This is a genomic window from Pseudomonas fluorescens group sp. (assembly GCF_020093335.1).
Lineage (GTDB): Bacteria > Pseudomonadota > Gammaproteobacteria > Pseudomonadales > Pseudomonadaceae > Aquipseudomonas > Aquipseudomonas petroselini.
Genome location: NZ_JAIOKW010000005.1, coordinates 1 through 55,695 on the forward strand (window position 1 = coordinate 1; position 55,695 = coordinate 55,695).

The 55,695-nt window shown below is 61.3% G+C and carries 57 protein-coding genes (1 of these 57 only partly in view); 23 read left to right on the top strand and 34 right to left on the bottom strand.

Features of this window, described 5'->3' with window-relative positions:
• Positions 1–90: 90 nt before the first annotated feature.
• From K7431_RS07405 to K7431_RS07415, 3 genes are all read right to left on the bottom strand, one after another.
• On the bottom strand, positions 91–723 hold the full coding sequence (locus tag K7431_RS07405; RefSeq protein WP_015886481.1) for a LysE family transporter: 633 nt from the start codon (positions 721–723) through the stop codon (positions 91–93).
• A gap of 86 nt (positions 724–809) precedes the next feature.
• Positions 810–1,382 carry a mechanosensitive ion channel family protein gene (locus tag K7431_RS07410; RefSeq protein ID WP_015886482.1) on the bottom strand — a complete coding sequence of 191 codons (573 nt, stop codon included), beginning with the start codon at positions 1,380–1,382 and terminating at the stop codon, positions 810–812.
• Entirely contained in the window at positions 1,382–3,292 is a 1,911-nt protein-coding gene (locus K7431_RS07415) for an ATP-binding cassette domain-containing protein (protein ID WP_015886483.1), read from the bottom strand. Before K7431_RS07415 ends, K7431_RS07410 begins: the two co-directional genes overlap by 1 nt.
• A 50-nt stretch (positions 3,293–3,342) precedes the next feature.
• On the opposite strand from K7431_RS07415, the gene K7431_RS07420 reads away from it, so the two are divergent.
• A complete protein-coding gene (locus K7431_RS07420) occupies positions 3,343–3,810 on the top strand; it encodes a TIGR02444 family protein (protein ID WP_015886484.1) in 468 nt (155 codons plus the stop codon).
• Here the strand turns inward: K7431_RS07420 and K7431_RS07425 are convergent.
• Positions 3,807–5,033 carry an AlgP family protein gene (locus tag K7431_RS07425; RefSeq protein ID WP_015886485.1) on the bottom strand — a complete coding sequence of 409 codons (1,227 nt, stop codon included), beginning with the start codon at positions 5,031–5,033 and terminating at the stop codon, positions 3,807–3,809. The genes K7431_RS07420 and K7431_RS07425 overlap by 4 nt on opposite strands.
• Before the next feature lie 192 nt (positions 5,034–5,225).
• Between K7431_RS07425 and K7431_RS07430 the strand changes: the two genes are divergently transcribed.
• On the top strand, positions 5,226–5,903 hold the full coding sequence (locus tag K7431_RS07430; protein WP_015886486.1) for an FKBP-type peptidyl-prolyl cis-trans isomerase: 678 nt from the start codon (positions 5,226–5,228) through the stop codon (positions 5,901–5,903).
• A 54-nt stretch (positions 5,904–5,957) separates the two neighbouring features.
• Here K7431_RS07430 and K7431_RS07435 read toward each other — a convergent pair whose 3' ends face one another.
• From K7431_RS07435 to K7431_RS07465, 7 genes are all read right to left on the bottom strand, one after another.
• Complete coding sequence (locus K7431_RS07435) at positions 5,958–6,416, bottom strand: Rsd/AlgQ family anti-sigma factor (RefSeq protein WP_015886487.1); 459 nt, start codon at positions 6,414–6,416, stop codon at positions 5,958–5,960.
• Between the two features lie 209 nt (positions 6,417–6,625).
• A complete protein-coding gene (locus K7431_RS07440; protein ID WP_015886488.1) occupies positions 6,626–7,147 on the bottom strand; it encodes a disulfide bond formation protein B in 522 nt (173 codons plus the stop codon).
• 245 nt (positions 7,148–7,392) lie between these two features.
• Entirely contained in the window at positions 7,393–8,634 is a 1,242-nt protein-coding gene (locus K7431_RS07445) for a heme biosynthesis protein HemY (RefSeq protein ID WP_015886489.1), read from the bottom strand.
• Positions 8,635–8,639: 5 nt separating this feature from the next.
• Complete coding sequence (locus K7431_RS07450) at positions 8,640–9,752, bottom strand: uroporphyrinogen-III C-methyltransferase (RefSeq protein ID WP_015886490.1); 1,113 nt, start codon at positions 9,750–9,752, stop codon at positions 8,640–8,642.
• Positions 9,753–9,770: 18 nt separating this feature from the next.
• Positions 9,771–10,529: a uroporphyrinogen-III synthase gene (locus tag K7431_RS07455; RefSeq protein WP_015886491.1), complete on the bottom strand. Its 759-nt coding sequence runs from the start codon at positions 10,527–10,529 to the stop codon at positions 9,771–9,773.
• Complete coding sequence (gene hemC / locus K7431_RS07460) at positions 10,526–11,467, bottom strand: hydroxymethylbilane synthase (RefSeq protein ID WP_015886492.1); 942 nt, start codon at positions 11,465–11,467, stop codon at positions 10,526–10,528. The genes K7431_RS07455 and hemC overlap by 4 nt, the downstream gene beginning before the upstream one ends.
• 136 nt (positions 11,468–11,603) lie before the next feature.
• Positions 11,604–12,350, bottom strand: coding sequence for a LytR/AlgR family response regulator transcription factor (locus K7431_RS07465; protein WP_015886493.1), 747 nt, complete (start codon positions 12,348–12,350; stop codon positions 11,604–11,606).
• 501 nt (positions 12,351–12,851) lie between these two features.
• On the opposite strand from K7431_RS07465, the gene argH reads away from it, so the two are divergent.
• Positions 12,852–14,246, top strand: coding sequence for an argininosuccinate lyase (argH, locus tag K7431_RS07475; RefSeq protein ID WP_015886494.1), 1,395 nt, complete (start codon positions 12,852–12,854; stop codon positions 14,244–14,246).
• Positions 14,247–14,283: 37 nt separating this feature from the next.
• Here the strand turns inward: argH and K7431_RS07480 are convergent, their stop codons facing one another.
• Positions 14,284–14,943, bottom strand: a complete 660-nt coding sequence (locus K7431_RS07480) for a glutathione S-transferase family protein (protein ID WP_015886495.1) — start codon at positions 14,941–14,943, stop codon at positions 14,284–14,286.
• A gap of 125 nt (positions 14,944–15,068) precedes the next feature.
• On the opposite strand from K7431_RS07480, the gene K7431_RS07485 reads away from it, so the two are divergent.
• The 3 genes from K7431_RS07485 (at position 15,069) to K7431_RS07495 (ending at position 18,701) form a co-directional block, all read left to right on the top strand.
• On the top strand, positions 15,069–15,353 hold the full coding sequence (locus K7431_RS07485; RefSeq protein ID WP_010207441.1) for a hypothetical protein: 285 nt from the start codon (positions 15,069–15,071) through the stop codon (positions 15,351–15,353).
• A gap of 85 nt (positions 15,354–15,438) precedes the next feature.
• Positions 15,439–15,693 carry a TIGR02647 family protein gene (locus tag K7431_RS07490; RefSeq protein ID WP_010207442.1) on the top strand — a complete coding sequence of 85 codons (255 nt, stop codon included), beginning with the start codon at positions 15,439–15,441 and terminating at the stop codon, positions 15,691–15,693.
• A gap of 167 nt (positions 15,694–15,860) precedes the next feature.
• The gene (locus K7431_RS07495) at positions 15,861–18,701 is read left to right on the top strand and encodes a class I adenylate cyclase (RefSeq protein WP_015886496.1); all 2,841 of its coding nucleotides are present in this window, start codon (positions 15,861–15,863) and stop codon (positions 18,699–18,701) included.
• 28 nt (positions 18,702–18,729) lie between these two features.
• On the opposite strand, the gene rnk is transcribed toward K7431_RS07495, so the two are convergent.
• The 3 genes from rnk to cyaY form a co-directional block, all read right to left on the bottom strand.
• On the bottom strand, positions 18,730–19,140 hold the full coding sequence (rnk, locus tag K7431_RS07500) for a nucleoside diphosphate kinase regulator (RefSeq protein ID WP_015886497.1): 411 nt from the start codon (positions 19,138–19,140) through the stop codon (positions 18,730–18,732).
• A gap of 131 nt (positions 19,141–19,271) precedes the next feature.
• On the bottom strand, positions 19,272–19,490 hold the full coding sequence (locus K7431_RS07505) for a DUF1289 domain-containing protein (RefSeq protein WP_015886498.1): 219 nt from the start codon (positions 19,488–19,490) through the stop codon (positions 19,272–19,274).
• Positions 19,491–19,492: 2 nt separating this feature from the next.
• On the bottom strand, positions 19,493–19,825 hold the full coding sequence (gene cyaY / locus K7431_RS07510; RefSeq protein WP_015886499.1) for an iron donor protein CyaY: 333 nt from the start codon (positions 19,823–19,825) through the stop codon (positions 19,493–19,495).
• Positions 19,826–20,063: 238 nt separating this feature from the next.
• On the opposite strand from cyaY, the gene lptM reads away from it, so the two are divergent.
• Genes lptM through K7431_RS07540 form a run of 6 tightly spaced genes read left to right on the top strand, consistent with a single transcriptional unit; the run spans position 20,064 to position 24,649 of the window.
• Entirely contained in the window at positions 20,064–20,234 is a 171-nt protein-coding gene (gene lptM / locus K7431_RS07515) for an LPS translocon maturation chaperone LptM (protein ID WP_010207449.1), read from the top strand.
• 9 nt (positions 20,235–20,243) lie between these two features.
• Positions 20,244–21,491, top strand: a complete 1,248-nt coding sequence (gene lysA, locus K7431_RS07520; RefSeq protein WP_015886500.1) for a diaminopimelate decarboxylase — start codon at positions 20,244–20,246, stop codon at positions 21,489–21,491.
• A gap of 3 nt (positions 21,492–21,494) precedes the next feature.
• Positions 21,495–22,325, top strand: a complete 831-nt coding sequence (gene dapF, locus K7431_RS07525) for a diaminopimelate epimerase (RefSeq protein WP_015886501.1) — start codon at positions 21,495–21,497, stop codon at positions 22,323–22,325.
• A 13-nt stretch (positions 22,326–22,338) separates the two neighbouring features.
• Positions 22,339–23,055 carry a DUF484 family protein gene (locus K7431_RS07530; protein ID WP_015886502.1) on the top strand — a complete coding sequence of 239 codons (717 nt, stop codon included), beginning with the start codon at positions 22,339–22,341 and terminating at the stop codon, positions 23,053–23,055.
• Positions 23,056–23,057: 2 nt separating this feature from the next.
• The gene (gene xerC / locus K7431_RS07535) at positions 23,058–23,957 is read left to right on the top strand and encodes a tyrosine recombinase XerC (protein ID WP_010207453.1); all 900 of its coding nucleotides are present in this window, start codon (positions 23,058–23,060) and stop codon (positions 23,955–23,957) included.
• The gene (locus K7431_RS07540) at positions 23,954–24,649 is read left to right on the top strand and encodes an HAD family hydrolase (RefSeq protein ID WP_015886503.1); all 696 of its coding nucleotides are present in this window, start codon (positions 23,954–23,956) and stop codon (positions 24,647–24,649) included. The genes xerC and K7431_RS07540 overlap by 4 nt, the downstream gene beginning before the upstream one ends.
• 184 nt (positions 24,650–24,833) lie before the next feature.
• Here the strand turns inward: K7431_RS07540 and sutA are convergent, their stop codons facing one another.
• The 4 genes from sutA to glnK form a co-directional block, all read right to left on the bottom strand.
• Entirely contained in the window at positions 24,834–25,160 is a 327-nt protein-coding gene (gene sutA / locus K7431_RS07545; protein WP_015886504.1) for a transcriptional regulator SutA, read from the bottom strand.
• 103 nt (positions 25,161–25,263) lie between these two features.
• Complete coding sequence (locus K7431_RS07550) at positions 25,264–25,689, bottom strand: secondary thiamine-phosphate synthase enzyme YjbQ (RefSeq protein WP_015886505.1); 426 nt, start codon at positions 25,687–25,689, stop codon at positions 25,264–25,266.
• Positions 25,690–25,900: 211 nt separating this feature from the next.
• Entirely contained in the window at positions 25,901–27,241 is a 1,341-nt protein-coding gene (locus tag K7431_RS07555; protein ID WP_015886506.1) for an ammonium transporter, read from the bottom strand.
• A gap of 34 nt (positions 27,242–27,275) precedes the next feature.
• Entirely contained in the window at positions 27,276–27,614 is a 339-nt protein-coding gene (glnK, locus tag K7431_RS07560) for a P-II family nitrogen regulator (RefSeq protein WP_002555808.1), read from the bottom strand.
• A 420-nt stretch (positions 27,615–28,034) separates the two neighbouring features.
• Between glnK and K7431_RS07565 the strand changes: the two genes are divergently transcribed.
• From K7431_RS07565 to K7431_RS07575, 3 genes are all read left to right on the top strand, one after another.
• Positions 28,035–28,295 carry an accessory factor UbiK family protein gene (locus K7431_RS07565; protein ID WP_015886507.1) on the top strand — a complete coding sequence of 87 codons (261 nt, stop codon included), beginning with the start codon at positions 28,035–28,037 and terminating at the stop codon, positions 28,293–28,295.
• Positions 28,296–28,360: 65 nt separating this feature from the next.
• On the top strand, positions 28,361–28,765 hold the full coding sequence (locus K7431_RS07570; protein ID WP_015886508.1) for a hypothetical protein: 405 nt from the start codon (positions 28,361–28,363) through the stop codon (positions 28,763–28,765).
• Positions 28,766–28,858: 93 nt separating this feature from the next.
• Complete coding sequence (locus K7431_RS07575; RefSeq protein WP_015886509.1) at positions 28,859–30,355, top strand: YifB family Mg chelatase-like AAA ATPase; 1,497 nt, start codon at positions 28,859–28,861, stop codon at positions 30,353–30,355.
• Positions 30,356–30,426: 71 nt separating this feature from the next.
• Here the strand turns inward: K7431_RS07575 and K7431_RS07580 are convergent, their stop codons facing one another.
• The gene (locus tag K7431_RS07580; protein ID WP_015886510.1) at positions 30,427–32,403 is read right to left on the bottom strand and encodes a methyl-accepting chemotaxis protein; all 1,977 of its coding nucleotides are present in this window, start codon (positions 32,401–32,403) and stop codon (positions 30,427–30,429) included.
• A gap of 177 nt (positions 32,404–32,580) precedes the next feature.
• Entirely contained in the window at positions 32,581–33,501 is a 921-nt protein-coding gene (locus K7431_RS07585; RefSeq protein ID WP_015886511.1) for a LysR substrate-binding domain-containing protein, read from the bottom strand.
• Between the two features lie 152 nt (positions 33,502–33,653).
• Here K7431_RS07585 and K7431_RS07590 point away from each other — a divergent pair, with 152 nt between their 5' ends.
• Positions 33,654–35,057 carry a NorM family multidrug efflux MATE transporter gene (locus tag K7431_RS07590; RefSeq protein WP_043206054.1) on the top strand — a complete coding sequence of 468 codons (1,404 nt, stop codon included), beginning with the start codon at positions 33,654–33,656 and terminating at the stop codon, positions 35,055–35,057.
• 63 nt (positions 35,058–35,120) lie between these two features.
• Here the strand turns inward: K7431_RS07590 and K7431_RS07595 are convergent, their stop codons facing one another.
• The gene (locus K7431_RS07595) at positions 35,121–36,785 is read right to left on the bottom strand and encodes a putative bifunctional diguanylate cyclase/phosphodiesterase (RefSeq protein ID WP_015886513.1); all 1,665 of its coding nucleotides are present in this window, start codon (positions 36,783–36,785) and stop codon (positions 35,121–35,123) included.
• Positions 36,786–37,041: 256 nt separating this feature from the next.
• Between K7431_RS07595 and rep the strand changes: the two genes are divergently transcribed.
• Together rep and K7431_RS07605 are read left to right on the top strand one after the other, a co-directional pair.
• Positions 37,042–39,051, top strand: a complete 2,010-nt coding sequence (rep, locus tag K7431_RS07600) for a DNA helicase Rep (protein WP_015886514.1) — start codon at positions 37,042–37,044, stop codon at positions 39,049–39,051.
• 58 nt (positions 39,052–39,109) lie between these two features.
• Positions 39,110–39,682 carry a xanthine phosphoribosyltransferase gene (locus K7431_RS07605; RefSeq protein WP_003195447.1) on the top strand — a complete coding sequence of 191 codons (573 nt, stop codon included), beginning with the start codon at positions 39,110–39,112 and terminating at the stop codon, positions 39,680–39,682.
• Between the two features lie 148 nt (positions 39,683–39,830).
• Here K7431_RS07605 and K7431_RS07610 read toward each other — a convergent pair whose 3' ends face one another.
• From K7431_RS07610 to dadA, 6 genes are all read right to left on the bottom strand, one after another.
• Entirely contained in the window at positions 39,831–41,753 is a 1,923-nt protein-coding gene (locus K7431_RS07610; RefSeq protein WP_015886515.1) for an acetyl-CoA hydrolase/transferase C-terminal domain-containing protein, read from the bottom strand.
• A gap of 133 nt (positions 41,754–41,886) precedes the next feature.
• Entirely contained in the window at positions 41,887–42,300 is a 414-nt protein-coding gene (locus tag K7431_RS07615) for a c-type cytochrome (protein ID WP_016975909.1), read from the bottom strand.
• A 182-nt stretch (positions 42,301–42,482) separates the two neighbouring features.
• A complete protein-coding gene (locus tag K7431_RS07620) occupies positions 42,483–43,031 on the bottom strand; it encodes a cupin domain-containing protein (RefSeq protein WP_003176893.1) in 549 nt (182 codons plus the stop codon).
• A gap of 116 nt (positions 43,032–43,147) precedes the next feature.
• Positions 43,148–44,221, bottom strand: a complete 1,074-nt coding sequence (alr, locus tag K7431_RS07625; RefSeq protein WP_015886517.1) for an alanine racemase — start codon at positions 44,219–44,221, stop codon at positions 43,148–43,150.
• Between the two features lie 80 nt (positions 44,222–44,301).
• Positions 44,302–44,655 (bottom strand): RidA family protein, encoded by a 354-nt coding sequence (locus K7431_RS07630; protein WP_015886518.1) that lies wholly within the window; start codon positions 44,653–44,655, stop codon positions 44,302–44,304.
• Positions 44,627–45,928, bottom strand: a complete 1,302-nt coding sequence (gene dadA, locus K7431_RS07635; RefSeq protein WP_015886519.1) for a D-amino acid dehydrogenase — start codon at positions 45,926–45,928, stop codon at positions 44,627–44,629. The genes K7431_RS07630 and dadA overlap by 29 nt, the downstream gene beginning before the upstream one ends.
• Before the next feature lie 156 nt (positions 45,929–46,084).
• Here dadA and K7431_RS07640 point away from each other — a divergent pair, with 156 nt between their 5' ends.
• A complete protein-coding gene (locus K7431_RS07640; RefSeq protein ID WP_003176896.1) occupies positions 46,085–46,573 on the top strand; it encodes an Lrp/AsnC ligand binding domain-containing protein in 489 nt (162 codons plus the stop codon).
• A 14-nt stretch (positions 46,574–46,587) separates the two neighbouring features.
• Here the strand turns inward: K7431_RS07640 and K7431_RS07645 are convergent, their stop codons facing one another.
• On the bottom strand, positions 46,588–46,941 hold the full coding sequence (locus tag K7431_RS07645) for a YkgJ family cysteine cluster protein (protein ID WP_015886520.1): 354 nt from the start codon (positions 46,939–46,941) through the stop codon (positions 46,588–46,590).
• 115 nt (positions 46,942–47,056) lie between these two features.
• Between K7431_RS07645 and K7431_RS07650 the strand changes: the two genes are divergently transcribed.
• Positions 47,057–48,349, top strand: coding sequence for an NAD(P)/FAD-dependent oxidoreductase (locus K7431_RS07650; protein ID WP_043206057.1), 1,293 nt, complete (start codon positions 47,057–47,059; stop codon positions 48,347–48,349).
• Between the two features lies 1 nt (position 48,350).
• Here the strand turns inward: K7431_RS07650 and K7431_RS07655 are convergent, their stop codons facing one another.
• Positions 48,351–48,575, bottom strand: coding sequence for a DUF1127 domain-containing protein (locus K7431_RS07655; RefSeq protein ID WP_043206058.1), 225 nt, complete (start codon positions 48,573–48,575; stop codon positions 48,351–48,353).
• A gap of 166 nt (positions 48,576–48,741) precedes the next feature.
• On the opposite strand from K7431_RS07655, the gene K7431_RS07660 reads away from it, so the two are divergent.
• Together K7431_RS07660 and K7431_RS07665 are read left to right on the top strand one after the other, a co-directional pair.
• Entirely contained in the window at positions 48,742–50,166 is a 1,425-nt protein-coding gene (locus tag K7431_RS07660) for an aminotransferase-like domain-containing protein (protein ID WP_015886523.1), read from the top strand.
• Positions 50,167–50,228: 62 nt separating this feature from the next.
• Complete coding sequence (locus K7431_RS07665; protein ID WP_043206059.1) at positions 50,229–51,794, top strand: phospholipase D family protein; 1,566 nt, start codon at positions 50,229–50,231, stop codon at positions 51,792–51,794.
• 35 nt (positions 51,795–51,829) lie between these two features.
• On the opposite strand, the gene K7431_RS07670 is transcribed toward K7431_RS07665, so the two are convergent.
• A complete protein-coding gene (locus K7431_RS07670) occupies positions 51,830–52,972 on the bottom strand; it encodes an MFS transporter (protein ID WP_015886525.1) in 1,143 nt (380 codons plus the stop codon).
• A gap of 180 nt (positions 52,973–53,152) precedes the next feature.
• Positions 53,153–54,646, bottom strand: a complete 1,494-nt coding sequence (locus K7431_RS07675) for an aldehyde dehydrogenase (protein ID WP_015886526.1) — start codon at positions 54,644–54,646, stop codon at positions 53,153–53,155.
• 230 nt (positions 54,647–54,876) lie between these two features.
• On the opposite strand from K7431_RS07675, the gene K7431_RS07680 reads away from it, so the two are divergent.
• Complete coding sequence (locus tag K7431_RS07680) at positions 54,877–55,239, top strand: cupin domain-containing protein (RefSeq protein ID WP_015886527.1); 363 nt, start codon at positions 54,877–54,879, stop codon at positions 55,237–55,239.
• A 71-nt stretch (positions 55,240–55,310) separates the two neighbouring features.
• On the opposite strand, the gene rpmG is transcribed toward K7431_RS07680, so the two are convergent.
• Together rpmG and rpmB are read right to left on the bottom strand one after the other, a co-directional pair.
• A complete protein-coding gene (gene rpmG, locus K7431_RS07685) occupies positions 55,311–55,466 on the bottom strand; it encodes a 50S ribosomal protein L33 (protein WP_003176906.1) in 156 nt (51 codons plus the stop codon).
• Positions 55,467–55,477: 11 nt separating this feature from the next.
• On the bottom strand, positions 55,478–55,695 hold the 3' portion of the coding sequence (gene rpmB / locus K7431_RS07690) for a 50S ribosomal protein L28 (RefSeq protein WP_003176907.1). Its footprint extends 16 nt past the window's final position; 218 of the gene's 234 nt are visible here — the last part of the coding sequence; its start codon lies beyond the right edge, outside the window; its stop codon occupies positions 55,478–55,480.

The following is a 55,695-nucleotide window of genomic DNA, read 5'->3' on the forward strand; positions in this document are numbered from 1 at the left end:
CGATAGCGGTGGGTCAGCTACAAGTTAGCTGACTGACACACCGCCATCGGGGGCAAGCCCCCTCCCACATTTTTGATTCAGTTTTTTCAGTTACGCGGTAGCACGATGCAAGCTGGCCAGGAAACCCGCAGCGCCCACAAACAACCCGGCAAACGTGCGGTTCATACGCTTCTGCTGCTTAGGCGTACGCAACAAGCGCAACACCTTCGACGCCAGCCCCGTATAGCCTGCCATCACGACCATGTCGACGCAGATCATCGTCGCGCCCAGGATCAGGTACTGGATCAGCAGCGGCGCCTGCGGATTCACGAACTGCGGCAGCACCGCCAGCATGAACACCAAAGCCTTCGGGTTGCTGGCGTTCACCAGGAACCCACGAAACATCATCGCCATCGGCTTGCCGATCGGGCGCACGGCCGCGTCATCGGTCATGTCCATGGGCAAGGCGCGCCACTGCTTGATGGCCAGGTACACCAAGTACGCCACGCCAAACCATTTGATCACATAGAAGGCCGTGGACGACGTCGCCAGAATGGCACCCAGGCCGCAAGCAACGACGGCAATCTGCATCGCCAGGCCCAGTTGCAGGCCAATGGCGTTCCAGTAACCACGCAGGAAACCGTATTGCAGGCCGCTGGACATCGAGGCGATGGCGCCGGCGCCAGGGGAAAGGGAGATGATCCAACTGGCCAGGAAAAAGGCCAGCCACGTATCGAGTGCCATTACACACCTCAGGAGGGAGTTTGCTGTTGTGCCTTAAGCTAACTCCGCCGACCAAAGAATGGCTATAGATTTTTACAGGATGACTGCTAGCGGTCGCCCGGAAACACATGGGTACCTGGCCAACGTCGCACCGAGCGCTGGAAGAACAAGCTGTTGGGCACTTGCACCATGGCGCTGTCGGTTCCGGCTTCCGCTACTTCGACCAGCGTGGTGTAGAGCAGGTTGATCGCCACGACGCGGCCTTTCACACCCGGTTTGTCGACGGTGTCCACCAACTCGACGATGTCACCCAGGCGAAACGGCCCGACGGTGAAGATCAGAATGGCGCACAGCAGGTTGGAGAGCACCGACCACATGGCGAAGAACGCCACCGCCGCCACCGCGACAAACCCCGACAGCGCCGTCCACAACACCGTTGCAGACACACCCAGGCGACCCAGCACAAAGATCAGCGCACTGCCCATGATCAGCCAGCGCAAGCCACCGCGCAGCGGCATCAACAATTGCGGTGGGAACGGGTAACGCTCACCGAGGCGCGTCAGGCCTTTGGCAACAAAACGCTGGGCGAGGTAGCCGGCCAGCAGAATCAGCAGGATTTGCACGCCGATCCACACGGGTTCGATCCATTGCGCCGGCAGTGGCAGTTGCAACGCTTCCATCAGGACAGCGCCTCCAGCTCCGCTTGCAGGGTTTCCAGCACTTCGAGGGCTTCCATCCAAGTCTCTTCCAATTGCCCTTCGCGGACCTTGAGCTTGGCCTGTTCAGCCAGCAGGTCGCGCAACTCGTCCTTACGGGCAGCTTCGTAGACGGCGCTGTCGCCCAGGCTGGTTTCGATTTTGGCCAGGCGCTCGTGCACCTTGCCCAACTCGGCCTCCAGCTTGTCGGCTTCACGCTTGTGCGGCGCCAATTGTTGGCGCAACGCAGCGGCAGCCTGACGCTGGGCTTTCTTGTCAGTCTTGTCGGGGTTGACCGGGGTATTGCTGACCGGCGCATTGCGCAGGCGGTAATCCGTCAGCCAGCGTGCGTAGTCATCCAGGTCGCCGTCGAATTCTTCGACCTTACCGTCCGCCACCAGCAGGAAGTTATCCGTGGTGCTCTTGAGCAAGTGGCGATCGTGAGACACCACCAGTACCGCACCACTGAACTCTTGCAGGGCCATGGTCAGCGCCAGGCGCATTTCCAGGTCCAGGTGGTTGGTCGGTTCGTCGAGCAGTAGCAGGTTCGGGCGGTCCCAGGCGATCAACGCCAGGGCCAGGCGGGCTTTTTCGCCGCCGGAGAAATTCAGCACCGGCTCATCGATGCGCGCGCCACGGAAGTCGAAACCACCGAGGAAGTCGCGCAGGGTTTGCTCGCGCTCGGTAGGCGCCAGGCGCTGCAAGTGCAGCAACGGGCTGGCCTTGGCGTCGAGGGAGTCCAACTGGTGCTGGGCGAAGTAGCCCACCACCGTGTTCTCGCCACGGGTCAAGCGCCCGGCCAGGGGCGAAAGCTCGCCCGACAGGTTCTTGATCAGCGTCGACTTGCCCGCACCGTTAGGGCCGAGCAAACCGATGCGCGCACCTGGCGTGAGCTGCAGCTTCACTTTTTCCAGGATGGTTTTGTCGCCGTACCCCAAGCGGGCATCTGACAAGTCCAGCAGAGGGCTGGAGATCTTCGCCGACTCGCGGAACACAAAGTCGAACGGCGAATCGACGTGGGCCGCCGACAGCTCTTCCATGCGTTCCAGGGCCTTGATCCGGCTCTGGGCCTGGCGGGCCTTGGTGGCCTGGGCCTTGAAGCGGGCGATATAGCTTTCCATGTGCGCACGCTGCGCCTGCTGCTTTTCAAAGGCCTGTTGCTGCTGGGCCAGGCGTTCGGCGCGAGCGCGTTCGAATGCGGTGTAGCCGCCCCGGTAGAGCGTGATTTTCTTCTGTTCGACGTGGGCGATGTTGTCGACCACGGCGTCGAGGAAGTCCCGGTCGTGGGAAATCAGCAGCAAGGTGCCCTGATAGTTCTTGAGGAAGTCTTCCAGCCACAGGATCGCATCGAGGTCCAAGTGGTTGGTCGGTTCGTCGAGCAGTAACAGGTCCGAGGGGCACATCAGCGCCTGCGCCAGGTTCAGGCGCATGCGCCAGCCGCCGGAGAAGTCGGCGACCGGGCGGTCCATCTGTTCGTTGGTAAAGCCAAGACCGGCGAGCATCTTGCGGGCGCGGGCGTCGGCGGTGTAGCCGTCGGCGCTGTCGAGTTCCGAGTGCAGGCGGGCCTGAGCGGCACCATCCTGGGCTTTCTCGGCCTCGGCCAGGTCGTGTTGCACCTGGCGCAGGCGCAGGTCACCATCGAGCACGTAGTCGATCGCGATGCGGTCCAGGGTGTCGATCTCCTGGCGCATATGGGCGATACGCCAGTCGGCCGGCAGCAAGCAGTCCCCGGAGTCCGGGGTCAGCTCACCCAGCAACAGGGCGAACAACGTGGATTTGCCGGCACCGTTGGCACCGATCAGGCCGGCTTTGTGACCGGCGTGCAGGGTCAGCTCGGCGTCTTCGAGAAGACGTTGCGGGCCACGCTGTAATGTTAGGCTTTGAAGTCGGATCATAATGGCGGCGGAGTCTACCAGCTTCGTTGGCCGCTGGCTTGGGTGTGAATATGTACGCTGACCTGTGGAGCTTTGCCCTCTCGACTTACGCCCGCCCGGACGTCGAAGTCGCTTGCCTGCGCTTGCAGGAGCAAGGGGCGGATGTGTGCCTGTTGCTGTGTGGCGCATGGCTGGAGCAGCGCGCTGTGACAGTGACCGCCGAGCGCATGCAGGCGCTGAAACAAATCGCCAGGCCCTGGCAGGCACAGGTGATCGAGCCGCTACGACGCGTACGCATGCAATGGCGCGCCATGGCGCAGCAGGATGAGGATTTAGCGGGGTTACGCGAGCGGGTCAAGGCTCTGGAGCTGGACGCCGAACGGCAGCTGTTGATGCGACTGGAAGCGTTGGCACAAACGTGGCCGACTGGCGAAGCGATGAATCAGCAACTGTGGCTGGAAGGACTGGCGGCTGAGGATGCCGCCAACCTTGACCACGACGCGCTGCAGCGGCTGCGCGTCGTGGCCACCAGCGCTTAGGAAGCGCTGGTTGGGGTGGTGCTTGGCGCTACCGGTGCAGACGTGTTGCTGGCCGGTGCAGTTGGAGCGGTGGACGCTGTCGGGGCGGCAGCAGGTGTTGCTGGCTTGGCCGGTGCGGGTTTTGCGGCAGCGGGTTTGGTAACGGCTGGCTTGGCGGCTGGCTTTGCAGCAGCAGGTTTGGCAGCTGGCTTAGCGGCTGGTTTTGCAGCAGCCGATTTAGCCACTGGCTTGGCAGCTGGTTTCGCAGCAGCCGTTTTAGCGGCTGGCTTGGCGGCTGGTTTTGCAGCAGCCGTTTTAGCAACTGGCTTGGCGGCTGGTTTTGCAACAGCCGTTTTAGCAGCTGGCTTGGCAGCTGGTTTCGCAGCAGCGGTTTTAGCGGCTGGCTTGGCAGCTGGTTTCGCAGCGGCGGTTTTAGCGGCTGGCTTGGCAGCTGGTTTCGCAGCGGCGGTTTTAGCGGCTGGCTTGGCAGCTGGTTTCGCAGCAGCCGTTTTAGCAGCTGGCTTGGCAGCTGGTTTCGCAGCAGCCGTTTTAGCAGCTGGCTTGGCAGCTGGTTTCGCAGCAGCGGTTTTAGCGGCTGGCTTGGCAGCTGGTTTCGCAGCAGCGGTTTTAGCAACTGGCTTGGCGGCTGGTTTTGCAGCAGCCGTTTTAGCAGCTGGCTTGGCGGCTGGTTTTGCAGCAGCCGTTTTAGCAGCTGGCTTGGCAGCTGGCTTCGCAGCAGCGGTTTTGGCAGCGGGTTTTGCTGCGGCTTTAGCAGGTGCCTTAGCAGCAACAGCTTTGCTCGCCGGCTTTTTCGCCGCGCTTGCTGCAACAGCTTTTGCAGGAGTACGAGCGCCCAGCACCTTAGCCACAGCTTCCTTCACACGACCAACGCCCTGGGCCAGTTTCAGGCTTTCCTGAGCATCTTTTTTGAGTTGGGAAATGTAGGCGCGGGTTTCAGCTTGGCGATCCTTGAGGGCGTCCAGCAGGTCCTCAAGTTCTTTGACTGCGTCCTTGGCTTTGGCTTGGGCCTTGGCCTTGCCGGCAGTAGCGGCGTCTTGCAATTTGGTGCGGGATTTGTGCAGCTTTTCTTGCGCTTTACCGCGCTGTTTTTCCAGCTTGGCGAGCAGTTTTTCTGCATCGGCCAACGCTTGGGAACAGGCGCTTTCCAGATGTTCGAGCAAGCTGCCCGAAAGTTGTTGGAGTAAATGCAACGGGGTATTAACAGGCTTCTGTTTGGCCGACATGGTTTACCTCCTGGCTGACGTGGGTGCGGCTCATACTAGCCCTCTGCTCTTACCGCCGCTAGGGCATGTTGACAGTATCGTTTGCCTTGCGTTGCACCGTACGAAAATTCTTATCGTTATAACGAAAGCACACGGCACTTTTTACCCTTTTACACTGGCATAATCCGTCGCACTTTCGGCGGGAGACCACCCATGTCGCGTTACCTTTTTCTTGTGCTTGGCCTGGCGATTTCGGTGGCCAATGCGAGCGAGCAATCACCGTCCAAAACCACTGAACAAAATCAGCATGACCTCGCCTACAGCCTGGGCGCAAGCCTCGGTGAACGCCTGCGCCAGGAGGTCCCTGACCTGCAGATCCAGGCGTTGATCGACGGCCTAAAGCAAGCCTATCAAGGCAAGCCGCTGGCGCTGGATAACGCGCGCATCGAACAGATTCTGGCCCAGCACGAAGCACAGAATGAAGCAGATACGCAGGCACCTCAAAGCGAAAAAGCCCTGGCTGCCGAACAACAATTCCTGAGCAAAGAGAAAGCCGCAAAAGGCGTGCGCGAATTGGCGAATGGAATCCTGCTCACCGAACTCACTCCCGGCACTGGCGACAAGCCAACGGCCAGCGATCAAGTTCAAGTGAAATACGTGGGGCGGTTACCCGATGGAACGGTGTTCGACCAGAGCACCCAACCTCAGTGGTTTCGTCTGGATAGTGTGATCAGCGGCTGGAGCACTGCGTTGCAGCAGATGCCCGTGGGGGCAAAATGGCGCCTGGTGATCCCATCAGCCCAGGCGTATGGCGCCGACGGTGCAGGTGAATTGATCCCACCCTATACCCCCCTGGTGTTCGAGATCGAATTGCTCGGCACTCGACACTGAGCCAATAAAAAACGGTGCGTCATGCGCACCGTTTTTTTGTATGGCTATCGAGGGTCAGGCCTGAGTAGCAGGCTCTTCCTTATGGGCGTTGTGCAGCACTTCGATCAGGCAGTCTTCCAATTCGAAACGCTCGTGAAGCAGTGCGCCCAATTCTTTGAATTTCTCTGCAACACATTGCCCGGCATCACACAGGTCGGTGAACGCCAGCAGCTTCTCGGTAATGGCATCGATGCGCGGGTAAAGGGTCTCAGCCAATTTCAGGCCACGCTGATCGTCGAAGGCTTCCGCTTCCTTGGTCAGCTGTTCGTAGACGCCGAAATGGCCGGCTGACACGTAGTCCACCAACACACCGCAAAAATCCTGCAACGGTTCACGGTTCTGCGCCAGTGCCTCGGGCTTGGCACCGAGAGCATCAAAGGCCCGAACCAGTTCGTGACGTGCCTTCAGCCAGCTGTCGATCAGCTTGTGCACCCCACCCCAGCGTTCCTGAGCATTCTGACAACTTTCCAGCATGATGATCTCTCTTCCCTATAGGGGCGCTGCCGCCTGGTGCCCGCGCAACACTTCAAGGATAAAGCGGCAGCCGGACAAGGCCACATCTGACAAACGGTTTCAATAACACGTGCGGGCCAGATTATGCCCGCATGACTATGGCTTCAAGGTACGCAGGAGAGAAAGTTCATACAAGTGTTTAATCCCGTCCTACAAACTGCGACTGCCTTTCAGCGCCCCAACGGGCGCAAATGCTGGCTCAAAAACAGCCGTGAAAACTGCATAAAGCCCAAGATCAACATCCCTAGGAAGAACAACAGACTCCACTCCGGCAGGCTCAAGTCAAACAGCGTCCAATTGATGTCCATGCAGTCAACGCTGCCTTTGACGGTCAATTGCAGCGCCTGCCAAAACGACAGGTTTTCGATCATGTAGTGCAGGCTGGGCCAGCAGTCAGCCGTCTGGTCCGGCGCGGCATTTTGTAGCAGTACCTGGCGCACGGCGGTAATGGCACCGAGCAGCGCGAAGCTCATGCTCGCCAGCCCGTACCGGCAGATAACGCTACGCTTGGGGTTATGGAGGGTGGCGGCCAGATTGTTCAATGTGAAAGCCGCCAGGAACCCCCGCTGCATCTGGCATAGGAAGCAAGGACGCAACGAAGCACCGAACTCGAGGTAAAAGGACGCGCCCAATGTCAGCGTACCCGCCAGGAACGCAAAGAAAAACAAGGAGCGTGAAGGGGCCAAAGACATGCTTTATCCGCATCGCGAAAGATAGGTCGCTACGGTAGAGGAAAGGCCTTACCCCTTTCAATACGTACTAGAGCAGACGATTCCGCGAGCGGTTAAGGACTTGCCGCCAGAAGATGAAAGATGTTGCGCAATCGAGCGTCGGACCTTGCCCACAAACCCTCTAAACCCGTCTTTTGCAGTGTTTTCGAAGCAACGAAAGGTGGCCCGCTGGATATAGCTGAGCCAACCCTCGTCGCTTTCCTACGTCAGACCCGCGCCGGAACAGGCAGCGGTGACGCCAGCAATCGGTTATCCAGCAGCCCCAGCCCCTCTTGGAACAGCTGGTTACTGCGCTCGGTGTCACCCAGTTGAGCCAACAAGCGCGCCAACTCGGCACAGGCCTCAGGATTGCGCTGCACTTGGAGGCTGCTTTCCAGATAATCCCGCGCCTTGCCCCATAGACTGTTTTGCAGGCACAGGCGACCCAGCGTCAGCAGCAGGCTGGCATCACTGGGGTGGTCCTTGAGCCAACCTTCGGCAAACTTCAACTGCCGGGCCGGATCACTGCCGCGCAACAGGCCGTACAGTCGGATCAGGTGGCTGTCGTAGCCGCGCTTGATCGCGCCACGCAACGCTTCTTCGGCCTGGGTGTCAGCACCCAACTGGCGCAGTTGCTCGGCGTAGGCCAAGACCAGTTGCGGTTCTTGGCGCTGAGCGGACGTCAGTTGTTGCCAGGCCCGCTCAAGCGACTGCAAGCCTGCTTCGCCCTGTTCTTCGCGCTGGGCTGCGAGACTCAGGTTCTCCCCCCAAGCGCGACGCTCAAGCTCGGCCAGCTCGCTGGCGGGCAGCACCTTGTCCTTGCGCAGTTCGGGCAGCAAGCGGATCACCGACGACCAATCACCGCGCTGCTGATGCAGGCGCTGCAATTGACGCAGGACCTGGGCGTTATGAGGATGGCGCTCGTGCATCGCCTGCAAGGTTATCAGTGCGCCGTCCGTATCACCGCGGTCCAGTTGCAATTGCGCATGGCTCAAGGCAACCGCCAACTCGGCCTGAGGCTGACGTTCCAACGCTCTCTCCAGCAAGCCGTCGGACTCTTCGTAGCGCCCCTGTTCATTTGCGGCACGCGCCGCGCCGAGATAGTACAGCAGCGGCTGGCGCTCGGCCTCGGCGGCACGGTGCAGGTGGCGCTCGGCACTGGCCCAACGGCCTTCAGCAAGGTCCATCTGGCCTTGCTCGATGGCGACCTGTACACGACGGCTGCGGTTACGCCGCGACCACGGGTTGACCACGCCGCCGGAGGTGGTAATCAGGCTCAACAGCACCCGGATCAGGTAGATCGCCAAACCGACGGCAAATACCGCCACCAGCGTCGCCCACAGGCTCGACTCGTAATGCAGCACATGCGGGTAGGTAATCAGCACGTAGCCGGTGTGTTTCGAAATGCCTACAGCCAGTGCCAGCGCGATTGCAATCGCCAGCACGAGGATCACATAGAAACGCTTCATCGGCTCTACTCCTGCTTCGCCGACGTCGCCGCTGCCTTGGCTTCGTCGGCAGACAGATGACGACGCTCAAGGTAAGCCTGCACGGCAGCCAGGCTCGCGGCCAGGTCCGGCGTCACCACCGATACCGCCTTCGGCTCAAGTTCGGCGATACGCGCCAGCATCGCCTTGCTCTGCGGGTTGTCCTGGTTGAAGTTGTCCTGCAACACACTGCGCGCCTCGCCCAGCGAGCGGCTGTAGACGGCCGACTCGCCATTGAGCGCCGCCCATTGGGCTTGCTCCAGGGCCAGGCTCAGGGCCAGGCGCACTTGGTTCAGGCCTTGGCCGGCCAGCAGTGGGCGAATGTTATCGTCGGGGTTGAAGTCGATACGGAAGTAACGGGAAATCTGCTCCCACCATTGGCTCCAACGGCTTTGCGTATCGGTAGTCGGTCGCCCCTCGGAAGCAGGATCGGTCAGTTGATACTCGGGGGCAATGGCCGCCAGTTGCACGACTTGGTCACGCAAGGCCGCCAATTGCAGGTACAGCCCGGTGCGGTCCGGCTGCTCGGTGCTGCGCAGCGCGGCAAGGCTCTTGGCCAATTGCTCACGGGCGGCGTAGGAACCCGGATCGCTTTGCTCGCGAAGAATCTCGTCGGCCCCCTGGACAAGCGCCTGGGCACTGTTGATGTCCTGCAGGGCAGACAGGCGCAGACTCGCCAGACGAATCAAATGCTCGGCCTCGGCCAAGCGCCAGTCTTTGCGGCTGGACCCGAGCACCGTCTCCAGGCGCTGGCTCAGACGCTGCTGATCACCCTGCAACTGGGCGACCAGGCGACGGCGCTCTTCCAGCTCATCCGCACCCGGCAACTGCGCCAGCCGCGCAGCCAGTTGTTGCTGGCTTTGCTTGAGGGACTGGGATTGGTCATCGAGGGTCTGCACCTGGCCCAACTGCTGCTGGCTGCTGGCCTGCAGGGCGCGGACCTGCCAGATCCCCCAACCACCGGCGGCAACACCCGCGGCGCCGAGCAACAGGGCGACGATTGCCAGGCCATTACCACGGCGCGGCGCGGTGACCGGTGACGCAACCGGCGCATCAAGTGCGGGTTGGGTTTCATCTTTAGGCAAGGCTGTTTCGCTCACGTATCCGTCCTTTGCGTTTCAGAGAGTGGGAACGGTATAGCTCCGTATCGCCACTAACAAAGCCGCGGCACTCGCACCGCGACAATCCACAACTTTTTCTGCGCCAGCGGCCCGCGCCATCTCCTGGACCCGCGGGCTAGGCACGAACAACGGCAGCTGCGCCACCTGTGGCCAATCGGGGCCAGCCAGGGCTTGCAGGTGTAAAAAACCCTGTCCACTGCTGACCACCAGGCCGTTCAAGCGTTCCAACTGGATGCGTTGCATCAGTACACCGGCGTCGTACGCCGGAAGCAAACGGCGATACAACTCCAGATAGTCGACACTAGCACCTTGCTCGCGCAAACGCTCCGCCAGCAGCTCCCGACCACCCTCACCCCGCAGAATCAAGACTCGGGCGTGTGGGGGTGCGATAGCCTCGCGCAAAGCAGGCAATTGAAGCAGGGCCTCACTGTCATCGCCTGTAGGGGGATACTGAACGTTAAGGCCATGCTCGGCCAGTACCTGCGCGGTGGCGGCACCGACACTGAACCATCGCAGATGCGGCCAGGCTTGACCCAACTGCTGCACGGCAAGGCGCGCGGCCGGCTTGCTGACAACGATTACGGCACAGTAGCGACCCAGGTCACGGAAGACGGCTTGTTGTTCAGGTGTGACGGGGAGCGGCTCGATGTCCAGCAACGGCAAGCTGCTGCTGAAAATACCGGCTTCGGACAACGAGGCCGCCAGGGCCATCGATTCCTCGGCAGGCCGCGTCAGCAGCACACGCCATTCGGTCACTGCGGGCCGGCCTCGCCGTAGACTTTCTGCAGAATCGCACCAGCGCCCTTATCCAGCAGCGCTTGCGCCACCTGGATACCCAACGCCGTAGCGTCACACTGCGGACCACGGACCTCGGCGGTCAGCAGGTTGCCGCCTTCCGGGTCTCCGACCAAGCCCCGCAACCACAGGTTTTCACCTTCGAGCACGGCGTAGCAGGCGATCGGCACTTGGCAGCCACCGTTGAGGTGCTTGTTCAGGGCACGCTCAGCCGTGACGCGCACTTCAGTGTCGTGGTGATCCAGGGGTTTGAGCAGGGCGTGGATATCACTGTCGGCGGTACGGCATTCAATGCCGACGGCGCCCTGCCCACCGGCAGGCAGGCTGTCCTCGACGCTGATGGCCGAAGTGATACGGTCTTCGAAACCCAGACGGATCAGCCCAGCCGCTGCGAGGATGATCGCGTCATATTCACCCGCATCCAGCTTCGCCAGGCGGGTGTTGACGTTGCCGCGCAGGAAGCGGATCTGCAGGTCCGGGCGGCGGGTCAGCAACTGTGCCTGGCGGCGCAGGCTCGACGTACCGACGATGCTGCCCAAAGGCAGCGCATCCAGAGACGCGTAAGTATTGGAAACGAAGGCATCACGCGGGTCTTCACGCTCGCAGATGCAAAACAGGCCCAAGCCTTCGGGGAAGTCCATGGGCACGTCTTTCATCGAGTGCACGGCAATGTCCGCTTCGTTTTCCAGCAGCGCGGTTTCCAGCTCTTTGACAAACAGGCCCTTGCCGCCGATTTTCGACAGTGGCGAGTCGAGCAGTTTGTCACCGCGACTGACCATGGGCACCAGGGACACCTTGAGGCCAGGGTGAGCCTGCTCCAGGCGTGCTTTGACGTATTCGGCCTGCCACAAGGCCAGGGCGCTTTTACGGGTGGCGATGCGGATTTCGCGAGAGGACATGGATCAATCCGTACTGAATAGATACGGCAGATAATAACAGCTCAGGCAAATATGCCTTGATTTGTATCAGCAAGTGCGCGGCCTCCCTGGCCACGTCGCACCGGGATAACGAATGCAGACCTCGCCACGCCTCGGGCTAAAGCTGCTGCATCATTTTGCGCACGCCGGCGACATGGCGTCGGCTGACGATCAACGCATCGCCGTTAAGCCCTTTGAGGAACAACTGAAAATGCCCCAGGGGCGTACGTTGCAGGCGTTCGATTCGCTCGCGGGCCACCAGCGCATTGCGGTGGATACGCACGAAGCGGTCGCCGAATTCATCCTCAAGGGCCTTGAGCGGTTCATCGAGCAAGACTTCACCGCCTTGGTGGCGCAAGGTCACGTACTTGTGATCCGCAATAAAATAAACCACCTCGCCCAAAGGGATCAGCTCGATACCTTTGCGTGTGCGTGCGCTGATATGGCTGCGCGGCCCGTTACCACTTTGGGCGGCAGGCTGAGTCAGGGCAGCAAGCTGGACGCGGGTTGGGCGCTCGGCCTTTTTAAGGGCTTTGAGCAAGGTTTCGCCCGCTACCGGTTTGGTGAGGAAGCTGACACCACTGGCTTCAAGCGTCTCCGCAGAGAACTCTTCACCGGCTGCGCAGAACACCACGGCGGGTGGTGACTCTCGCTCGCTCAATCGGGCGGCAACTTGCAGGCCATCAAGGCCTGGCATACGGATATCGAGCAACACCACATCCGGCTTGAGGCTGTCGATCAGCGTCAACGCCTCTTCGCCCGTGGTGGCGCTCGGCTCTAGTACTGCATAACCCTCGAGTTCACTGACCAAACGGCTCAGTCGCTCGCGGGCTTGGGGTTCGTCATCAACGATCAGGACATTCATATTGCGCTGGATTCCTGCGTGAGTCTCGCACAAGGATAGCGTAGACAGGTGCGGTGACTTGCGTCACAGCGATCCACGCTAAGACTAGCGCGAGCGGCAAAAAGTGCCCTGAGAGTGGCACCCATATTTACCCGGACCTGTTCAATAGCGCCCAAGACCTGCTGCCTTCGGGCATTGTCGTAGGGTTTGCTGATACACAATCCGAATCCCCCCTTTCAAATGGATAGTCCGGGTTCTGACCGCATCACCGGACTTTGGTGCATTCACACACTATCAGTCCAACTGTAGACGCTCGCTGCGACGACATTGCTCAATCGTCAAATATCGTTTCAATAAGCCTCTGCACCAGTCTCGTCCTCGACGCGTTCGGCGGCAAGGCACTTAGCCATCCATTGCGCAAATAAAAATGCCGACCACCCGCAGCACCGCCTCTGCGGACAACCCTGTTATTATCGCCGGCACACTTCCCAGTCTCCTTATAAGCAGATCACGAGCGAACTCATGAGCACCGACAAGACCAACCAGTCCTGGGGCGGCCGCTTCAGTGAACCCGTCGACGCCTTCGTCGCCCGCTTCACCGCCTCCGTCACCTTCGACCAGCGCCTGTACCGCCATGACATCATGGGCTCCATCGCCCACGCGACGATGCTGGCCAAGGTCGGCGTGCTGACCGACGCCGAGCGCGACAGCATCATCGACGGCCTCAACACCATCCGTGGCGAGATCGAAGCCGGCACCTTTGACTGGCGCGTCGACCTGGAAGACGTGCACATGAACATCGAAGCCCGCCTCACCGACCGCATCGGTGTGACCGGCAAAAAACTGCACACCGGCCGTAGCCGTAACGACCAGGTCGCCACCGATATCCGTCTGTGGCTGCGTGATGAAATCGACCTGATCCTGGGCGAAATCACCCGCCTGCAGAAAGGCCTGCTGGAACAGGCCGAGCGTGAGTCGGACACCATCATGCCCGGCTTCACTCACCTGCAGACCGCGCAACCCGTGACCTTCGGCCACCACTTGCTGGCCTGGTTCGAAATGCTCAGTCGCGACTATGAACGCCTGGTGGACTGCCGCAAGCGCGCCAACCGCATGCCATTGGGCAGCGCCGCGCTGGCCGGCACCACGTACCCGATCGACCGCGAGTACACCGCGCAATTGCTGGGCTTCGACGCCGTCGGCGGTAACTCGCTGGATGGTGTGTCGGACCGTGACTTCGCCATCGAATTCTGCGCCGCCGCCAGCATCGCGATGATGCACCTGTCGCGCTTCTCCGAAGAGCTGGTGCTGTGGACCAGCGCGCAATTCCAGTTCATCGACCTGCCGGACCGCTTCTGCACCGGCAGCTCGATCATGCCGCAAAAGAAAAACCCCGACGTGCCCGAGCTGGTGCGTGGCAAGAGTGGCCGCGTATTCGGCGCCTTGATGGGCCTGCTGACCCTGATGAAAGGCCAACCACTGGCCTACAACAAGGACAACCAGGAAGACAAGGAGCCGTTGTTCGACGCCGCCGACACCCTGCGCGACTCGCTGCGCGCATTTGCCGACATGATCCCGGCGATCAAGCCCAAGCACGCGATCATGCGTGAAGCGGCGCTGCGCGGGTTCTCCACCGCGACCGACCTGGCGGACTACCTGGTACGCCGTGGCCTGCCGTTCCGCGACTGCCACGAAATCGTTGGTCACGCGGTGAAGTACGGCGTGGACACCGGCAAGGACTTGGCGGAAATGAGCCTGGAAGAACTGCGTCAGTTCAGCGACCAGATCGAGCAGGACGTGTTTGCCGTGCTGACCCTGGAAGGCTCGGTAAATGCCCGTAACCATGTGGGCGGGACTGCGCCGGCACAGGTGAAGGCCGCCGTCGTGCGCGGCCTGACCTTACTGGCTAGCCGCTGAAAAATGTGGGAGGGGGCTTGCCCCCTCCCACACTTGATCACTTTTTGGCCGCGATCATCGCCATAAACGCCGGCATCGCCGCCTCCCTGTCTGCCGCCACTTTCTGGGCGCTTGGCATGGCATGCAACCTTTCCAGCAACGCCTTGGCCGCCGGCATTCCATCCAGCACATCCAGTCCAAACAGCTTCTCGCCCACCGCACAGGCGAGGTTCACGCTGTACATGAAATACAAATCCGCAATCGTGAAGCTCTCCCCCGCCACGTACGGCGCGAACTTGCCGTGCCGACCCAACGAACCGAAACCCAGCAACAACTCGGCCTTGGATTTCTCCTTGATCGCCTCCGGTACCGGCATGCCAAAGAACGCCTCGGCGAAACATGCGCGGGCGGGCAACTCGATGTACAACTCGATTTCCCGGCATAGCGCCAACACCTGAGCACGCTGAAACGGCTCGGCCGGAAGCAGCGCACGGCCCTCCTGGGTGTGCTCGATGTATTCGAGGATCACGCTGGTCTCGTTGATAAACCCCTGCTTCACGCCCAGCACCGGCACCTTGCCGCGCGGGCTGACAGCCAAGGCCTCTGGGGTTTGCCCGGCATAAAAGGGCACCTCTTCGAACGGCAACCCTTTCTCCAGCAGCGCCAGCTTGACCATGTTGTAGTAGTTGCTGACCGAAAATCCGTAAAGCTTGAGCATCGCAAAGCCTCCAGGCCGTGTGCGGGGTTGGCTGCAAGCGTTATAGCGCCCACCGCCTGGCCGTGCCAGCAGCATCACCCGCCTGAATGGGGGTAGACTGGCGCCCTTTCCTTGAGGAGCCTGCCATGAGCGAGCCGACCGATATCGACAACGACGAAGAAGAATTCGCCGAAACCACCCTGATCGAAGCGATCGAGAACCAGATCGAAAGCGAAAACCCACCAGCGGCCAAGGCCACGTTCAACAAGCTGACCCTGGTGGGCTACGAGCGTGAAGAGATCCTGCAACTGATGGCTCACGTGCTAGCTGTCGAGATCGACGCATTGCTGGAAGAAGACCGTGCCTTCAATACCGAATGGTATGAAACTGCACTGCGCGCCTTGCCGGAATTGCCGCCTGAAAAGCAATAATTGCTCCTACTGGACAGTTCGGCAAAGTGCGTTCACCTTATGGCCTGCTAGCCTCTAATAAATTCTTAGAAAGTCTGGAGTCCTTATGTCGTATACCCCTGAGTTGGTTGCCGAACTGGAAATCCTTGTACTCTTCCCATTGGACAGCACCAAAGAAGGTCTGAAAGTCCACCAGACCGCCGCGCCTACTGCCATCGCCGCTGCCAAACGCCTCCACGCGAAAGGACTTATCGACCAACCGGACGGGGGCTACCTGACCAGCCTTGGCCGGGACGCCGCAGAGCAGGCCCAGACCCTGCTGACTATCTTGACCACTGCCACTACCAAAGAAGCCGCCTGATACCTATACCGCCCATGGAGTCCGCCTCTTGCGGATTCCGGGGGCGTTGCTGTGGAAGTGCGAAAATTCTGACGTCAAAATCTATTTCCCTCTAAACCTCCTACGCTACTGGCTGTAAACTCCTACACGGCCGCCCACGTCGGGCCCTGCGAGCCACCGAGTTCGACATGACCCGCACCCATGAAATCCGCCCCGACCTGGACGAAGGCATCGACCGCAAGGTGCTGGCTCAATTGCGCGCGCGTTTCATGGCCCTCAACGAAGGGCGTATGGCCCGGGCCGTCGAGGGGCTGACACCCCGCCAGCAGAGCGTGCTGACCCTGTTGCCCTTGTTCTTCCACGTCAACCACCCGCTGCTGCCCGGTTATGTGTCGGGCAGCACGCCGGCAGGCCTGTCGAATTTCGAACCCGACACCCAAGCCCTGGCAGAAGCCCAGCGCCTGACCCGCTCGTTCTCCTACAAGCCACGCCACGGCAACCCGCCGCGACCGATCCACGGCCTGTTCCTGATGGGCAGCCTTGGCACCCTGGCCCAAGCCGACCAGAGCGACATGGATGTGTGGGTCTGCCACGCCGCCGACCTGAGTGAGAGTGAACTGGCCGAACTGCGCAAAAAATGCCAGTTGCTGGAAGCCTGGGCCCTGACCATGGGCGCCGAGGCGCATTTCTTCCTGATCGAGCCGACACGCTTTGTGCTCGGCGAGCGCGACACGCAACTGAGCTCCGATGACTGCGGCACCACCCAGCATTACCTGCTGCTGGACGAGTTCTACCGCACCGCCATCTGGCTCGCCGGGCGTACGCCGATCTGGTGGCTGGTGCCGGTGTACGAAGAGACCCACTATGCCGAGTTCACCCACACGCTGATTTCCAAGCGTTTTATCCGTGCCGATGAAACCCTGGACCTCGGCCATCTGGCACGCATTCCCCCGGGCGAATTCATCGGCGCCGGGCTGTGGCAATTGTTCAAGGGCATCGAGTCGCCCTACAAATCCGTGCTCAAGCTGCTGCTGACCGAGGTCTACGCCAGCGAACACCCGAACGTGCACTGCCTGAGCCTGCGCTTCAAGCGTGCGGTATTCGCCAACCAGATGGACCTGGATGAGCTAGACCCGTACATCGTGGTGTACCGCCGTATCGAGGAATACCTCAAGGCCCGCCATGAACCCGAGCGCCTGGAGCTGGTGCGACGCGCGCTGTACCTGAAGGTCAACCGCAAGCTCAGCGCCGGCCAGCGCACCACCGGTTGGCAACGGCTGCTGCTGGAGCGTCTGGCCCACGAATGGGGCTGGGACCAGCGCCAATTGACGCTGCTCGACAGCCGCAGCCAATGGAAAGTGCGCCAGGTGGCCTCGGAGCGCCGGGCGCTGGTCAGCGAGCTCAATTACAGCTATCGCTTCCTGACCCAGTTCGCCCGGACCGAACAGACCGTCAGCCTGATCAACAAACGCGACCTCAATGTGCTGGGGCGGCGCCTGTACGCCGCGTTCGAGCGCAAGGCCGGCAAAGTCGAGTTCATCAACCCCGGCATCGCCCCGGACCTGGCCGAAGACACGCTGACCCTGGTGCAATCGCCCAACCGCAAGGAGCCGGGCCAGCACCACTGGGGCCTGTACAACGGTAACCTGACAGCCCTGGAATGGGAGCATTTCGCGCCGATCAAACGCAGCCGCGATCTGCTGGAAATGCTCACCTGGTGCCATCGCAACGGCGTGATCGACAGCAGCACGCGCCTGGCCTTGCACCCCGGCACCAGCGACATGACTGAATTCGAGCTGTTCAACCTGCTGGGCAGCCTGCAACAGACCATCGCCCTGCCCCTGGCCAGCGTGGATGAAGACCGTTTGCTGCGCTCGGCAGTGCCCGAGGAAGTGTTGCTGCTGATCAACGTCGGCGTCGACCCGCTCAAGCATCACCGTGACCTGAATATCCTGATGACCACCGAGCGCACCGATTCCCTGAGCTATGCCGGTGTGCGCGATAACTTGGTGCTGACCCTGGACCAGGTCACGCTCAATAGCTGGAACGAGGTGATGGTCAGCCGCTATGACGGCCCCCACGCCTTGCTCGACTGCCTGCGCGATTACCTCAACCAGTTACCGCCGGACCACCTGCCACGCCTGCGAGTGCGCTGCTTCTGCCACAACCGTGCGCAATTCATTGCGCAGCGGGTGGAAGAGATCTTCGACACCGCGCAGAACCTGCTGCTGGGCCAGGGCAACCACCGCTATCTGCTCCAGGTGCAGCAGCACTATCACGTGATGGAACTGATGCCGGGCCAAGCCACCCATGTGTCGTTGCCGACCCAGGATGCGCTGATCGCCTACCTCAGCGAAGAACTGGCCAGCTACAGCCCGCTGCACCTGGACGCCATGGCCCTGGAAGACCACGACCTGGCGCTGCTGTTGCCCATGGGCCAGGCCGATAGCGTGCAGGTGTTCTACCGGGTCAACGAAGGCTTCGCCGAGCTGTATGTGTTGGATGAATTCAACGCGCTCTGGCAGCAGCGCTTGCCGTTCCATGATGAACAGAGCCTGTTGGCGCCTTTGCAGCGTTTTTTACAGTCGATCATTTATCGCCGCGACGCGCTGTCGCCGCTGGACCCGCAAGAGCCGCTGGGCGCGGTGCACATCTTGTATTACCAACTATTGCCTGCGGGCAGCGGTCGCGCGCGCGGCATCGAGCCTCGACCGGCGCCGCTGAACCCGGCAAACAAACCGTTTTATGACGTACAGGCGATTATCGGCAAAGCAGCGCCGGGTCAGGTGGGGATTACCCTGTACTGCAATCAGCGGGAGTTTTCCGAGCTGGAATTTGGCGACCAGCTGTTTGCAGTGGTCGCCCAGGAAATCGTCGGGCAACGCCGGGAGACCGAGCGTTACCGCTGCTACATCACTGACCTGGACCTGTCCGGCCTGCTCGGCGATGTGCAAAGCCCGAGCAACCTGTACCTGCGTTACAAGGCCGAGCTGGAGCTGTCGCTCAACGAGGCGCTGAGCCAGATTTAGCACGCTGCCTTTTAAAGCGAGAAGGCACCTAAAGCGAGAAGGCACCGCCGTCTTTTGGCTGGCCTTCGACACTCAGCAGTTCGAGCTTGAGGGTCTTGCCGCCCGGTGCAGGCCAATCGATATGCTGACCGACCTTTAGGCCGAGCAACGCACTGCCCACCGGCGCCAGGATCGAGATCTTGCCTTCATCGGCGTTGGCGTCCTTGGGGTAAACCAACGTCAGGTGGTAGTCCTTGCCACTGCCTTGCTCGCGGCAATGCACACTGGAATTCATGGTCACGACCGTTGCAGGCACTTCATCGTGGCCAACCACTTCTTCGGCGCGGTCGAGTTCGTGCTGAAGGGCTTCGACACCCGGCGAGTCCTCGCCTACACGGTCGATCAGTTGCTCAAGACGCTGCACGTCGAGACGGGTAAGAATGATGGAAGGTGCGGTCATGATTGAGGCAGACTCCTTTTTTCTGCACAAAAAAGCAAAACCCCGCCAGGAAAAGGCGGGGTTCTCACGGGCCTCGATGAGTTGAGGCGTACCCGGACACTACCACAGCGTCACAAATAAACAAGACGGCCTCAGGCGTGGGCCCGGCGCTGCTCGGCCTCGGCACAGATCACCCGGCGCCGGGCATCGTCGGCAGAGCGCCATTCACGGATATCTTCCACGTGGCGGAAGCAGCCGAGGCAGACTTTCTGCTCGTCCAGGCGACACAAACTGATACAAGGTGACGGCACCGCCGGGCTGACATTGCTGAACAGCGGCTTGGGCGGGCGGACAGGTGCAGGCTGGGTCACGTTCAGATCTCGTCGAAATCCAGGTCGGCGCCGGTGTACTCGCTGACCAGGCGCGCGAGCATTTCACTCAGCAGCTCTTCACTCTTGTCGCACTGCCATTTGCCGCTTTCTTCGTCGTAGTCGAAGTGAACGCCGCCGGAACGCGCAGCCAGCCACAGCTGACGCAACGGCTCCTGGCGGCTGAAGATCAACTGCTGGCCGCTCTCGAACTTGACGGTCAGCACGCCGGCCGAGTTTTCCAGGTCCACGTCCAGGCCGCTGTCGTCGAAAATATCTTCCAGCGCCTGCTGGGTCGAATCCACCAGGTCGTGAAAACGGGCTTCGGTCAAACTCATTGTGGCAACCTCAAAAGTGTCTGGTTTTGCTCAAGCGCCGCACGATACGGGCGAGCCCCGCCGATTGCAAAGGATACCGATTTCAACGCGATTGACGGCGTGAAATATCCTCAACCAGCGTAGTCCGCTTCCCGACTGTCTCGGCAAAGCCCCGCCGGACGGGTATTCCGGCGCATAGGCAAGCTGGCGGGTGGTCGGTATACTCGGGCGCAATTAATGCATATTCAAGGATTTCGCCATGAAGCGCCTGATCTCTTCCCTTGCTGCGCTCGTCGCGGTCGCTTGCCTCGTTAGTGCCTGTGGTCAAAAAGGCCCGCTGTACCTGCCCGATGACAGCAAAGACCCGAATGAACAGGCGCAATCGTCGCAAAAACCTTCCAAAGCGCATAAGCACGACACCTACGAATAAGGGTACTCCATGGACGCTTTTAACTACCGGGACGGCGAGCTGTTCGCGGAAGGCGTGGCGTTGTCCGCGATTGCCGAGCGCTTTGGTACCCCGACCTATGTGTACTCGCGTGCGCATATCGAAGCCCAGTACCGCTCCTTCACCGACGCGCTCGATGGCGTGCCGCACCTGGTGTGCTACGCGGTCAAGGCCAACTCCAACCTGGGCGTACTGAATGTCCTGGCGCGCCTGGGCGCTGGTTTCGACATCGTCTCCCGTGGCGAGCTGGAACGTGTACTGGCTGCCGGCGGCAAGGCTGACAAGATCGTCTTCTCCGGTGTCGGCAAGACCCGCGAAGACATGCGTCGCGCCCTGGAAGTCGGCGTGCACTGCTTCAACATCGAATCCACCGACGAGCTGGAGCGCCTGCAAGGGGTGGCCGCCGAGATGGGCGTTCGTGCGCCGATCTCCCTGCGCGTCAACCCGGATGTCGACGCCGGCACCCACCCTTACATTTCCACCGGTCTCAAAGAGAACAAGTTCGGCATCGCCATTGCCGACGCCGAAGACGTGTACATCCGCGCCGCGCAACTGCCGAACCTGGAAGTGTTGGGCGTCGACTGCCATATCGGCTCGCAACTGACCAGCCTGCCTCCGTTCCTGGATGCGCTCGACCGCCTGTTGGCGCTGATCGACCGCCTGGGCGAATGCGGCATCTATCTGCACCACATCGACCTGGGTGGCGGTGTGGGCGTGCGTTACCGCGATGAAGAGCCGCCGCTGATTGCCGACTATATCCAAGCCGTCCGCGAGCGCATCGAAGGCCGCGACCTGACGCTGATGTTCGAGCCGGGCCGTTATATCGTCGCCAACGCGGGCGTGCTGCTGACCCAGGTCGAGTACCTCAAGCACACCGAACACAAGGATTTCGCCATCGTCGATGCGGCGATGAACGACCTGATCCGCCCCGCGCTGTACCAGGCCTGGATGAATGTCACCGCCGTGACGCCTCGCAACAGCGAAGCCCGCGCCTATGACATCGTCGGTCCGATCTGCGAGACCGGCGACTTCCTGGCCAAGGATCGTCAGCTGGCCCTGGAAGAAGGCGATCTGCTGGCCGTGCATTCGGCCGGTGCCTACGGGTTTGTCATGAGTTCCAACTACAACACCCGCGGGCGTACCGCCGAGGTGCTGGTGGACGGTGATCAAGCGTTCGAAGTGCGTCGCCGCGAGACGGTAGCCGAGTTGTATGCTGGCGAAAGCCTGCTGCCGGAGTAAGCCATGCTGCTGCGTTTTACCAAGATGCACGGGCTGGGCAATGATTTCATGGTCCTCGACCTGGTCAGCCAGCACGCGCATATTCTGCCCAAACACGCTAAACAGTGGGGCGACCGTCACACCGGCATCGGTTTTGATCAATTGCTGATCGTCGAAGCGCCAAGCAACCCGGAGGTGGATTTCCGTTACCGGATCTTCAACTCCGACGGTTCCGAAGTGGAGCAGTGCGGCAACGGCGCGCGCTGCTTCGCGCGCTTCGTGCTGGACAAGCGCCTGACCGCCAAACGGCAGATCCGCGTCGAGACCAAGAGCGGCGTGATCGAACTGGATATCCGCAGCGACGGCCAGATCAGCGTCAACATGGGCGCGCCACGCCTGGTGCCGGCGGACATTCCGTTCGAGGCCACCGAGCAGGCTGTCAGCTATGCGCTGGACGTCGACGGCAAGACCGTCGACATCGCCGCCGTGTCCATGGGCAATCCCCACGCGGTGCTGCGCGTCAACGACATCAACAACGCGCCCGTGCATGAATGGGGGCCAAAGATCGAACACCACCCGCGCTTTCCGGCACGGGTCAACGTGGGCTTCCTGCAGGTGATCGACCGTACCCGCGCGCAATTGCGTGTGTGGGAACGCGGCGCCGGCGAAACCCAGGCCTGCGGTACCGGTGCTTGCGCCGCTGCCGTGGCCGCGATCAGCCAGGGGTGGATGGATTCGCCGTTGCTGATCGACCTGCCCGGTGGACGCTTGTCCATCGAGTGGGCAGGCCCTGGCCACCCGGTGATGATGACCGGGCCGGCCTCGCGCGTATACGAAGGACAGGTCCGTCTATGAGTGAGTCAAGCCAATGACCGATAAGCCTCAAGTACCCGCACAAGCAATCCCGAGCGACAGCCTGGAGGCCGCTACCGTCGCGGCGTATCTTGAGGCTAATCCGGACTTCTTCGTCGAGCACGAAGAGTTGCTGCCGGCACTGCGCATCCCCCATCAACGCGGCGATACGGTGTCGCTGGTGGAGCGGCAGATGAAGATCCTGCGTGAGCGCAATATCGAAATGCGCCACAAGCTCTCGCACTTGATGGACGTTGCCCGCGACAACGACCGCCTGTTCGAGAAAACCCGTCGCCTGATTCTGACCCTGATGGACGCCACCAGCCTGGAAGAAACCGTGATCGCCGTGGAAGACAGCCTGCGTCAGGACTTCCAGGTGCCATTCGTGAGCCTGATCCTGTTCAGCGACAACCCGATGCCGGTGGGCCGCTGGGTCAGCGGCAGCGATGCACAAACCGCCATCGGCGGACTGCTGTCCGAAGGCAAGACCATCAGCGGCACCTTGCGTGAGCATGAACTGGACTTCCTGTTTGGCGCTGAACAGCGCAAGCAGATCGGCTCCACCGCCGTGGTCGCCCTCAGCCATCAGGGCCTGCACGGCGTGTTGGCCATCGCCAGCCGCGATCCTCAGCACTATAAAAGCTCAGTCGGCACGCTGTTCCTGACCTACATCGCCGAAGTGCTGGGCCGCGTCCTGCCGCGCTTCACCACCGCCCTGCGCGCGGTGCGCTAGCGATGGAACGGCAACTGGACGCTTACTGCGCTCACCTGCGCAACGAGCGCCAGGTGTCGCCCCATACCCTGGAAGCCTACCGACGGGACTTGAACAAGGTCCTGGCGTACTGCGAGAAACAACAGATCAGCAGCTGGAAAGCCCTGGACATCCAGAGCCTGCGCAGCCTGATCGCGCGCCTGCACCAGGCCGGCCAGTCCTCGCGCAGCCTGTCGCGCCTGCTTTCGGCGGTGCGCGGGCTCTATCATTACCTTAACCGTGAAGGCCTCTGCGACCACGACCCGGCCAACGGCCTGTCGCCGCCCAAGGGTGAGCGACGCCTGCCCAAGACCCTGGACACTGACCGCGCCCTGCAATTGCTGGATGGCGCCGTCGAGGACGACTTCCTCGCTCATCGCGACCAGGCGATCCTGGAGCTGTTCTATTCCTCGGGTTTGCGTTTGTCAGAGCTGACCGGCCTGAACCTGGATCAATTGGACCTCGCCGACGGCCTGGTGCAGGTGCTCGGCAAGGGCAGCAAGACCCGCGTCCTGCCGGTGGGCCGCAAAGCGCGGGAAGCCTTGCAGCTGTGGCTGCCGCTGCGCCTGCTGACCAACCCGGCGGATGACGCGGTGTTTGTCAGCCAACAAGGCCGCCGCCTGGGGCCTCGCGCGATTCAGGTGCGGGTCAAGGCCGCCGGCGAGCGCGAGTTGGGGCAGAACCTGCACCCACACATGCTGCGACACTCTTTTGCCAGCCATATGCTGGAATCTTCCCAAGACCTGCGCGCGGTTCAAGAGCTGCTCGGCCACTCCGACATCAAGACCACACAGATCTACACCCATCTGGACTTCCAACACCTGGCAACGGTGTATGACAGCGCCCATCCACGGGCCAAACGCATCAAGGGCGGCGACTCATGAGTATCAAGCTGATCACCTTCGACCTGGACGACACGCTCTGGGACAACGTACCTGTCATCATCAGCGCCGAGGCCTCGATGCGCGAATGGTTGGCGGCAAACGCATCCAAGGTCGGCGACCTGCCCCTGGAGCATTTCGCCAGCCTGCGCCAGCAGGTGCTGCAACGTCATCCAGAACTCAAACACCGCATCAGTATCCTGCGCCACCGGGTGTTGATGCATGCGTTTGAAGAAGCCGGTTATCCACAGCCTGAAGCCACGCAAATGGCGGATGTGTGCTTTGAGGCATTCATTCACGCGCGGCACCAGCTCACGGTATTCCCAGAAGCCGAGCCGATGCTGCAAGCCCTGCGCCAGCACTTTTTGCTCGGGGTGATCACCAACGGCAATGCCGATGTGCAGCGCGTGGGCCTGGCGGATTACTTTCACTTTGCCCTGCGCGCCGAAGATATCGGCATCGCCAAGCCGGATGCCCGCTTGTTTCAGGAGGCGTTGCAGCGCGGTGGCGTGGAGGCCGGGGCGGCGGTGCATGTGGGCGATCACCCAGGCGATGACATTGCCGGGGCGCAGCAGGCCGGGCTGCGGGCGGTGTGGTTTAACCCGACGGGTAAAGCCTGGGAAGGGGAAAAGCACCCGGATGCAGAAATTCGTAGCCTGACGGAACTGCCGGAACTGCTGCGCAGCTGGAAGTAATACCGCAGGTCAAAATGTGGGAGGGGGCTTGCCCCCGATTACAGTGGGTCAGCCAATATATTCTTTGGCTGATACACCGCTATCGGGGGCAAGCCCCCTCCCACATTTTTTATCGCCAGTGACCTCCAGGCATGAAAAAACCCGCAGCGACGGCGGGCTTTTTCTTACAAGCAGGTGACTGACCTCAGATAGGTCGGCTGCCGTACTTGTTATCCGGCTTCTTCGGTGGGTCTGCCACCACGTTAGCCTCGACTTCCTGCACTTTGCCGCCTTTAGCGAGGAATTCTTCCATCGCACGGGCCAGGGCATCACGCTCTTTGTTCTTGGCTTCAACGCTCGGCAATTCATCTACCGACACCGCTGCCTTGGCTTTGCCTTTGGCAGCCGGGACAGGTGCATCATCGCCACCGTCGTCGTCAGCAACGTCTTCCGCCGCCGCTTCAAGACCTTCTTCGGTGTCGTCTTCGTCACCTACTTCGAGTTCGTCGTTTTCCAGATCATCGTCGCTCATGTTCTACCTCATGACTTGCGAAAAGCAGATTAGTTATAGCCCAGCTTCACCCTCTGTCGACGGCGGCTGGAAAAAAATCAACATCCACCGGATAACCAGTGGCTTATGCCCCATCACCGTGCAAGGTGGCGAGGACTTTACGAGCACCGCCATGATCACGGTGCTCGCCCAGATAAACACCTTGCCAGGTCCCCATCGCCAAGCGGCCGGCCTTCACCGGCAAACTCAGCTGGCAGCCCAGGAGACTGGCCTTGAAGTGCGCCGGCAGGTCATCCGGACCTTCGTCGTTGTGTTCAAACCCTGCAAGGCCTTGCGGCACCAGCGAGTTGAAAAAACGTTCGAAGTCACGGCGAACCGCCGGATCGGCATTCTCGTTGACGGTCAACGAGGCCGAGGTGTGCTGCAGCCACAGATGCAACAAGCCCACGCGGCAGGCCCTTAATTCAGGCAAGCCGGCCAGCAACTCATCGGTCACCAAGTGAAAGCCCCGGGGCTTGGCCCGCAGAGTAATCAGGGTCTGTTGCCACATACAGTTCTCCGCCCATCGGCGCGCATTCTAGCGCGCTCTGGGAAAAAACAAAGTGCCGAATACGCCTACATGGCTGTAAGACATTCGCACGCAGAAAAGTGCCGTGTGCGCCCCATCACAAACTTGAGGCGAAAACCGGTACAGCTTGTTATGACTGACAAACGCCAGGCAAAAAAATGCCCGGCGAGCCGGGCATCTTTTTTTCGCGTACTTACAAGTTGTAGCCGCGCTCGTTGTGTTGTGCCAGGTCGAGGCCGACAGCCTCTTCTTCTTCGGTGACCCGCAGGCCCATAACCATGTCCAGCACCTTGAGGATGATGTAGGTCACGATGGCGGTGTAGATCACGGTGAAGCCGACGCCTTTGCACTGAATCCAGACCTGGGCCGCGATATCAGTGGTCGCCGCGTTGAAGCCACCCATCGATGGTGCAGCAAAGACACCGGTCAGGATCGCACCGAGGATACCGCCGATACCGTGTACACCAAAGGCGTCCAGGGAATCGTCGTAGCCCAGTTTACGTTTCAGCGTCGTTGCGCAGAAGAAGCACACGACACCCGCCGCCAGGCCGATGATCAGCGCGCCCATCGGGCCTACGGTGCCCGCAGCCGGAGTGATCGCAACCAGACCCGCCACCACACCCGAGGCGATGCCCAGTGCGCTTGGCTTACCGTGGGTGATCCATTCGGCAAACATCCAACCCAACGCCGCCGCAGCGGTAGCGATCTGGGTGACCAGCATCGCCATGCCGGCGGTGCCGTTAGCGGCAGCGGCAGAACCGGCGTTGAAGCCGAACCAGCCGATCCACAGCATGGCGGCACCGATCAGGGTGTAACCAAGGTTGTGCGGGGCCATGGGCGTGGTCGGGAAGCCTTTGCGCTTGCCGAGCACGAGGCACGCCACCAGGCCAGCCACACCGGCGTTGATGTGAACCACGGTGCCGCCGGCGAAGTCCAGCACGCCCCAGTCCCACATCAGGCCACCGTTACCGCTCCAGACCATGTGCGCGATCGGCGCATAGACCAGGGTGAACCAGATAGCCATGAAGATCAGCATCGCCGAGAACTTCATGCGTTCGGCGAAAGCACCGACGATCAGCGCCGGGGTGATGATGGCGAAGGTCATCTGGAAGGTGATGAACACGGCTTCCGGGAACAGCGCCGCAGGCCCGGTGATGCTGGCCGGGGTAACGCCCGCCAGGAACGCCTTGCCCATGCCGCCGAAGAAGGAATTGAAGTTGACGACGCCCTGCTCCATCCCGGTCGTATCGAACGCGATGCTGTAACCGTAGACGACCCACAGGATGCTGATCAGGCCAGTGATGGCGAAGCACTGCATCATCACCGACAGAATATTTTTGGAACGAACCATGCCGCCGTAGAACAGCGCCAGGCCCGGGATGGTCATGAACAGCACCAAGGCGGTGGCGGTCAGCATCCAGGCGGTGTCGCCGGAATTGAGGACTGGAGCAGCCACTTCGTCTGCCGCCATGGCCAGGCTTGGCATTACGATGGACAACAGGGCTCCGAGCCCTGCGAATTTACGCAGAGTCATATTGTTTTCTCCTGGGGCGTTGGGGTTTGGCGGCTTAGATTGCGTCGGTATCGGTTTCGCCGGTACGGATGCGAATAGCCTGTTCCAGATTGACCACGAAGATCTTGCCGTCACCAATCTTGCCGGTGTTGGCGGCCTTGGTTATCGCCTCGATAACCCGGTCAAGATCCTTGTCGTCAATGGCGACATCAATCTTCACCTTCGGCAGGAAATCGACCACGTATTCCGCGCCGCGGTACAGCTCGGTGTGACCCTTCTGCCGACCGAAGCCTTTGACCTCAGTAACGGTAATGCCCTGCACGCCGATCTCGGACAACGACTCGCGTACATCGTCCAACTTGAACGGCTTGATGATGGCAGTGACTAGCTTCATGAAAACTCTCTCCCGAATTGGTGGACTTGCCCCAGGAAAACAAACCCGTCTCAAGTCTAAGCGCAGTGCCTGGCTTTGTAACGCATCGTCGCCTCGGCATTTGCCTTTGCGACGCCAGCGAACCACTGGTGACGAAACCTGTACCCCTGATCCGTCGGCGCACTGCATTCGTCACAGCGACTGCATCAGTGCATGGGTCATGATCGTCTAAGCAGAAACCTTGCCAGCTCCGTAAAAATCACTGAAATCAGTCCTTTGCCCACTTATGCCGACCCAGCGCCGGTGCTGGCGACCACAATGCGCACAAAAACAGTGCGCCACCGCCCAGCCCCCTGCGCGAAAAGCGTGCGCCCGGGTCACGAAAAGACTATAGACGCTGCGTGATACACTGCCGGCCAACAGTTTTCCGGAATATTTCCCATGCTCGCGCCCAAAGACCTCCTCGACGCCCTGAGCGGCCACGCCTCTCGCCTGTTCAGCGGTGACACCCCCCTGCCCCGCAATGAAATCGAAAGCCAGTTCAAGGCGTTGCTGCAGAGCGGCTTCAGCAAGCTCGACCTGGTCAGCCGGGAAGAATTCGACAGCCAGATGGTGGTGCTCGCCCGTACGCGCGCACGCCTGGAGAACCTGGAGGCGAAGGTAGCGGAGCTTGAAGCACGGTTGACGCCAGCAGGCGAATAACCGGCCTCCATGGCCAGCCTGCTGACCGCGCTGTTGATGGTTGCTCTACCCGCTAGCGTCGGGGCGTGATGCTGCTCAGCAGCGCCGTCGCCGGCGTATGCGACCCGTTGCAATCGTCGATCATTCCGCTGTTTGCAGACGACGATCACTTCTCCCTGGCACTGCGCACCAAAAGCATGCTGTCGTCCATTCCCATTCTGCTCGGGCCGATCCTGGGCCGGCTCGCCAACCGCCTGCCCCGCAACCTCTGCGTCGCGGCGGGCTTTGCACTGTTGGGGAGCAGTTTCGCCATGAACGGCCTGATCGCTCAGTTAGGCATCGCGCTGAGCATCACGTCGTTGGGTGCAATGATGACGGGCTTGTCGTTGCGGGTGTTCCTGATCCCTGATTTGCGCACGTTCATGCGCGCCCCCGACACACAACTCAACGATGCCTACCTGGCCAACTACCCCAGCGCCTTTGCACGTTGATACGTCCTGTAAAAGTCTGCTCCCTTGCACCTGCACTCCCTCGACTACCTTTGAAAAACCGCAGCAAGCGGCCCTCCCTTTCAAGGAACGAGCATGTCCCTCGCCATTGTCCACAGCCGCGCCCAGATCGGCGTCGAAGCCCCTGCCGTCACCGTCGAAGTGCACATGGCCAATGGTCTGCCGTCGCTGACGCTGGTGGGCTTGCCGGAAACGGCGGTCAAGGAAAGCAAGGACCGCGTGCGCAGCGCGATCCTTAACTCCGCGCTTCAATACCCGTCCCGCCGCATCACCCTCAACCTCGCGCCCGCCGACTTGCCCAAGGACGGCGGGCGTTTTGACTTGGCGATTGCCTTGGGGATCCTGGCCGCCAGTGTGCAGGTGCCGGCGCTGATGCTCGATGACGTGGAGTGCCTTGGGGAGCTGGCGCTGTCCGGTGAAGTCCGGGCGGTGAAAGGTGTGTTGCCGGCCGCATTGGCGGCACGCAAGGCCGGGCGTACCCTGATAGTGCCGCGGGCGAATGCCGAGGAGGCGTGCCTGGCTTCAGGGTTGAAGGTGATCGCGGTGGATCACTTGCTGCAGGTGGTGGCGCACTTGAATGGGCATGTGCCGATTGAACCGTATAAGTCCGACGGCTTGCTGTACTTGAATAAGCCGTATCCAGACCTGAGTGAAGTCCAGGGCCAATTGGCGGCCAAGCGCGCGCTGCTGATCGCCGCGGCGGGCGCACATAACCTGTTGTTCAGCGGGCCGCCGGGCACGGGAAAGACGTTGCTCGCCAGCCGACTGCCGGGGTTGTTGCCCCCCCTGAGTGAACAGGAGGCTTTGGAAGTGGCTGCGATTCAGTCGGTCGTCAGCCTGGCGCCGCTGAGCCATTGGCCGCACCGGCCGTTTCGCCAGCCACACCATTCCGCCTCAGGACCAGCGCTGGTGGGAGGCGGCTCGAAACCGCAGCCGGGGGAGATCACCCTGGCCCATCACGGGGTGCTGTTCCTGGATGAGCTGCCGGAATTTGATCGCAAAGTGCTGGAGGTACTGCGTGAACCCTTGGAGTCGGGGCATATCGTGATTTCCCGCGCCCGTGACCGAGTGAGTTTCCCGGCGCGCTTTCAACTGGTGGCGGCCATGAACCCCTGCCCCTGCGGCTACCTGGGTGAACCCAGTGGGCGCTGTCGTTGTACGCCGGAGCAAATTCAGCGCTATCGCAACAAGCTGTCCGGGCCGTTGATGGATCGCATCGACCTGCACCTGACCGTTGCTCGGGAAACCACTGCGCTGAATCCAATCCAGCAGGCCGGCGATACCACAGCGAAGGCCTCGGCAGAGGTAGCCGAGGCACGGGAGCGCCAGTTGCGGCGTCAGGGCTGCGCGAATGCCTTCCTTGACCTGCCTGGGCTACGCCGTCACTGCACGCTGGCAAAGGTCGATGAAGGCTGGCTGGAGACCGCCTGCGAGCGATTGACCCTGTCGCTGCGTGCGGCGCATCGGCTGCTCAAGGTGGCGCGGACCCTGGCGGATCTGGAGCAGGGAGATGCCATCACGCGCGACCATCTGAAGGAGGCCTTGCAATACCGCCCGGCGGCGATCACTTGAGCCTGGCGCAGAACCTGATGCGGGAGAGGGCTTGCTCCCACACTTGATCAACTGCGCCTGAAGGGCCGGTTTCAGCGGAACCGATCCACCTCATGCCGCAAGCCCGCCGCCAGGGTTTCGAGTTCCTTGGCGGTGATCGCCAGGTTCGACACCACTTCGCGCTGCTCGCTGTTGGCCAGCGCAATGCTCTGCAAATTGCTGCTGAGCAAGGTCGCGGTGCTGCTCTGTTCCTGGGTGGCGGTGGTGATCGCCGCGAACTGTTGACCGGCCGAGCGGCTTTGCTCGTCGATACGTGCCAACGCCGACGCCACGTCGGCGTTGCGTGACAGGCCTTCCTGCATCAGCGCGTTGCCGTGTTCCATGGTGCTGATGGCGTTGCCGGTTTCGTGCTGGATGCTCTGGATCATCCCAGAGATCTCGTCGGTGGCCTGACGGGTGCGCGAAGCCAGGTTGCGTACTTCGTCGGCGACCACGGCGAAACCCCGGCCTTGCTCACCGGCCCGGGCGGCTTCGATCGCAGCGTTGAGCGCCAGCAGGTTGGTCTGTTCGGCGATCGAGGTAATCACACCGACGATCCCACCGATTTCCTGGGAGCGTTGGCCCAGGGTGTTAATCACCGTGGCCGTGCTGTTCAACGAGGTCGCGATATGTTCGAGGGACGACGAGGCTTCTTGCATCGAGTTACGGCCGATACGGGTTTGCTGGGCGTTTTCCTGGGCCAGGCGTTCCGTGGCGCCCATGTTGTCGGCGATGTTCAGCGACGTGGCGCTGAACTCTTCTACCGCGCCGGCCATGCTGGTGATCTCGCCGGACTGCTGCTCCATGCCTTCGTAGGCACCGCCGGACAGACCGGATAATGCCTGGGCGCGGCTGTTGACCTCTTCAGCCGCCTTGCGGATATGCGAGACCATGGTCGACAGCGCTTCTCCCATCTGATTGAAGCTGCGTGCCAACTGGCCGATTTCGTCATGGCTGGACACGTTCAGACGCGCGCTCAAATCACCCGCGCCCAAGGCTTCGGCCTGGCGTACAAGGTCACTCAACGGCGCGAGTTTGCTGCGCAGCAGCCAAACCGTTGCGCCGACGGCCAGCAGCATGGCCAGCACGCTGCCGATCACCAGGCGAATGCCGACATCCCACGTCACCGAGCGAATCTCCGCTTTGGGCATGCTTGCGACCACAGCCCACGGCCCGCCTTCGAAGGGCACCGACACGCTGTAGAAGTCCTCGGTTTTGTCCGCCCAGAAGCGCCCCGTACCGGGGGTCTTGGCCAAGTCCGACATCACCGGCACCGCTTGGTCTGGCGCCTGCACGCCGGCCGGTGGTACCAGCCAGCGCTTTTGCTCGTCCAGCAACGCCAGGGAACCCGTTTGGCCGATACGGAAGCGTTTCAGGTTTTCGAACTGGGCATTCTGCGCGTCGGTGTAGTCAAAACCGATGAACAGCACCGCAATGACTTTGCCGCTGGCGTCGCGCACCGGGCTGTATTGAGTCATGTAGGAGCGATCGAACAACACTGCGCGGCCGATGTAAGTCTGCCCACTGAACACACGCGAATAGGCCGGCCCATTGCGGTCAAGCACAGTGCCGATGGCGCGATTGCCGTCCTGTTTGGTCAGGGAGGTGCTGACGCGGATGAAGTCGTCGCCGCTGCGCACGAACACCGTCGCCACACCGCCGGACATCTGCTTGAACTCGTCGACTTTATCGAAGTTGTTGTTCAGCAGATCGCTGCCCAGGTACAAGCTCGGGGTCTGTACACCCGCGACGGCAACAGGTTGATCTGCCTGTACGCGCAAGCCGGCACTGAAGCGCTTCTCGAAAAGCCCCGTCAGGCGCTGTGTACTCTCACGCAAGGTGCTGTGAAACGTATTGAGCTGGTCGGCGAGCAAGCGCGCCTCGCTGGCCAAGTGTTCCTCACGGGTCGCGAGGTTGGCGGTGTCGAGCGAACGCAGGGCAAAAACAGTGCTGCCACCAATGGCAACAGCAAGGATCACAGCTAACGCGATACCAAGCTGGGAGGCAATCCGGGCGCGAGGTTGAGACATGATGGCTCCTGGCCGAGGCCAGGATCATCCTGATCTCATAGCGCTGCTCGGCAAATTATCTAGTGGGTAACGTTGGTGCACGATGGTTCCAACACACCTACTTCGGCGGGCAGAGCCAATACTTGAGCGCATCACCGGGACATCGCGCAAACGATTGCAGGAGCGGCCTGCCGGCACTCAATCGAGACGTTCGACCTCGGGCAATGCCATGGCCTTGACTTCTGCCTGGAGAAACTCCGCCAAGCGCCGCAAACGCTCGCCGCCGGGGCGGGTTTTCGGCCAGACCAGGTAGTAATTTTCGCCACTGGCCACGGCGGTTGGCCACGGCAGGCTCAACCGCCCTTGGGCCACGTCTTCGGCCACCATCAACAGGTCGCCCATGGACACGCCATAGCCCCGCGCGGCGGCGATCATGCCCAGTTCGAGCGTATCGAATACCTGCCCACCCTTGAGCGACACTTGGGATGACAACCCCATGCGCTCCAACCAATTGCGCCAGTCGCGACGGTCAGGGGTGGGGTGCAGCAATTCGGCGGTGGCCAGGCGTGCTGCATCCCAGGGCCCATCTTCCAGCAGGTTCGGCGCGCCTACCGGGATCAGCAATTCCGGAAATAGATAACTGGCCTCCCAGTCGGCCGGGAAATGCCCGTAACTCAGCAGCACCGCGCAGTCGAACGGTTCTTGGTTGAAGTCCACCTCGTCCACGCTCATCCAGGCGCTGGTCAGTTGCACCTCATTGCCCGGCTGCAGCGCCCGGAAGCGACTGAGCCGCGCCAGCAGCCAACGCATGGTCAGGGTCGACGGCGCCTTCATACGCAGGATGTCATCTTCAGCGTTCAAGGTATGACAGGCCCGTTCCAGCGCAGCAAAGCCTTCCCTCACGCCGGGCAGCAGCAGGCGCGCGGCCTCGGTGAGCTGTAAGGTGCGGCCGCTGCGCTGGAACAGGCGGCAGGCGAAATGCTCTTCCAGCGTGCGGATATGCCGGCTCACCGCACTTTGAGTAATGGACAGCTCCTCCGCTGCGCGGGTGAAGGAGTTGTGTCGAGAGGCGGCTTCAAATGCACGCAAGGCATAAAGCGGAGGAAGACGACGGGACATAGGAAAAGCTCCGACAGCGCAATGCGCAAACCCTACCAGAATCAAGCAAGCATGAGTTTTAATCATGCGAGCGATCGCATTTATCCCTTTGTGCAATGCACTGAGAGCGCCGAGAATCCACCCTTCCCCACCCCTGCGAATTTTCGAGTGTGATGATCATGCAGCATCCGGCACGTACCGAACTCTGGGCCATTCTGCGGCTGTCAGGGCCGTTGATTGCCTCACAGTTGGCGCACATGCTGATGGTGCTGACCGACACCCTGATGATGGCCCGTCTGAGCCCCGAAGCCCTGGCCGGCGGCGGGCTGGGCGCGGCGAGCTATTCGTTCGTGTCGATTTTCTGCATCGGCGTGATTGCTGCCGTCGGGACCCTGGTGGCCATCCGTCAAGGTGCGGGCGATATCGAGGGCGCCACCCGCCTGACCCAGGCCGGGCTGTGGCTGGCCTGGCTGATGGCCTTGGCGGCCGGTTTGCTGCTGTGGAACCTCAAGCCGTTGCTGCTGATGTTTGGCCAGACCGAAACCAATGTGCACTCGGCCGGGCAATTCCTGACGATCCTGCCGTTCGCCCTGCCCGGTTTCCTGAGCTTCATGGCCTTGCGCGGCTTCACCAGCGCAATTGGCAAAGCCAAGCCGGTGATGGTCATCAGCCTCGGCGGCGCGGTGGCCAACTACCTGCTCAACCACGCGTTGATCGAAGGCATCTTCGGCCTGCCGAAATTGGGCCTGATGGGCATCGGCCTGGTCACCGCCGTCGTCGCCAACGGCATGGCGTTGGCGCTGATGGGGTACATCCACAGGAACCGTGCCTATGCAGCCTACCCGCTCAGCACCGGCCTGCTGCGCCTCAATACCCAGTACCTGCGTGAGCTGTGGCGCCTGGGCCTGCCGATTGGCGGCACCTATGCCGTTGAAGTCGGGTTGTTTGCCTTTGCGGCGTTGTGCATGGGCACCATGGGCAGCACACAGTTGGCCGCGCATCAGGTTGCGCTGCAGATCGTCTCGGTGGCGTTCATGGTGCCGGCGGGGATGTCCTACGCGGTGACCATGCGCATCGGCCAGCATTACGGCGCCGGGCAGTTACTGCAGGCACGCCTGGCAGGGCGTGTCGGCATAGGATTTGGTGCGGCGGTGATGTTGGGATTTGCCGTGGTGTTATGGCTGTTTTCCGATCCGCTGATCGGACTGCTCATCGACCACCACGACCCGGCGTTCCATGACGTCATCGTCCTGGCCGTCAGCCTGCTCGCGGTGGCGGCATGGTTCGAGCTGTTCGACGGCGTGCAAACCATCGCCATGGGCTGCATTCGTGGGCTGAAAGACGCCAAGACCACCTTTCTGATCGGCGCGGGCTGCTATTGGTTGATTGGTGCGCCATCGGCCTGGCTGATGGCCTTCACCCTCGGCTGGGGGCCGACCGGCGTGTGGTGGGGTCTGGCACTGGGCCTGGCGTGCGCGGCAGTGAGCCTGACCTGGGCATTTGAGGCGAAGATGAAGCGCATGATTCGGCAAGAGCCTGACCCTCTAGGCTCATTTCAAGCCGCACAGGCAGACTAAAAGCCCTGCTCGGTTGATGTGGAAGGGGCAAGCCCCCTCCCACATGTTGATTGGGTTCGCACCTCAGCCCAGCAGCGCTTGCTGGCTTTTGCCGAAGGTCAGGTAGTCCACAAGCTCCGGCAACGGTAACGGCTTGCTGATCAGGTAACCCTGGGCCTGATCACAGCCGAACAACCGCAACAGCGCCAACTGCTCCGGCGTTTCCACACCTTCGGCGACCACTTCCAGGTTGAGGTTGTGAGCCAAGTTGATCATGGCATGCACCAGCTTGCGGTTTTCCTCGCGCTCTTCCATGCCGCCGACGAAGCTCTTGTCGATCTTCAACAAGGCAATCGGCAGGCTGTTGAGGTGCACGAACGAAGAGAAACCCGTGCCGAAATCATCCAGGGAAAACCGCACACCGAGGCGGCCGAGGGCGTCCATGGTCTGCTTGACCAGATCACTGCGGCGCATCACGGCGGTTTCGGTGAGTTCGAACTCCAGCCACTGCGCCTCCACGCCACGCTCGGCAATCAGCCGGCTGAGGGTCGAGAGCAACTGGCTGTCCTGGAACTGGCGGAACGACAGGTTGACCGCCATGTGCAGCGGCGGCAGGCCGCGTTCGCGCAGGTCTTGCATGTCGCGCAGGGCCCGCGAGATGACCCAGTAGCCCAACGGCACGATCAAGCCGCTTTGCTCGGCCAGGGGCACGAACTCGCTGGGCGGCAACAGGCCACGCTCGCCATGGCGCCAGCGCACCAGGGCCTCGAGACCGACGATATGCCCATCGTCGAGGTCCAGGCGCGGCTGGTAATGCAGCTCCAATTCATCACGGCGCAAGGCACGGCGCAGTTCACTTTCCAGGTCGGCCAGGCTGCGCGCATTGCGGTTGATGCGCTCGTTGAAGATATGAAAGGTACAGCCCTGGGTGCTCTTGGCCTGTTGCATGGCGATATGGGCGTGCCACATCAATGGGTCGGCACCGGCGCGGGCGCGGGCATGCGCCACACCCAGGCTGCAACCGATCAGCAGGCTTTCACCATCCACCCAGTAAGGTTCGGCCATGACCTCGGTGATGCGCTCGGCCATCCACTCGGCGCGCTGGGGGGCACGGCGGGTGTCGATCAACAGGGCGAATTCATCGCTGCCCAGGCGCGCCAGTTGATCCCCGGCCTCCAGCTGGCTCTTGAGCCGCGAGACCACTTGCAGGATCAGCCGGTCGCCGGCCTGGTGGCCGAGGGCGTCGTTGGCATGGCGGAAGTTATCGAGGTCCAGGTGGCCCAGCGCCAGGCCGCGCCCGTCATTCTCGGCGAGCCGCGCAGCCAGCAGGGTCTGAAAGCCCTGGCGGTTGGCGATACCGGTGAGCGGGTCCTGCTCGGCCAGGCGTTGCAGCGTGTTTTCCAGCAAACCGCGCTCACGAACGTGGCGCAGGCAGCGGCGCAACGTATCGGCGTCCAATACATCGCGGACCAGCCAATCGCTGACACCGAGGGGCGACACCAGCGGTTCCTGCTCCAGCAGCAACACACACGGCAGGCTGCAACGGCCGGGGCCGGGTTGCAGGCTGGGCGTGGTCAACAACACGGCGCTGTGGTCGTCATCGAACAGACGGCTCACAGACTCCCAGTTTGGCGCACTGATCAGCACAGCCCCATCGCCCATCGGCGCCAGGCACTCGCGCAATAACGCTGCCCACGCGGGCTCATCGGCCAGCAGCAGCAAACGCAAGGGTTCGACAGGCGTAGACAAGCTAGCTCCCTAGACTCTGCAAGATTTCGTTGGCGACGGGCATTATGACGTGCGGCCCGATAATCACCAATGATAGGGGTTATCAAACACGCGAACTGTAAACATTAGTCTCTAACAACCCGCACATCCTGCGGCAAAGTAACAAAACCGGCAAATTTAGATCGAGTGGTACGTCACACTGTCGTTCTGACAGGGCAGAATCCTGCCAGCCTGTTAAAATGCCCGCCCTTTTGAATAACGACTCCCTGAATTCTGTATGTCCCGACTCAATCCCCGGCAGCAAGAAGCCGTGAACTACGTCGGCGGCCCTCTATTGGTGCTCGCCGGTGCAGGCTCCGGCAAAACCAGTGTGATCACCCGCAAGATCGCGCACCTGATCCAGCAGTGCGGCATCCGCGCCCAGTACATCGTCGCCATGACCTTTACCAACAAGGCAGCGCGGGAAATGAAAGAGCGCGTCGGCACCCTGCTCAAGGGTGGCGAAGGCCGTGGCCTCACCGTGTGCACGTTCCACAACCTGGGCCTGAACATCATCCGCAAGGAGCATGCGCGGCTGGGCTACAAGCCGGGCTTCTCGATCTTCGACGAGACCGACGTGAAGTCGCTGATGACCGACATCATGCAAAAGGAATACGCAGGCGACGACGGCGTGGATGAGATCAAGAACATGATCGGCGCCTGGAAAAACGACCTGATCCTGCCCGCCCAGGCCCTGGAAAACGCACGCAACCCCAAGGAGCAGACCGCCGCCATCGTCTACACCCACTACCAGCGCACGCTCAAGGCGTTCAACGCGGTGGACTTCGACGACCTGATCCTGCTGCCGGTGAAGCTGTTCGAGGAACACGCCGACATCCTCGAAAAGTGGCAGAACAAGGTGCGCTACCTGCTGGTGGACGAATACCAGGACACCAACGCCAGCCAATACCTGCTGGTGAAAATGCTGATCGGCAAGCGCAACCAGTTCACCGTGGTAGGCGACGATGACCAGTCGATCTACGCCTGGCGCGGCGCCCGCCCGGAAAACCTGATGCTGCTCAAGGACGACTACCCGTCCTTGAAAGTGGTGATGCTGGAGCAGAACTACCGCTCCACCAGCCGCATCCTGCGCTGCGCCAACGTGCTGATCTCCAACAATCCACACGAATTTGAGAAACAGCTGTGGAGCGAGATGGGCCATGGCGACGAGATCCGCGTGATCCGCTGCCGCAACGAAGACGCCGAAGCCGAGCGCGTGGCCGTGGAAATCCTCAGCCTGCACTTGCGCACCGACCGGCCCTACAGCGATTTCGCGATCCTGTACCGCGGCAACTACCAGGCCAAGCTGATCGAGCTGAAATTGCAGCACCACCAAGTGCCATATCGCCTGTCAGGCGGCAATAGCTTTTTCGGACGCCAGGAAGTCAAGGACCTGATGGCCTACTTCCGCCTGATCGTGAACCCGGACGACGACAACGCCTTCCTGCGCGTGATCAACGTGCCGCGCCGCGAAATCGGCTCCACCACCCTGGAAAAGCTCGGTAACTACGCCACTGAACGCAAGATCTCGATGTATGCCGCCACCGACGAAATCGGCCTGGGTGAACACCTGGACACGCGCTTCACCGATCGCCTGTCGCGCTTCAAGCGCTTCATGGACAAGGTGCGTGAGCAGTGCGCCGGCGAAGACCCGATCAGCGCCCTGCGCAGCATGGTCATGGACATCGACTACGAAAACTGGCTGCGCACCAACAGCTCCAGCGACAAGGCCGCGGACTACCGCATGGGCAACGTCTGGTTCCTGATCGAAGCCTTGAAGAACACCCTGGAAAAAGACGAAGACGGCGAGATGACCGTCGAAGACGCCATCGGCAAACTGGTGCTGCGCGACATGCTCGAGCGCCAGCAGGAAGAAGAAGACGGCGCCGAAGGTGTGCAGATGATGACCTTGCATGCATCCAAGGGCCTCGAATTTCCCTACGTGTTCATCATGGGCATGGAAGAGGAAATCCTCCCGCACCGCTCCAGCATCGAAGCCGACACCATCGAAGAAGAACGTCGCCTGGCCTACGTGGGCATCACCCGCGCGCGCCAGACACTGGCCTTCACCTTTGCCGCCAAGCGCAAGCAATACGGCGAAATCATCGATTGTGCCCCCAGCCGGTTCCTGGACGAGCTACCACCGGACGATCTGGCCTGGGAAGGCAATGACGACACCCCCACCGAGGTGAAGGCCGTTCGCGGCAACACCGCCTTGGCGGACATACGCGCGATGTTAAAGCGCTAGAATCGACTACTTTTTAATCTACTTTCGGCGCGCACCGCGCCATTAGAGGAAGCTTTCCGTGGAAGCACTGCATAAGAAAATTCGCGAAGAAGGCATCGTGCTTTCCGATCAGGTACTCAAGGTCGACGCCTTTTTGAACCACCAGATCGACCCGGCACTGATGAAGCTGATCGGCGACGAATTCGCCGCGCTGTTCAAGGACTCGGGCATCACCAAGATCGTCACCATCGAAGCCTCGGGCATCGCCCCGGCGATCATGACCGGCTTGAACCTGGGCGTACCGGTGATCTTCGCGCGCAAGCAGCAATCCCTGACCCTGACCGAAAACCTGCTGTCGGCGACGGTGTATTCCTTCACCAAAAAAACCGAGAGCACCGTGGCGATCTCCCCACGCCACCTGACCAGCAGCGACCGCGTGCTGGTGATCGATGACTTCCTGGCGAACGGCAAGGCGTCCCAGGCGCTGATTTCGATCATCAAGCAGGCCGGCGCGACCGTGGCCGGCTTGGGGATTGTGATCGAGAAGTCGTTCCAGGGCGGCCGTGCGGAGCTGGATGCGCAGGGATACCGAGTGGAATCCCTGGCACGGGTCAAATCCCTCGCCGGTGGTGTGGTCACCTTCATCGAGTAATCGCAGCCCACGCCTATCTTGTGTGGGCACGGTTAAAAGTGTGGGAGGGGGCTTGCCCCCGATCGCGGTGTATCAATCACCCAATGGGTTGGCTGACCCACTGCTATCGGGAGCAAGCCCCCTCCCACATTTGGTTTTGTGTTGGTTTTTAGTGTGTGGTGGCCTGGAGGCCGGCGAGCAGCAGCCGCTGATATAAATCTTCTTTCAAACCTTCCGGGTTATCCAACCGCATCCGCTTCAAATGCTCAGGAAACGCCTCCGGCTCCGGCGCATCCAACGCCGCCTTGCCCAATTCCAGAATCTCCGTGAGCTTGAACTTGCTCTTGAGCCAGTTCAGCGCCCGCAGCAAATCGCGCTCCTCATCCGTAAAATCGCTGCCCAGCGGATACTCCGGAAACAGCCGACGATGGCGCGCTTGAATGGCCTGAAGCCGCTCCGGCGTGTTATCGGCGAAGCGCGGATCCAACTGGAAACCCTTGGGCAGCTTGCCGGCCTTTTGCGCCTGCTCGATCAAATCGTCCTGGAACCGTGAGTCGGTGATATTGAGCAACGCCTCGATCACCTTGGCATCCGTCTGACCCCGCAGATCGGCAATGCCGTACTCGGTGATGACAATGTCCCGCAGGTGTCGAGGAATCGTGCAGTGGCCGTAGTCCCACACGATGTTGGAACTGACCTCCCCCGCCGACTCGCGCCAACTGCGCAAAATCAGGATCGACCGCGCGCCCTCCAGCGCATGGCCTTGGGCGACAAAGTTGTACTGCCCGCCCACGCCGCTGAGTACGCGACCGTCCTCCAGTTGATCGGCAACGCCAGCACCGAGCAATGTGACGATGATCGCGCTGTTGATAAACCGTGCGTCCAGGCGTTGCAGGCGCTTGAGTGCTTCCTGACCATACAGCTCGTTGATGTAGCTGATGCGGGTCATGTTGAATTCAAGACGCTTGGCGTGGGTCATTTCCTGCAGGCGCTGGTAAAAACTTCTCGGACCCAGGAAGAATCCGCCGTGGATGGAGATGCCGTCGGGCTGTGCGGCGTCGTCGAGCGTGCCGGCGTTAGCCTGTTCCTGCGTTGCCACATCCGGGTAGACCTTGCGGCGGATAATCCCCGCGTCCGCCAGCACCAACAGGCCGTTGACGAACATTTCGCTGCAACCGTAGAGGCCACGGGCGAAGGGGTCGACGCCGCCTTCTCGGCTGATCAACGGTGCCCATTGGTACACATCGAGGTCGGTCAGCAGCAATCGATAGGCTTCGTTGTCGGCCTGGCGCGCCAACAGCGCGGCCGTCAGCGCATCCCCCATGGAGCCGATGCCGATCTGCAAGGTGCCGCCATCGCGCACCAGGGTGCTGGCATGCAGGCCGATAAAGTGGTCTTGGAAACCCACCGGCATATTCGGCGTCGAGAACAGCGTGGTGCTGTCTTTTTCATCGAGCAGGTAGTCGAAGGCGTCCATGCCCAACTCGGCATCCCCTGGCATGTAGGGCAAATCGCTGTGGACCTGGCCGACGATCAGCACGGTTTCACCGGCCTCACGGCGCTTGGCGATCATGGGCAGCAGGTCGAGGGTGATATCCGGGTTGCAGCTCAGGCTCAGGCGATCAGGATGCTCGGCGCTGCTGGCAACCAATTGCGCCACCAGGTTCAAGCCGGCTGCGTTGATGTCGCGGGCGGCGTGGCTGTAGTTGCTGCTGACGTAGTCCTGCTGCGCCGACTCGCTGTGGAGCAGGCTGCCGGGCTGCATGAAGAACTGCTGTACGTGGATATTTTTTGGAAGCGTGTCTTTGTGCAGGTCGGCGAGGAAATCCAGCTCGGGGTAATCGCCAAACACCCGCTCGATAAAAGGTTCGAGAAAGCGTTTCTGCAAGCCATCGCCCAGCGTTGGCCGGCCAAGGCTCAAGGCGGTATAGATCGTCAGCGACCGCTCCGGCAATTTGGCGATGCGCCGGTACAGCGCGTTGGCGAACAGGTTCGGCTTGCCCAGGCCAAGCGGCATACCCATGTGGATATGCGCCGGCAACCGTTCCAGTATGTCGTCAACTGCTTGCTCGATTGAACACAACTGCACCATCCGACCCTCCTGAACATTCCATGATTAGGGGTTGGACCGAGCTTGCAGGGTCTTTGCTGCAAAGAACAGTGTTGAAACACAAATCGCGGCCACAAAAAAGCCGCCCGTAAGCGGCTTTTTGGCGAAGATTGGTTTATTTCAAACCCGACATCTTCTCGATCGCACCTTTCAGGTCATCATCCGAGCAATCAGAGCACGTGCCTTTTGGCGGCATGGCATTGATGCCCGTGATCGCCTTGGCCAGGATCCCATCCAGGCCGCCCTGATGGTCGGCGCGCTCTTTCCAGGCGGCGGTATCGCCGATTTTCGGCGCGCCCAACAGGCCCGTACCGTGGCAAGCGTTGCAGTGCTTGGCGATGATCTCATCCGGCGTCTTCGCCGCGCCGCCGCCGGCGGCTACCGCCACTTCCATGCCCTTGCATTCCTGGCCCTGGACGCAAACCTGACCCACAGGCTCCAGGCGCTTGGCAATGTCGTCGTTGGTCGCAGCTTGAGCGCTGACAGCCCATAGGGCCAGTACGGTTGCTGGTGCAGCCAGCATTTTCATAATTAGGTTCACGCGTTCACCCTCAATGGTGGCTATTCACGCCTGCGGCCACGGTTTCGCAGGCGGCGAAAGTATAACGGTTAGCCCGCCTGGCCGAAACAACCCTATTAAATAAAGGGAGATTCAGCCTCGCGGATTACAGCTGCGGGAACCTCTGCAACGCTGGCAGGGCGCCTCTATTCTTAAAAGTTCGCGGGCGTGGCTGCGCTGATTAGTCGCGCCGGCACATCGAACGGGTTACGAAAACGATGCGGCTTGGTGCTTTCAAAGTAGTAGCTATCGCCGGCTTCGAGCACAAAAGTTTCAAGACCGACCACCAACTCCAAGCGACCTTCCACCAAAATCCCGGTTTCTTCGCCTTCGTGGGTGAGCATTTCTTCGCCCGTGTCGGCGCCCGGTGGGTAGATCTCGTTGAGAAATGCAATCGCCCGGCTGGGGTGCGCGCGGCCTACCAGTTTCATGGTGACGGCGCCGTCAGAGATATCGATGAGCTCATTGGCTTTATAGACGATCTGCGTCGGTATTTCCTGGAGGATCTCCTCGGAAAAGAACTCGACCATCGACATGGGGATGCCGCCCAGCACCTTGCGCAAGGAGCTGATCGAGGGGCTGACGCTGTTTTTTTCGATCATCGAAATGGTGCTGTTGGTGACACCCGCGCGCTTGGCGAGCTCGCGCTGGGAAAGACCCTTCAGTTTACGGATGGATTGCAGTCGTTCGCCGACGTCCAATGCAGGAGCCTCCTAGGATTCAGGCTTTGTTGTAATTGAGCGTTATCATGGCGACAGCGTTCAGTATTTACAACACTTGGGCCTAAATCCCAGGCGGTTGGGTTCGTACCTGGCGATCAAGCGCCGGAATAGAGCCTTGGCACGCGGCGCAGGTTGCAGAAAATCTGGTAGGGAATGGTCTCGGCGGCGGTGGCGATATCACTGGCGAGGATGTTTTTGCCCCACAACTCCACCGTGGCACCGAGGCCGGCCTGAGGCACGTCCGTCAGGTCGACGCACAGCATGTCCATGGAGACACGGCCCAATAGTTGGCTGCGCTGCCCGGCGACCAGTACCGGCGTGCCGGTGGGGGCGTGACGCGGGTAGCCGTCGGCATAGCCCATGGCGACCACACCGATGCGCATCGGTTTTGGCGTGATGAACTTGGCGCCATAACCCACCGGCTCACCGGCCGGCAGTTCGCGCACGCAGATAACCTTGGATTCCAGGGTCATCACCGGCTGCAAACGCGCGGCGAGGGCCTGGTCTTCGCCAAACGGCGTGGCGCCGTAAAGCATGATGCCCGGGCGCACCCAGTCGCTGGACACACTCGGCCAGCCCAGCACCGACGGCGAATTGCGCAAGCTGACCTCGGCCGAAAGGCCCTGGCGCGCCGCCTCAAACACCGCGACTTGTTCATCGCTGCTGACGCAATCGAGCTCATCGGCGCGGGCGAAGTGGCTCATCAACACGATCTTGGCCACTTTTCCGCTGGCCAACAGGCGCTGGTACGCCTCGTGGAAATCCTTGGGGTGCAGGCCGACACGGTGCATGCCCGAATCCAGCTTGAGCCAGACGGTCAGCGGCGTACGCAACTGCGCCTGCTCAATCGCTTCCAGTTGCCACAGCGAATGCACCACGCACCACAAATCGTGCTCGAGGATCAGCGGCAGCTCGTCGGCCTCGAAAAAACCTTCCAGCAGCAGCACCGGCGCACGAATCCCGGCGGCGCGCAGCTCCAAAGCCTCTTCGATGCACGCCACGGCAAACCCATCGGCGTCGGCTTCCAACGCCTGTGCCACGCGCACGGCACCGTGGCCATAAGCGTCAGCCTTGACCACGGCGAGGGCCTTGGCCCCCGTGACTTCACGGGCCAGTTGGTAGTTGTGACGCAGGGCTTGGAGGTCGATCAGGGCACGGGCAGGACGCATGGCGGCACGCTTCTAGGCAGCAAAGTGAAGAAAAAACCGGCACCCACCGACGGCTTCGGCACCGGAAGAAGGATCGTTGTTTAAGGCAAAGCCGCCACGACAGACAGCTCTACCAGGATTTCCGGTTCGCACAGCTTGGCTTCCACCGTGGCGCGGGCCGGGGCGACGCCTTTGGGCAGCCATTTGTCCCAGACCGCGTTCATGCCGGCGAAGTCGGCGTCGATGTCTTTCAGGTAGATCGTCACCGACAGCAATTTGGATTTGTCGGTACCGGCCAGGTCCAGCAAACGCTCGATATTGACCAGGGTTTCACGGGTCTGCTGCTCAATCCCGGCACTCATGTCGTCGCCGACTTGGCCTGCCAGGTACACGGTACCGCTGTGGACAACGATCTGGCTCATGCGCTCATTGGTGAGCTGGCGATGGATTGACATGTTTTGCGGACTCCTGGTGGTTGCCATAACGGGAAATATCGAGGCCTTCGGCGCTGATCTGCGGAGTTTTCTTCGCCATCAGGTCGGCCAGCAAACGACCGGAACCACACGCCATGGTCCAACCGAGGGTGCCATGGCCGGTATTCAGGAACAGGTTCTTGAATGGGGTGGCACCGACAATCGGCGTGCCGTCGGGTGTGGTCGGGCGCAGGCCGGTCCAGAAGGTGGCTGCGGACAGATCGCCGCCCTGAGGATAAAGGTCGTTGACGATCATCTCCAGGGTTTCGCGCCGACGCGGGTTAAGCGACAGGTCAAAACCGGCTATTTCAGCCATGCCACCGACACGAATGCGGTTGTCGAAGCGGGTGATCGCGACCTTGTAGGTCTCGTCGAGGATGGTCGACGTCGGCGCCATCGCCGAATGGGTAATCGGCACGGTCAGCGAGTAACCCTTGAGCGGGTATACCGGTGCCTTGATTCCCAGCGGCTTGAGCAGCTTCGGCGAGTAGCTGCCGAGGGCCAGTACGTAGCGGTCGGCGGTTTCCAGCTTGCCGTCGATCCACACGCCGTTGATGCGGTCGCCCGCGTAGTCGAGGCGCTGGATGTCTTGTTCAAAGCGGAATTCAACGCCCAATTGCTTGCACATGTCGGCCAGGCGGGTGGTGAACATCTGGCAGTCACCCGTCTGATCGTTGGGCAATCGCAGGGCACCGGCGAGGATATCGGTCACGCTGGCCAGGGCCGGCTCAACGCGGGCAATGCCGGCGCGGTCGAGCAGCTCGAACGGCACACCGGATTCCTTCAACACGGCGATGTCTTTAGCGGCCCCGTCGAGCTGAGCCTGGGTGCGGAAGAGTTGGGTAGTCCCGAGGCTGCGGCCTTCGTAGGCAATGCCTGTCTCGGTGCGCAATTCGTCGAGGCAGTCACGGCTGTATTCGGACAGGCGCACCATCCGCTCCTTGTTCACCGCGTAACGGCTGGCGGTGCAGTTGCGCAGCATCTGCGCCATCCACAGGTATTGGTCGATATCGGCGGTAGCCTTGATCGCCAGCGGCGCGTGACGCTGCAGCAGCCATTTGATGGCCTTGAGCGGCACGCCCGGTGCGGCCCATGGCGAGGCGTAGCCTGGGGACACCTGGCCGGCGTTGGCGAAACTGGTTTCCATGGCAGCGGCGGGTTGACGGTCGACGACGACCACTTCAAACCCGGCCCGCGCCAAATAGTAGGCACTGGTCACCCCAATGACACCGCTACCCAAGACCAGAACGCGCATTTTTATATCCTCATCGCGGGCATGGCCGCTGACGTGTGTTATTCGAGCAATGATGAGCGCAGTGTAAAAAACAATTGCCAGTGCATTTCACTATATAACTGCCTATATTTGGCGACAATTCTCGGCAAAAACCCTTTTCACAGAGGCGTATCCCCTATGCGTACCAACACCCAGACCAAGCGCGAGCTGGACAAGATTGATCGCAACATCCTGCGCATCCTGCAAACCGATGGACGTATTTCGTTCACGGAGTTGGGGGAAAAGGTCGGGCTGTCGACCACGCCGTGTACCGAGCGCGTGCGTCGGCTGGAGCGTGAAGGGATCATCATGGGCTACAACGCGCGGCTCAACCCCCAGCATTTAAAGGGCAGCTTGCTGGTATTTGTCGAGATCAGCCTCGATTACAAATCCGGCGACACATTTGAAGAGTTCCGTCGCGCGGTACTGAAACTGCCGCACGTGCTGGAGTGCCACCTGGTGTCCGGGGACTTCGACTACCTAGTGAAGGCGCGGATTTCCGAGATGGCCTCATACCGCAAATTGCTTGGCGATATCCTGCTCAAACTGCCCCATGTGCGGGAATCGAAGAGCTATATCGTGATGGAAGAGGTGAAGGAGAGCCTGAACCTGCCGATCCCGGATTGAATCGAGCACAACCGTTAGACGAGTACCTGCCGGGTGCTGGCCATGTATTCATGGATCTGTTTTTCCACCCGCGGGTGAATCAGCTCAACAGGCCCGCGCCCATTGGGGCACGGCAGGGTCTTTGTCGTGCCGAACAGCCTGCAGATCAGCGGGCGCTCGTCATACACGGTGCAGCCCTTAGGCCCCAGGTGCACGCAATTCAACTCGTCCATGGCCGCGTCCTGCTCGGCCGCCGTCTTACGCGGCAGGCGCGACATTTCCTCGGGCGAAGTCGTCACTGGCCCACAGCAATCGTGGCAACCGGGAACGCACTCGAACGAAGGAATCTGCCTGCGCAGCGCGCTGATTTTCTGGCTGTTGCAACTCATCGAAACACGTACCGAACGGCGAATAGACGTGGATTCTGCCGCAAAACGCCCTGCGCAGACAGCTTCGTCCGACCGCTGTATCCTGCGTCAAATTTTCCAAACAGGGATGCTCCCCATGACCGCCAGCGCCCGGCACACCACTTCCTACTACGCGGCAAGCAGCGTGCCGCACCCCGATTACCCGGTACTGACCGGCGATAACACGGCGGATGTGTGCGTGGTAGGCGGTGGTTTTTCCGGGCTCAACACGGCTTTGGAGCTGGCCGAACGCGGTTTCAGCGTGGTGTTGCTGGAAGCGCGCAAAATCGGCTGGGGCGCCAGCGGACGTAACGGCGGCCAGTTGATTCGCGGCGTGGGCCACGGCCTGGACCAGTTCGCCAAGGTGATCGGGACCGAGGGCGTGCGCGAGATGAAGCTGATGGGCCTGGAAGCCGTGGAGATCGTGCGCGAGCGCGTCGAGCGCTTTCAGATCCCTTGCGACCTGACCTGGGGTTACTGCGACCTCGCCAACAAACCTCGCGACCTGCAAGGCCTGGCCGAAGACGCCGCAGAACTGCGCAGCCTCGGCTATCGCCATGAAGTGCGCCTGCTGCAGGCCAGCGAGATGAGCAGCGTAATCGGCTCCGACCGCTATGTGGGCGGTATGATCGACATGGGCTCCGGCCACTTGCACCCGCTCAACCTGGCCCTCGGCGAAGCCGCTGCGGCGCAGCAATTGGGCGTGAAGTTGTTCGAACAGTCCGAAGTCACGCGCATCGACTACGGCCCCGAGGTCAACGTGCATACCGCTCAGGGCAATGTACGCGCCAAGACCCTGGTACTCGCCTGCAATGCCTACCTCAATGACCTCAACCCACACCTGAGCGGCAAAGTGCTGCCCGCCGGCAGCTACATCATCGCCACTGAGCCGTTGAGCGGAGCCCAGGCCGCCAACCTGCTGCCACAGAACATGGCGGTGTGCGACCAGCGCGTCACCGTGGACTACTTCCGACTGTCTGCCGACCGCCGATTGCTGTTCGGCGGCGCGTGCCACTACTCCGGTCGCGACCCCAAGGACATCGGCGCGTATATGCGTCCGAAGATGCTGCAGGTGTTCCCGCAACTGGCCGATGTAAAAATCGATTACCAATGGGGCGGCATGATCGGCATCGGCGCCAACCGCCTACCGCAGATTGGCCGATTGGCCGACCAACCCAACGTGTATTACGCCCAGGCCTACGCCGGCCATGGCCTCAACGCCACGCACCTGGCGGGCAAGCTGCTGGCCGAAGCCATCAGTGGCCAACAACAGGCGCGCTTTGATCTGTTCGCCCAGGTGCCGCACCTCACCTTCCCCGGCGGCAAGCACCTGCGCTCGCCACTGCTGGCATTGGGGATGCTCTGGCACAGGCTCAAAGAGCGGGTGTGAATCAACTGCGCCAGAACGGTTTCACCCCTTCCTGGCGCGCCTGCTCCTCGGTCAGCCCGACGTCACGCAACTGCTCGCGGGTCAGGTGCAGCAACGCCCTGCGCGTGTGACGGCGCTGCCAGAACAGGCTCCAGCGGCTGATATCCCGCGGCGCCGTTGCGCGCGCTTGCCCTGCCTCCAACTCCTGACTGTGTAACGCCAGCCGCACATCGCTCATACCGCTCATGGTGTTGCCCCTCGATTGCTTGTTGCTACGAGTGACAAGCATGAGCGCAGGGGCAAAAGCATTACAGATTCAACTCAACCTTATTAAATCCATACAGACACTGCCTGTGGACGCCTGAATCCTGTATTTTCCCCCTATCTGTACTGGTCTCTCGGGAGCGACCGCCATGACCCTCTACGTCAACCTTGCCGAACTACTGGGTACACGCATCGAACAAGGCTTCTACCGCCCCGGCGATCGATTGCCTTCCGTACGGGCCCTGAGCGTGGAGCACGGGGTCAGCCTGAGCACCGTGCAGCAGGCTTATCGATTGCTGGAAGACAATGGCCTGGCGATGCCCAAACCCAAATCTGGCTATTTTGTGCCGGTCGGCCGAGCGCTGCCGGCACTGCCCGAAATCGGTCGACCCGCCCAGCGCCCGGTGGAGATATCCCAATGGGACCAGGTGCTGGAGCTGATTCGCGCCGTCCCCCGCAAAGACGTCATACAGATGGGCCGTGGCATGCCGGACGTATTGTCACCTACGATCAAGCCCCTGCTGCGCAGCCTGGCCCGTGTAAGCCGGCGCCAGGACTTGCCGGGGCTGTACTACGACAACATCATGGGCTGTATGGAGTTGCGCGAACAAATTGCGCGACTGTCATTGGATTCCGGCTGCCAACTGACCTCCGACGATATCGTCATCACCACCGGCTGCCATGAGGCGCTGTCCGCCAGCATCCATGCCATTTGCGAGCCGGGTGATATCGTCGCGGTGGATTCACCGAGCTTCCACGGCGCCATGCAGACCCTCAAAGGGCTGGGCATGAAAGCCCTGGAAATCCCCACCGACCCCATCACCGGCATCAGCCTCGAAGCCCTGGAGCTGGCACTGGAACAGTGGCCGATCAAGGTCATCCAGCTCACGCCCAACTGCAACAACCCCTTGGGCTACATCATGCCGGAAGCGCGCAAACGTGCGCTGCTGACCTTGGCCCAGCGCTTTGACGTGGCGATCATCGAAGATGACGTATACGGCGAACTGGCCTACGCCTACCCACGCCCGCGCACCATCAAGTCCTTCGACGAAGACGGCCGAGTATTGTTGTGCAGTTCGTTCTCGAAAACCCTGGCGCCCGGATTACGCATCGGCTGGGTTGCTCCCGGCCGCTACCTGGAGCGGGTGCTGCACATGAAGTACATCAGCACCGGATCAACCGCCACGCAGCCGCAGATCGCAATAGCCGAATTCCTCAAAGGCGGCCACTTCGAGCCCCATTTGCGGCGGATGCGCACGCAATACCAGCGTAATCGCGACTTGATGCTTGACTGGGTCAGCCGTTATTTCCCGGCAGGTACGCGGGCGAGTCGCCCCCAGGGCAGTTTCATGCTGTGGATCGAACTGCCGGAAGGCTTTGATACGTTGAAGCTCAACCGTGTGCTGATGGAACAAGGCGTGCAGGTGGCCGTAGGCAGCATCTTTTCCGCATCGGGCAAGTACCGCAACTGCCTGCGCATGAACTACGCTGCCAAGCCAACCGCACAGATTGAAGAAGCCGTGCGCAAGGTCGGTGCCGCCGCCAGCAAAATGCTCGCTGAGGTGGCCGACTGACCTTTCGCGGGAAATTGCCGTCATATGCCGACAACCGCCCTGATCTGGAAGCAACTCCCTTGATGATTCAACGGCTATTACCGTTTTTCCTGTTGGGAGCCCTGGCCCTGGGTGGCTGCGCCACGGTGAGCGTACCGCGCATCCCCAGCGACGCCCTGCCCGCCGCGCAATCGTCGTTCGGCCGGTCGATCCAGGCCCAGGCCGCGCACTATCAAGGGCGCTCCGGTTTTCGCCTGCTGCCCAACAGCAGCGAGGCGTTCATGGCACGTGCCGAGCTGATCCGTAACGCCCAGACCAGCCTCGACCTGCAGTACTACATCGTGCACGACGGCATCAGCACCCGCATGCTGGTGGACGAACTGCTCAAGGCCGCTGACCGCGGCGTGCGCGTGCGTATCCTGCTGGACGACACCACCAGTGATGGCCTGGACCAGATCATCGCCACCCTCGCCGCCCACCCCAAGATCGAGATTCGCCTGTTCAACCCGCTGCACCTAGGGCGCAGCACCGGCGCGACACGGGCCATGGGCCGCTTGTTCAACCTGTCGCTGCAGCATCGGCGCATGCACAACAAGCTGTGGTTGGCGGACAACAGCGTGGCCATCGTCGGCGGGCGCAACCTGGGGGATGAATATTTCGACGCCGAGCCCAACCTGAACTTCACCGACATCGACATGCTCAGCGTAGGGCCGGTGGCTGAGCAGCTCGGCCACAGCTTCGACCAGTACTGGAACAGTGCCCTGAGCAAGCCCATTGATGACTTCGTGTCTATTGCGCCGACCCGAGGCGACCTGGCCGCCGCACGCGTGCAACTGGAAGCCTCGCTGGCCGAGTCGCGCCAGCAGAATCACGCGCTGTACAACCGCTTGCGCACCTACCAGACCCAACCGCGCATGGACATCTGGCGCCGCGAGCTGATCTGGGCCTGGAACCAGGCACTCTGGGATGCGCCGAGCAAGGTGCTGTCCAAGGCCGACCCAGACCCTCGGCTGCTGCTCACGACGCAACTGGCGCCGGAACTCGAAGGGGTCAACCACGAGCTGATCATGATCTCGGCCTACTTCGTGCCGGGGCAACCGGGGCTGGTGTACCTGACCGGGCGCGCCGACGCCGGCGTATCGGTCAGCCTGCTGACCAACGCGCTCGAAGCCACCGACGTGCCGGCCGTGCACGGCGGTTACGCGCCCTACCGCAAGGCCCTGCTGGAACATGGCGTGAAGCTCTATGAGCTGCGCCGCCAACCCGGGGACGGCGGCGGCAGCGGCCCACACCTGTTTCGGCGCGGTACCTTCCGTGGTTCGGACTCCAGCTTGCACAGCAAGGCGATGATTTTTGATCGGACGAAATCGTTTATCGGCTCCTTCAACTTCGACCCGCGCTCGGTGCTGTGGAACACCGAAGTGGGTGTGCTGGTCGACAGCCCGGAGTTGGCGGAACACGTGCGTAACCTGGCGCTGCAAGGCATGGCCCCGGCCTTGAGCTATGAGGCGAAATTGCAGGATGGCCAGATCGTGTGGGTCACCGAGGACAACGGCCAATTGCACACCCTGACCCGCGAGCCGGGCAACTGGTGGCGGCGGTTCAATGCGTGGTTCGCCACCAGCGTTGGCCTCGAGCGGATGCTTTAAGAAAGACGAGGCCCCACACGCGATTGCATGTCAGGTCAGGCTGGCTGTGCTGCGCCGAAGGCGCCTTGGCGCAGCAACAGCACCACCAGTCCCAGCGCGCCCGCCGCCATCAGCCACGGCAGCGCATGCCCGCTGACCCACTGGCTGCCGGCACCCGCGACCAACGGCCCGATCAGGCAGCCGATACCCCACAACTGCGCCACATGGGCATTGGCGCGCACCAGCGCATCGTCACGGTAACGCTCGCCGATCAGGATCAGCGACAGGGTGAACAAACCGCCGGCACTGGCGCCGAACAGCACCCACACCGGCCAGATCAGCGGCGTGTGCATCAACGGCGCAATGGCCAGGCTCGATGCCAGCAACAGCAGCGCACAGCCCAGGAACAACGTGCGTCGCGGCAGGTAGTCGGCCAGCGCACCGATGGGCAGTTGCAGCAGCGCATCGCCGACCACCACCGTGCTGACCATGGCCAGGGCAACTTCGGCGGTGAAGCCTTGCTGCAGGCAATACACCGGCAGCAACGTGAGGATCATCGCCTCGAATGCGGCGAACAGCGCCACCGCCCAGGCAATCGCGGGCAGGCTCAGGCAGAAGCGCCACAGTTGCGCGAAGGTCACGCTGAAGGACTCGGCGCTCGGTGCGCCGGAGCGTCCCAGCAGCAACAGCGGCGCCACCATCAGCAGGGCTACGCCCACCCAGAAACCATAATCATGGTCGGTACCGATCAGGCCCAGCAGCAACGGGCCCGACAGTTGGCTCAAGGCATAACTGCAGCCATACAGGGCCACCAGCCGGCCGCGCCACTGCTCCACCACCAATTGGTTTATCCAGCTTTCGCCGAGGATAAATACGATGGTGAGGATCACGCCGATCATCAGCCGCAACACCAGCCAGACCGGATAGCTGGGCAGGATCGCCAACAAGCCGATGGACACCGCGCCCGCCCACAGGCACAGGCGCATGAGGTTGGCCGTGCCGAGCCAGGAGGCCATGCGACTGGAGACCTTGGCGCCCAGCAGCACACCAAACGCGGGCATAGCCGCCATCACACCAATGGCAAAGCTGCCGTAGCCCCAGCTTTCAAGGCGCAGGGACACCAGCGGCATGCTGACACCCAGCGCCAGGCCGACGCTGAGTACCGAGGCCAGGACGGCGAAATAAGTCGCCCAACGCATTGCCACGCTCCTGTGGATAAGTTTTCGGGCTTGCAAAACGAACTGTAGGAGCGAGCTTGCGTGGGAGTCGGGCTTGCCCGCGATGCAGGCACCTAAGCGTGTCAGGCACACCTAGGTGATGCTATCGCAGGCAAGCCAGCCCCACACAAGCTCGCTCCTACAGGGGATCAGCGGTGTGGCTTAGAGCTTGATCCAGGTCGACTTCAGCTCGGTGTACTTGTCGAACGCATGCAGCGACTTGTCGCGACCGTTACCCGATTGCTTGAAGCCACCAAACGGCGCAGTCATGTCGCCGCCGTCATATTGGTTGACCCACACGCTACCGGCGCGCAGGGCCTTGGCGGTCAGGTGCGCCTTGGAGATATCGGCTGTCCACACGGCGGCGGCCAAGCCATAGACGGTGTCGTTGGCGATCTTGACCGCTTCCTCGGCGCTGTCGAAGGTGATCACCGACAGGACGGGACCAAAGATCTCTTCCTGGGCGATCTTCATCGCATTGGTCACGCCGTCGAAAATCGTCGGCTCGACATAAGTACCGCCGGTTTCTTCCAAGGTGCGCTTGCCACCGGCGACCAACTTGGCGCCATCGGCATGCCCGGCTTCGATGTACGAGAGCACGGTGTTCATCTGCTGGGTGTCCACCAACGCGCCGACGTTAGTGGCCGGGTCCAGCGGGTTGCCTGGCTTCCAGCCCTTGAGGGCCTCGATCACCAGTGGCAGGAATTTATCCTTGATGGAACGCTCCACCAGCAGGCGCGAACCGGCGGTGCAGACTTCGCCCTGGTTGAAGGCGATAGCGCCGGCGGCGGACTCGGCGGCGGCTTGCAGGTCCGGTGCATCGGCAAACACGATGTTGGGGCTCTTGCCGCCCGCTTCCAGCCATACACGCTTCATGTTCGACTCGCCGGAGCGGATCAACAGTTGCTTGGCGATCTTGGTCGAACCGGTGAACACCAGGGTGTCGACGTCCATGTGCAGCGCCAGCGCGTTGCCCACGGTGTGGCCGTAGCCCGGCAGCACGTTGAACACACCTTTTGGAATACCGGCCTCAACGGCCAGGGCCGCGATACGGATGGCGGTCAGTGGGGATTTTTCGGACGGTTTGAGGATCACCGAGTTACCGGTGGACAGCGCCGGGCCGAGTTTCCAGCAGGCCATCATCAGTGGGAAGTTCCACGGCACGATGGCGCCGACGACGCCGACCGGCTCACGAGTCACCAGGCCCAGTTGGTCGTGCGGAGTGGCGGCGACTTCGTCGTAGATTTTGTCGATGGCTTCGCCGCTCCAGCTCAGGGCATTCGCCGCGCCGGGTACGTCGATGTTCAGGGAGTCGCTGATCGGCTTGCCCATGTCCAGGGTTTCAAGCAGCGCCAGCTCTTCGGCATTGGCCTTGAGCAACGCGGCGAAGCGGATCATGGTGGCTTTGCGTTTGGCTGGCGCCAGGCGCGACCACACACCGGAGTTGAACGTGGCACGCGCGTTTTCAACGGCGCGCTGGGCGTCGACGGCGTCACAGCTGGCAACAGTGGCCAGCAAGCGCCCATCGACCGGGCTGATGCACTCGAAGGTGTCACCGGAAACAGCGGCGGTGTACTCGCCATTAATGTAGGCGCGGCCTTCGATCTTCAGATCCTTGGCGCGTTGTTCCCAGTCGGCACGGGTCAGGGTGGTCATGCGAGTGTCCTCCTCTTATGGAATACAAGGGCCAGGCGATGTCCCCCGGCAGCCTCAAAGAATGCGTGCCCCGCCAGCCAGCTGTTCGGCTCAAGGCAGCTGCCACCCTAAACCAGCGGCTGGGGATGTTTCAATATATTTGACATAACGTAGGAAAACGCCCTTGCGATGTTCATTTTAATAAACATAGACTTTGGGCTCTCCAACCGCAGGCCAGACGGGACACGCACATGAGCATCCAGGACATCGTCGACTTCAGCCAAGCCAGCACCGCCCCAGACCGCTACCGCCCCGCCGCCGAAAAAATCCTCAAGGGTGATCCCGAGCAAACGATCTACAACCACTACAACAGCCCGTGCGGCCAGATGAGCGCCGGGGTGTGGGAAGGTGAGGTCGGGCAATGGAAGGTCAACTACACCGAGCATGAGTACTGCGAGATTGTGCAAGGTGTGTCCGTGCTACGTGATGCCGACGGCAATGCCAAGACCTTGCGCGCGGGTGATCGCTTCGTGATCCCCGCCGGCTTCAGCGGCACCTGGGAAGTGCTGGAGCCTTGCCGCAAGATCTACGTGGTGTTCGAACAGAAAGCCTGACCGGCAAATCGCAGGCAAAAAAAAGCCCGGATCGTGAGATACGGGCTTTTTTTCACAAGGAGGAAAATCAATTACTTGATTTTGCCTTCTTTGTAGATCACGTGCTTGCGAACGCGCGGGTCGAACATTTTCTTTTCGAGCTTGTCCGGGGTAGTACGCTTGTTCTTGTCGGTAGTGTAGAAGTGACCAGTACCGGCGCTAGAGATCATTCGAATCAATTCACGCATGATAGAGCTCCTTAGATCTTGCCAGCGGCACGGATTTCGGCCAGCACGACAGTGATGCCACGCTTGTCGATAATGCGCATGCCTTTAGCGGATACGCGCAGACGGACGAAACGTTTCTCTTCTTCAACCCAGAAGCGGTGATGCTGCAGGTTCGGCAGGAAACGACGACGGGTTTTGTTATTTGCGTGGGAAATGTTATTCCCAGTCACCGGACCCTTACCGGTAACTT

Excerpts from the sequence above, each read along its gene's own strand:
- K7431_RS07580 (WP_015886510.1), bottom strand. The coding sequence starts at position 32,403 with ATGTCTCAACCTCGCGCCCGGATTGCCTCCCAGCTTGGTATCGCGTTA.
- K7431_RS07440 (WP_015886488.1), bottom strand. The coding sequence starts at position 7,147 with ATGTCTTTGGCCCCTTCACGCTCCTTGTTTTTCTTTGCGTTCCTGGCG.
- K7431_RS07445 (WP_015886489.1), bottom strand. The coding sequence starts at position 8,634 with ATGAAGCGTTTCTATGTGATCCTCGTGCTGGCGATTGCAATCGCGCTG.
- rep (WP_015886514.1), top strand. The coding sequence starts at position 37,042 with ATGTCCCGACTCAATCCCCGGCAGCAAGAAGCCGTGAACTACGTCGGC.
- K7431_RS07645 (WP_015886520.1), bottom strand. The coding sequence starts at position 46,941 with ATGAGTTGCAACAGCCAGAAAATCAGCGCGCTGCGCAGGCAGATTCCT.
- K7431_RS07555 (WP_015886506.1), bottom strand. The coding sequence starts at position 27,241 with ATGACTCTGCGTAAATTCGCAGGGCTCGGAGCCCTGTTGTCCATCGTA.
- K7431_RS07675 (WP_015886526.1), bottom strand. The coding sequence starts at position 54,646 with ATGACCACCCTGACCCGTGCCGACTGGGAACAACGCGCCAAGGATCTG.
- K7431_RS07655 (WP_043206058.1), bottom strand. The coding sequence starts at position 48,575 with ATGAGCGGTATGAGCGATGTGCGGCTGGCGTTACACAGTCAGGAGTTG.
- K7431_RS07430 (WP_015886486.1), top strand. The coding sequence starts at position 5,226 with ATGTCGCGTTACCTTTTTCTTGTGCTTGGCCTGGCGATTTCGGTGGCC.
- K7431_RS07420 (WP_015886484.1), top strand. The coding sequence starts at position 3,343 with ATGTACGCTGACCTGTGGAGCTTTGCCCTCTCGACTTACGCCCGCCCG.
- cyaY (WP_015886499.1), bottom strand. The coding sequence starts at position 19,825 with ATGAGTTTGACCGAAGCCCGTTTTCACGACCTGGTGGATTCGACCCAG.
- K7431_RS07585 (WP_015886511.1), bottom strand. The coding sequence starts at position 33,501 with ATGTCCCGTCGTCTTCCTCCGCTTTATGCCTTGCGTGCATTTGAAGCC.
- K7431_RS07485 (WP_010207441.1), top strand. The coding sequence starts at position 15,069 with ATGAGCGAGCCGACCGATATCGACAACGACGAAGAAGAATTCGCCGAA.
- K7431_RS07665 (WP_043206059.1), top strand. The coding sequence starts at position 50,229 with ATGATTCAACGGCTATTACCGTTTTTCCTGTTGGGAGCCCTGGCCCTG.
- glnK (WP_002555808.1), bottom strand. The coding sequence starts at position 27,614 with ATGAAGCTAGTCACTGCCATCATCAAGCCGTTCAAGTTGGACGATGTA.
- K7431_RS07565 (WP_015886507.1), top strand. The coding sequence starts at position 28,035 with ATGCTCGCGCCCAAAGACCTCCTCGACGCCCTGAGCGGCCACGCCTCT.
- K7431_RS07550 (WP_015886505.1), bottom strand. The coding sequence starts at position 25,689 with ATGTGGCAACAGACCCTGATTACTCTGCGGGCCAAGCCCCGGGGCTTT.
- K7431_RS07465 (WP_015886493.1), bottom strand. The coding sequence starts at position 12,350 with ATGAATGTCCTGATCGTTGATGACGAACCCCAAGCCCGCGAGCGACTG.
- K7431_RS07530 (WP_015886502.1), top strand. The coding sequence starts at position 22,339 with ATGACCGATAAGCCTCAAGTACCCGCACAAGCAATCCCGAGCGACAGC.
- K7431_RS07415 (WP_015886483.1), bottom strand. The coding sequence starts at position 3,292 with ATGATCCGACTTCAAAGCCTAACATTACAGCGTGGCCCGCAACGTCTT.
- hemC (WP_015886492.1), bottom strand. The coding sequence starts at position 11,467 with ATGTCCTCTCGCGAAATCCGCATCGCCACCCGTAAAAGCGCCCTGGCC.
- K7431_RS07495 (WP_015886496.1), top strand. The coding sequence starts at position 15,861 with ATGACCCGCACCCATGAAATCCGCCCCGACCTGGACGAAGGCATCGAC.
- argH (WP_015886494.1), top strand. The coding sequence starts at position 12,852 with ATGAGCACCGACAAGACCAACCAGTCCTGGGGCGGCCGCTTCAGTGAA.
- sutA (WP_015886504.1), bottom strand. The coding sequence starts at position 25,160 with ATGAGCGACGATGATCTGGAAAACGACGAACTCGAAGTAGGTGACGAA.
- K7431_RS07680 (WP_015886527.1), top strand. The coding sequence starts at position 54,877 with ATGAGCATCCAGGACATCGTCGACTTCAGCCAAGCCAGCACCGCCCCA.
- K7431_RS07540 (WP_015886503.1), top strand. The coding sequence starts at position 23,954 with ATGAGTATCAAGCTGATCACCTTCGACCTGGACGACACGCTCTGGGAC.
- K7431_RS07425 (WP_015886485.1), bottom strand. The coding sequence starts at position 5,033 with ATGTCGGCCAAACAGAAGCCTGTTAATACCCCGTTGCATTTACTCCAA.
- rnk (WP_015886497.1), bottom strand. The coding sequence starts at position 19,140 with ATGACCGCACCTTCCATCATTCTTACCCGTCTCGACGTGCAGCGTCTT.
- K7431_RS07410 (WP_015886482.1), bottom strand. The coding sequence starts at position 1,382 with ATGGAAGCGTTGCAACTGCCACTGCCGGCGCAATGGATCGAACCCGTG.
- lptM (WP_010207449.1), top strand. The coding sequence starts at position 20,064 with ATGAAGCGCCTGATCTCTTCCCTTGCTGCGCTCGTCGCGGTCGCTTGC.
- K7431_RS07670 (WP_015886525.1), bottom strand. The coding sequence starts at position 52,972 with ATGCGTTGGGCGACTTATTTCGCCGTCCTGGCCTCGGTACTCAGCGTC.
- K7431_RS07405 (WP_015886481.1), bottom strand. The coding sequence starts at position 723 with ATGGCACTCGATACGTGGCTGGCCTTTTTCCTGGCCAGTTGGATCATC.
- K7431_RS07650 (WP_043206057.1), top strand. The coding sequence starts at position 47,057 with ATGACCGCCAGCGCCCGGCACACCACTTCCTACTACGCGGCAAGCAGC.
- lysA (WP_015886500.1), top strand. The coding sequence starts at position 20,244 with ATGGACGCTTTTAACTACCGGGACGGCGAGCTGTTCGCGGAAGGCGTG.
- K7431_RS07435 (WP_015886487.1), bottom strand. The coding sequence starts at position 6,416 with ATGCTGGAAAGTTGTCAGAATGCTCAGGAACGCTGGGGTGGGGTGCAC.
- dadA (WP_015886519.1), bottom strand. The coding sequence starts at position 45,928 with ATGCGCGTTCTGGTCTTGGGTAGCGGTGTCATTGGGGTGACCAGTGCC.
- K7431_RS07660 (WP_015886523.1), top strand. The coding sequence starts at position 48,742 with ATGACCCTCTACGTCAACCTTGCCGAACTACTGGGTACACGCATCGAA.
- K7431_RS07490 (WP_010207442.1), top strand. The coding sequence starts at position 15,439 with ATGTCGTATACCCCTGAGTTGGTTGCCGAACTGGAAATCCTTGTACTC.
- K7431_RS07630 (WP_015886518.1), bottom strand. The coding sequence starts at position 44,655 with ATGTCAATCCATCGCCAGCTCACCAATGAGCGCATGAGCCAGATCGTT.
- K7431_RS07640 (WP_003176896.1), top strand. The coding sequence starts at position 46,085 with ATGCGTACCAACACCCAGACCAAGCGCGAGCTGGACAAGATTGATCGC.
- K7431_RS07610 (WP_015886515.1), bottom strand. The coding sequence starts at position 41,753 with ATGGTGCAGTTGTGTTCAATCGAGCAAGCAGTTGACGACATACTGGAA.
- alr (WP_015886517.1), bottom strand. The coding sequence starts at position 44,221 with ATGCGTCCTGCCCGTGCCCTGATCGACCTCCAAGCCCTGCGTCACAAC.
- K7431_RS07575 (WP_015886509.1), top strand. The coding sequence starts at position 28,859 with ATGTCCCTCGCCATTGTCCACAGCCGCGCCCAGATCGGCGTCGAAGCC.
- rpmG (WP_003176906.1), bottom strand. The coding sequence starts at position 55,466 with ATGCGTGAATTGATTCGAATGATCTCTAGCGCCGGTACTGGTCACTTC.
- K7431_RS07615 (WP_016975909.1), bottom strand. The coding sequence starts at position 42,300 with ATGAAAATGCTGGCTGCACCAGCAACCGTACTGGCCCTATGGGCTGTC.
- dapF (WP_015886501.1), top strand. The coding sequence starts at position 21,495 with ATGCTGCTGCGTTTTACCAAGATGCACGGGCTGGGCAATGATTTCATG.
- K7431_RS07590 (WP_043206054.1), top strand. The coding sequence starts at position 33,654 with ATGATCATGCAGCATCCGGCACGTACCGAACTCTGGGCCATTCTGCGG.
- xerC (WP_010207453.1), top strand. The coding sequence starts at position 23,058 with ATGGAACGGCAACTGGACGCTTACTGCGCTCACCTGCGCAACGAGCGC.
- K7431_RS07480 (WP_015886495.1), bottom strand. The coding sequence starts at position 14,943 with ATGCTCAAGCTTTACGGATTTTCGGTCAGCAACTACTACAACATGGTC.